Raw genomic sequence first — 57472 nt, 5'->3', positions numbered from 1 at the left:
CCATTGTTCATGCTTTGGCGAAGGTCGAACACTTTGACGTCATTAATGGGATTATTGGACGCTACCAGCTCTTCCAGATAGGCCGTTACCTGTCGATCGCTCTGACAATCAGAAGGTACGACGATGGTCATATTATTATCCGATGTACTGAGTAGCTGGCTATTGAAGAGGTAACTGTTTACTGCCGTTTCAACTCGGATCTGACTTTCAGGCACTTCAATAATACAGAAATCATCATGGCCATAGGCTGTTTTCAGGTCATTGTAGACCTGAGCCTGATTCAGAAACGCTTTCTCATGACAAAACAGGACGTTGCGGTTACCCACTGCAATCACGTCATTATGGAAAACGCCCTGATCAATGACTTCAGGGTTTTGCTGGGCAAAGACTGTTCTACTGGTATTTAACTGATGTCTTCGGGCAATAGCTTGGGAAGCTTCCATTGTTTGTCGGGCTGGGTATCGTAACGGTGCAGGTTTTGAGTCATCAAAACTGTATTGACCAAAGACAAAAAACTCAACACCGGCCTCTCCATAGTTCTGACAGAAACGGGTGTGGTTTGCTGCGCCTTCATCACCGAAATGAGAGGTGCTGTTTAGCGCCGGATGATGGGTGAAATGTTTTTCGCTGGAGAAAACGGCTTTCAAGATATTACCCGTTGTCTCATGCTCAATAGATCGGTGGAACTTGCTGCACAGATTAGCGGGTGTGAAGTGCACAGTACCAGATGTTGTATCAGCACTGGGTGATACGGTAGCAGCATTGGCGGTCCACATGGTCGACGCTGAGCCGCAGGCAGCCAGAATTTTGGGGGCCTGTTGAGAAGCCTGAGCAAGAACCTGTTCGTCACTGCCGCTGAAGCCTAGCTTGCGCAGGGTATAAACGTCAGGTCTTTCGTGAGGTGCCAACACCCCTTGTACCAACCCCATGTCGTGCAATGCTTTCATCTTGGCCAGGCCCTGCAAAGCAGCCTGTTTTGGGTTGGAAGGTGCAGACTGATTGCTGGTTGAGGCTATATTGCCCAGAGATAAGCCTGCGTAGTTATGTGTTGGGCCTACCAGACCGTCAAAATTTGCTTCAACTGTTTTACTCATGCGTATATATTTTCCAAAGCTCAGACAGGCTCACAGGCCTGTCTGTATCAATTAAAGTTTTAGACCAGGAGACAGCTTCTCAGGCAGGGCAAGGCTTTCTGCTTCTACACTGGCAACGGGATAGGCACAGTAGTCAGCAGCAAAATAAGCACTGGGGCGGTGGTTACCACTGTCACCGATACCACCGAAAGGTGCAGCACTGCTGGCACCGGTGATAGGCTTATTCCAGTTGACGATCCCGGCACGGCTCAGATGCAGGAATTGTTCATAGTCTTCCCGGCTATCGCTAAAAATACCTGCCGACAGTCCGTAACGAGTGTCATTGGCCTGGTCTATGGCTTCGTTGAGATGGTGATAGCGAATCACCTGTAACAGGGGACCAAAGTATTCTTCATCCGGTAGTTCTTTAATGGCACTGACATCGATAATTCCGGGGGATAACAGACCGGTACCTTCTTTCAAACTTCTGGCCGGCAGCAGAGACTCTCCACCCAGTTGATTCAGGCGTGTCTGAGCTTGAAGAATGCCGTTTGCAGCGGCTTCAGAAATAACAGCTCCCATGAAGGGTTGTTCTTCATCATCCCATTGACCCACCTTGATGTTTCGAGCGGCTTCAACCAGTTGGTTAATGAAGGTATCACCCCATTCGGTAGCTGGAACGAAAAGGCGTCTGGAACATGTGCAGCGCTGACCAGCAGTGATAAAGGCGGACTGGATAGCATCGTGAATAGCGGCCTTTCTGTCTTCGACTTCTGTGATGATTAAAGGATTATTTCCACCCATCTCAAGCGCCAGAATTTTTCCTGGCTGACCACCAAACTGTTGATGAATTAGTCTTCCGGTGTTGGAACTGCCGGTAAAGAAAAGGCCATCGATAGCTTTATGTCCAGCCAGAGCAATGCCTGTTTCTTTCTCGCCCTGCACAAGATTTAACACGCCTTCCGGTAGTCCTGCCTGCTCCCAGAGTTTAATAGTTTCTTCGGCCGTTGCCGGGGTCAACTCACTGGGTTTGAACACAACGGTGTTGCCTGCCAGCAGTGCCGGAACGATATGTCCGTTAGGCAGGTGCCCCGGGAAGTTGTATGGGCCGAAAACAGCGACCACACCGTGAGGTTTATGTCGTATAAAGGCGCGAGCCCCCGGCATGGCATTTTCTATCGTTCCGGTGCGCTCGTTATAGGCTTTGATGGAAATCTCAATCTTGCCCTTCATGGCAGCTGCTTCTGTTTTAGACTCCCAGAGTGGCTTACCGGTTTCTTTGGCAATGGTTTCAGCCAGAACCCCGGCCTTCTGTTCTACCAGCTCTGCAAACTTGCGCACCAGACTGATTCTGTCTTCCAGTGATGTTGCTGCCCATTCGGGTTGTGCTTTGCGGGCGGCTGAAATGGCCTGGTCAACCTGAGAAGGTTGGGCGGCAGCACCTTTCCACACGGTTTCACCGCTGGCAGGGTTCAGCGAACTGAATGTCTGGCCTTCACCTTGAAGCCACTGCCCTTTAATAAATAGAGAACCTTTCATAATTTAACTCCTATATGCTCAGGGCTGGTTATCGATGACTGTTTCGTTGTGGATTGAAGAGTGGTACGACTCTGAGTTCGTCACCTTCCTGTACATTCAGTGCCTCAGCCTGAGCTCGACTGATATTGACGAATTCCAGTCCTTCAAATGACAGGTGTCCGGCCATACAGCGAAAATCTCGGAATTGACTGTTGGCGATCAACCAGACAGTTTCGTCTGTGTCCACAGAATCATGAACTCTAACCCGGTAGCGTCGAGAATCTCTGACCGCCCGAATGTCATCAACCTGGGTTTCCAGAACCGGGCCCCCGTCAAAAATATCGATATAGCCGGTATACCTGAAGCCTTCGCTCTCCAGTAGTTTTCTGGCGGGTACGGTATCCTGATGAGTCTGGCCAATGACGCTCTGTGCCTTGGCGGGTAACAGATTGGTGTAGATAGGATTACGTGGCATCAGCTCTGCGATAAAGGATTTACCACGAGAAACCTGTTGATCTGCTTCGACAAAATCGACGGCAAAGAAGTGTCTGCCCAGTGCTTCCCAGAAGGGGGACTCACCATCTTCGTCGGAGTAACCGCGCAGTTCTGCAATGATGCTGTCGTCGAAGCGTGGTTCATGGGCCGCCATGAAAAGAAAACGACATTTTGATAGTAAGTGCCCGTTGTAGGACTTTCTGAACTCAGGGGTCAGGAACAAGGTACACAGTTCTGAATGGCCGGTATAATCACTGCAGAGTGTCAGGGTCTTGATGCGGGTATAAACATCCAGCTCTCTGGAAGCATGAACCTGAGTGTTGACCTTGTAGTTATACCAGGGATCTTTAAGGCCAACAGCGGACTCAATACCGGTCACGCCGACGACCTTTCCTGTTTCAGTATCTTCCATTACAAACAGGTAGTACGCCTCTTCCAATGCTTTGTCTGCACGGAAGGATTTGACTGCCCAGTCGAGTTTTTTCTGAACCATTTCCGGGTCAGGTTGCAGTGAAGAGAAGCCTACGCCGGTAATCTGGGCAATCTGCCAGAGTGCGTCGTGGTCCTGTTCTTTAATCGGTCTGATAATCATCATGAGAAATAGTCAGGCCTCAATGGTCGTGTATTATGATTCTTTTGGGTTGAGCAATGCAGCTGTTGGAATGACTGCTTTGCTGTGTTCCTCAGGACTGAACTCGTTCAGGTCGATGAGGTAGAAAACAGCAAGCTCACTGGGTGTCAGTGCTTTCAAAAATCTTGTCGGCAGAAGCTGCCACAAACCCCTGATAAAGTTTGCCATCAGACATAGGGTAGCGTTTGGCAAACTCATAGAAGCAGCCGGGTATTTCCCTTTCGCCATCTGAAAATCGGATGCTGACTTTACCTGCCATGGTAGAAGACTGCTCCAACAATACCTCGGGAGAGCCTTTCACCAACCCACCGCTTTCATTCAGTACAAAGTTGTGGTTTTGCAACATTTGATTCAGAACATGAATGTCATCGTGGGATTGCAGGTGATTGATGGATACAGTGAAGTGGTTGGGACGATACCCAAATGCAGCCACCCAGGCAGCGTATTCACTTTCCTGCAACAGTTCATCATAAGTTCGCAGGCTGACATCCCATGGACGGCCTGAAAAGCAGAAGTTATCTTGCATCGCTGCCTGGTCACTGACCTGCTCTACCAGGTTGTGAATGGTTTTCTGGGCGTTCTCAGAAAGCGCTTCGACGAGCAGCTCACTGATAAATACTTTTGGAAGTGTGTCATCTGGATGCTGAAAATGCTTGGCGACCAGCTTTCTGCCTGGAAAATCGTAGTCACCACCAGCAATATAGCCGGCCTCTAGAAAAGGACGAGCCACTTTCTCCAGGTTGACCTTGTCCAGATTATAGGTGCGCAGGGCAATATGATCATTGATCACTAGCCCATCATTCTGATTGGCAAACAGTGCATGGATTTTCCTGGCGTCAGGGGTCAATTCCAGATAGTTCTGCCACATGGCTTCCAGAAGAGGTTTGATATTGTTTGTTTTGGCTTCTGTCATTGCCTGATTCCTCTACCTTGTGCATTTTTCATCAGGGGTGATGATGAAAAAGTGTGTTGCTCATAGCTCTATCAGAGCACATGGCGATTTAATAGCGGCTGACAACTCTGACGGGGTCGCCGTCACTCAGTTGCAGCCGGTCTATTTCTTTCTGCGTCAGAACAGCGGTTTCAGGATTGAAAGCTGTACTGATGCATCGAAAAGATTGGGTAGATGTGCTTGCTACCAGATAGTCATTGCTGTTTGTAAAAGGTTTTTCTTCACCTGTGGGTGTGCTGGACGCTTCAGGCTTGCAGATCTGGCTGTCACGCAGTGTTGTCAGACGATCTGTCCCTGTCTCAAGGGTTGGACCTGCATCAAAAATATCAATGTATCCCTGGTAGCTGAAGCCTTCTCGCTCAAGGATGTTAAACACTGGTTCTCTATCGGGCCGGGGTTCGCCGATAACGGCTCTGGCCTGTTTAGGCAGCAAGCGTGTATAGATCGGATACCGGGGCATCAGGTCTGCAATAAAGTTCTTTTCCTGAAGTCCGGTTAGATAGTTGGCCTTGGACATTTCCATAGGAAAAAAATGAGCCCCCAGACTGTCCCAGAAGGCTGAACGGTCGTTTTCGTCAACAACCCCCTGAATTTCTGCCAGCACCCGGTCCGCAAAGCGGTCACGGTTCTCAGCTATAAAGAGCAGCCTCGCACGGCTCAGCAACTGAAGGTTAGACCAGCTGTCATTATCTGGAGACATGAAAAGAGTGCAAAGGCTGGTATAGCCTGTGTAATCCTGACAAAGCTTTAAAGCTGTCATTCGGTTGATGGTCTGCAGGGTGTCGGAGGCATGTACTTCTTCGTCCACCCGGAAATTATAAAAGGGAGCGGCCAGTCCGACCGTCGCGATAATGCCTGAAATTCCCAGAATTTCACCGCTGTCCAAATCTTCCAGCACAAAGTGGTAGCTTTCTTCCCCGGCACTCTCAATGTCTTTCTTGAGTGAGTCCCGGGTTTTGCAAATAAGTTCTGCCAGATGATCTCGATTGGCCGGCAACGTTGTCATTGACCCCCGGGCGTTGTTGGCTAACGCTTCCAAAGCGCTGAGGTCATGGTATTCAATAGGTCTGACGACTTTCATGACTTGGCCTCCTTTCTCTTCAGCCAGTCATTACCGTTACCCAGCGCTTCATTTCTGGCCAGGGTCAGTAGCAGGGCAGCACTCAGCTTGGCTCTGGGTACCAGGCTGCTGATCTTCATATATTCCTGTTCGCTGTGAATATGTCCACCTTGTACACCCAGCGTATCGATATTGGGAATCCCTGCTGAAGCCAGATTGTTGCCATCGCAGCAACCCCCTGTGGGTTTGATATCAATGCTCAACCCCAACGCATGGCCACACTCTTTAGCGAGTGCAAGCAACTGCTGGTTAGCGGGTGACAGAACTTTGGGCTTTCTGCCAAAATTGCCATGTAACTCAAGACGAATGCCGTTTAGGCTGCTGACTTCATTCACGATCATCTGGAGTTCCTGCAGGCACCAGGCTTCATCTTCGGGTCTTTCAAGGCGGATATTGAATCGGCTGATACACTTGTCTGGCACAATATTGGTTGGGCCACCACCATGAATATAACCGGGATTAAAAGTGACTCCTTCACGTTTACCGTTCAGTTTGTCCATGGCCGATACAAAGTCGCATAAAGCTCGAATGGCATTGCGACCAAGATGATGCTCCCTGCCAGCATGTGCGGCTTTGCCATAGCAGACGGCGGTAAAGTTACCGCTGCCTTTGCGTTGGCCCGCCAGGCTACCATCGGGGAAACTGGGTTCATAGATCATGCCCAGGTTCACGCGGCTTGCTGCGTCTTTGATCAGGGAGGCAGAGCCGGGAGAGCCAATTTCTTCATCGGGATTAAACAGGATTTCCCAGCCGATATGTTCTGCCCAGGGACTTGCCTCCAAAACTTTCAGTGCATTCAGCATGACAATAATGCCGCCTTTCAGATCCGTTACCCCTGGACCATTAATGGTATCTTCATCCAGATAAACAACGTTTTGAAAAGGACTGTCTTTGGGGAAAACGGTGTCCATATGAGCACATAGAAAAACCTGAAGCGGAGCCTCCGGGCGTTTACGAATTCTCAGTGCTTTGCCCAGCTCATGTTGTGTCACCTCTCCCAGATCATTAATAACCTCATAAGGTTTCAGATCAATGACTTCCTGAGCTCCACCCAGCGATGCGGTCAATTGTCGGAGGTGTGCCATAACCTGATTTACACCTTCGGCATTCAAGCTGCCAGAATTTATTTCAGCCAACTCAATGGTGTGTTTAAGCATTTCTGCCTGAAGGCTATCCAGACTCTTTAACTGGGCGTGAATCGGGGCAAGAAGGTCGGACATGAAACACCTTTTTTTATTGAAATGCACAATAAGCAGGCATTCCATTCTGATATTAGCTTTGTTCTGGCGGCTTTTTTTAGCTCATGGCTGCTTTTTTTAGCTCATGGCTGCTTTTTTTAGCTCATGGCTGCTTAAGTATATGAACTGCTGAGAGCCATCACTCTCGATTTTGCGACAGGAAGTATTCTGATACGGACAGGTCAGGAGAAGAGGGGCACCGGCTATGAACCGGTGCAGATCACATTATGCATTGACTACTTTGGCAACTGCTCTTTCCATCGCAGCCATACCTTCACGAATATCTTCGTCAGGAATGATCAGGGAGGGAGACATTCTCAGTACATTCGGACCAGCAACCAGCATCATCAGGCCTTCCTCTGCAGCAGCGGCCAGGAACTCTTTAGCCTTGCCGTGCCATTCTTCAGTCAGCTCGACACCAATCAGCAAACCTCTGCCACGAACTTCCTTGAAGATGCCATAGGTTTCGTTGATGCGTTGCAGTTCTCCACGGAACAACTCATGTTTGCTGCTGACGTTAGCCAGAACCTGATCATTGTTGATCAGGTTGATCGCTTCCAGAGCAACTGCACAGGCCAGTGGGTTGCCTCCATAGGTGCTGCCATGACTGCCAAAACCGAAACTTGTGGCCACTTCATCGGTGGTCAGCATAGCGCCAACAGGGAAGCCGCCGCCCAGGGATTTGGCTGTGGTCAGAATGTCAGGTATGACACCTGTCGCCATGTAAGCATAAAACTCACCAGTCCGGCCTACTCCTGTTTGTACCTCATCGTAAACCAGCAGAGCTTTATGTTCATCGCACAAGGCTCTTGCACCTTTCAGGAATTCTGCGTCTGCCGGAATGACGCCGCCTTCACCCTGAATGGGTTCCAGAACAACCGCACAGGTCTTGTCTGAAATAGTGGCTTTCAGAGCTTCCAGATCGTTATAGGGGAGGTGGGTTACACCTGCAGGAACAGGCGCATAACCTTCACAGTATTTGGGCTGACCACCCACCGTTACAGCAAACAGGCTGCGACCGTGAAAAGAACTTTTGAAGGAAATAATCTCATGCTTTTCTGGGCCTGCATGATCAAAAGCATACTTCCTGACCAGTTTGAAAGCGGCTTCGTTAGCTTCAGTACCAGAGTTACAGAAGAACACTTTCTCGGCAAAGGAGATGTCTGTCAGTCGCTGCGCCAGAGCCAGAGCCGGTTCATTGGTATAAACATTACTCAGGTGCCAGAGCTTTTCACTCTGTTTTTTCAGGGCTTTGATCAGTTGAGGGTGGCAATGACCGAGAGCATTGACAGCAATACCCCCTGCAAAATCTATGTATTCACGGCCTTTCTGGTCCCAGACTCGTGAACCTTTTCCGCGAACGGGAATCATCGCCTGTGGTGCATAGTTTGGCACCATGACTTCGTCGAAGGTTGTTCTGTTAACGGAATACTCGGTCATTTCTTGTCCTCGGAATACATGGTTTTTTTATAGTGAGCATCTTTCAACACGATGGAGGGTGTTAAATGCTGCTTTCGCTCATGGCTGATTTATCATGAAATTATTCATCGCTACAGTAATGACATGAATTCATTGTTATAGCTGTCAGTCTCTCATTATGGATCAAAGCCGAAGCAAAGAGTTTACACCAGGCGACCAGGAGTTTTCTCTCAGAACCGTTGGGTAATAGAATTTTTTTCAGGTTGTTCTGCTATTTTTCATCCTTATGTTTCAGTGATAGTGAAATTGGGTTATGGAGTACACATCAGATCAGGCCAAAGGCTACGCAAAGGAAAAAGGCATCTGGGGTTTATGACTCAGAGAGACCTTCCCGGACTTTTGAATCAATACGTCAAAACGGGTATCAGGGCACTGGACTATGGCTGTGGCGCAGGGTTAATGATGCCTCTTCTTAAAGAGGCAAGGTTTGATTTAGAGGGTATGGATATCTCGGCCAATATGCTCAGTGTGGCTGTCAGTGATCATAAAAATACGGCATTCACTCATATTAATTCTGCCTCTGTTCCACGTCCTGATCGATTGTACGACTTGGTCATGCTGTCTTATGTCCTGGTTGAAATGGCTTCTTTGTCCGAAATGGAGGCTGTTCTCCATGAAGTTTACAGAGTGATGAAGCCCGGTGGCGTAGCTGTGGTTATTGTCAGTTCAGAACAAAAGTTCCAAGGTCACTGGTTGCTGGTGGATAATGATTTCCCGGAGAACAGAAAACTTACCAGTGGTGCTCATGTTAAATGTCGTGTGGTGGGCTCTGATGTCATCTTTGAAGATTTCTTCTGGACCGATGAAGACTATCGATCGGTTTTCTCAAAGTCGGGTCTAAACGTTCTGGAGTGGCATCAGTCATTGGGCAAAGTTGATGATGGTCTGCCCTGGAAAGATGAGCTGTACTCGCCTCTTTTCAGCATCTACATTCTGGGCAGATGATGGGTAAACTTATGGGATTTAAGATCTGAGTGCCAGTGGCTTCTGAATGTTGCCATATCGTCATCTTCTATAGCGAGTTGAGTCTCGTTAAACAGTTTCCTTGAATGGAGCAACAAGGCTTGTCTGTTCTCTGAATCAGTCGTGTACTCAGCAGCCTTAAGGCACAGATATCCCATGAGTTGGTCTGTACCGACAGAGTGGTCTTCATATTGGTGATTAATGATGGACTGATGGAGTTCTATCAGTTCGGCCACATTCTCTGCAGACAGAGGGCCTTCTTCCAGACATATTTCCAGATAGGTTCTTATCGCTTCATCTCTCAACCAGGAAAGGCTTTTGGAACCATATGTTTGGGTTGTGACCGTTATATTTCCAAGGGTTCGCAGCTGGTGGTCAAATTCTGAGACATGAGCCTGTATGTGCTTAATATCATCTAAATCCAAAATCCGGTCAGCGTATTGCTGCACTTTGTGAATTTGCTGCTTTATGCAGAAGTTAATCAGAGGTTTTAGCAGCCCTTTTAGAGTGCCGTGGTAGCTGGCCAGTCTTTCTGACAGGTTTTTACTTTTATGTTGAAACCAGGAGGGGGGCTCGGGGGTGTTCTTTTCAGTATCAACATGGGTCAGCTTATAGCCCAGCCATTGGCCATGCTGCTTTTGTGGAAGTAATTTATGTGCATGAGGAGAGAGCTGAATAGCTCCTGCCTTGTCTGTCTTCACAGTGATCACCCAATATTTCTCTCAGTCTGGTTGTCGGCAGAAAGTGCTCAGGCATCAGGTTCTTGCTGGTGTTTAGAGGGCAGAGTGAAGAGGCGTTCAAGGTGGGCAACACTGTTGCCTTCACTGGTAAGAGTGACTTTGAAAGAGAGTTGGTCTCCTTCCATCAGATTAAAGGTTGTGCTTGAAAGCCGGGTTTGGCGATTGGGTGACAATGTTGTTTGACTGCTTTGTCGGGTAGTCGCGCTGCCTTGTTTACCTGATTTCTGTACTTCGATGAGATACTGGAAAGTACCAGGCTTTTGGCTGGTTGCAGTGGGGTTCAGGCTGAGTGTATTACCTTCCCATTCAGAGTTGATTTTAATGAGAACGTCGGAGGCTTGAGCCTGTTGGGTGATCAGAAGTGTTGTAAGGGCCAGAGGTTTCAGAAGATTATTGATGGTCATTTTTGTTCTGGCACTTCTGAGGAGGAGTTAAAAGAAAAGGTTGCCCGAAGGCAACCTTTAAGCCATTACATACCTTGAGTGACGGTAGCTGTGTTAGAGCTGCCAGTCTGGAGGCTGTAAGTGTAGTTGTTGTTATTTGTCTGCGTAACAGTAATGCTGTGGTTGTTGCCTGCCTGGTCCAGGTGAGCATCGTTGTTATTACCGGTTTGAACCAGCAGACCTGTGCTGTCAAAGCTGCTGCCAGGCCAGGATTCTATGACACCTCTGTTGCCGTCACCTGTCTGAGTGATGATGGCGTCATTATTGTCACCACGGGCGTTGTTGTTAGCCCTGTTATTGTTGCCTTCCTGAGTAACCGTAGCCAGGTTGTTATCACCAATCTGCTTGATTCCGGAACGGTTGCTGTCACCCAGTTGAGAAAGGGTACCGGTATTACTGATGCCTCTCTGATTAAACTCAGAAAAGTTTCCGTTACCTTCCTGTGAGGAAGTAGCACTGTTCTTGCCACCGATCTGTCTGACGTTCAGGGTACTGGCATCCCCCATTTGTTTGAACTCAATCAGGTTGTCGTTACCGAGCTGAGTCAAGCGGGCATTCAGGCTATTACCCAGCTGTCCGCCCTGGTAAACCTGTGGCACGGATGAGCTGCCCTGGATGGTGTTGGCTGTGCCAACCTGAATGGCTGTGATGGAAAGGCCGTTACCTTCCTGCTGCAGGTTGGCAACGTTGTCATTCTGCAGTTGTTGAACAGATACATTAGAGTCTTGAGTGTTGACCTGATCAACTTTGGTGGCGTTATTGTCTCCAGTCTGTGCAGACGTAACCGTGTTGTTAGCACCGTTAATTTGAGACAGGGTTGCGTTATTCAGGTTGCCAGTTTGAGTGCTGGTAACGGTACTGGTTGATTGTGAAAACTGTCTAAGGTTGGCTTCGTTCTGGTCACCGGTCTGATCAGCCTGAGCGGTATTGTCAGTAGCGTCTACCTGAAAGATGGTGGCCAGACCGTTTCTGCCACTCTGATTAACTACCGCAGAACTGGTGGTACCCGCCTGATTAACATTGGCATTGTTATTGTTGGCTGCTACTACCTGGTTAACAGTGGCAGTCAGATTCTGACCACTCTGATTCACTGTGGCGCGGTTATCGCTGGAAGCGGCATAGGCACTACCAGACATAATCAGTGCGAGGGCCAGAGGTGTTAACTTTCTCATGATCTTTCCTTGTTTTTGGGTTAGTTATTCTGTTCTATCTGAACATTCTGGTTACCAGACTGAATAACACTGACAGACAGTCCGTATCCGTTTTGAATAATGTAGGCCGAATTGTTTTCGCCAAGTTGTGTTAACTCGGCAACATTAAAACTGCCCACCTGTGTGATTTCTGAGTAATTGTCAAAACCTGACTGATGCATCACCACATCGTTATAGTCACCGGTCTGGGAAATACTGGCCTGATTGCCAGAACCTCTTTGAATGGCGGTAATACTGTTGGCAAAACCGTTTTGAGAGGCCTTGAGGTTGTTGTTGAAATCAAACTGGGCACTGCGAAAAAAGTTGGCTTCTCCAGACTGTTCCAGAGTCAGATTTTGATCGGCACCTGATTGCCAGACACTCGCCGTATTACCTTCGCCTGCAGATAATTCGTCCCAGCCATCCAGATCTAGAGCGATAACCGGGAGAGAAAAAATCAGTAATAAAAAACACAGCCAACTGCTCAAAATGAAACACCTGATAAGAATCCATATCGGTATTAATTTTGTGGGATATGAGTGTGTACAGGTATCATCAAAAAGGATGAAAATTTGAACTGTTTTACATTAAAACTCACCCTTTCGGGTGAGTTGATGTATCTAATTTTTCAGGCTTATTCGATAGCAGACAATGAACTGGGAGGGGTGGCGTTCAGGTAAGGGGAAAGAACAGGGTTATTAAGTTCCTGTGGGTTTTTCAATTGCCATGAGTTTGCCTGAATACCCTGAGCAATCAGATGAAGTACAGCAGACTCTATGGCTGACATAACACACAACTGAACGGGTTCGTTATTTGTATACCCTCCCTCAGCTTCAAGCAGTCGTTTATATTCAATGAACTGATATACGCCAGCTTGAATTTCATGGGACAGAATTGTCTTGGTAACATTAACGCTGTGTAGAATCTGCCCGGTATAAATATCAACAGCACGTAAATTTACTGTGACCTGATCCTGACGATATTTCCCTGAACTGCCAATACCAAAATAGCGGGCACCCGCTCCGCCGGTTCGGACATTACTTTCATAGGCAATGATGCCTCCTTCCAGTAATACACTGGCCGATGCCAGAGGAGGCAGTGACTGAGAAGAGTCCTGGCCTTTACTGGCGGCACGAATGATTTTTCTTTCGGTCAGCAAGTTTTGCAAACCTTCCCTCTCAAGGGGGATAAACCAGCCGGAATCTTTCAGGGCAGTATTCAGCATAGCGGTAGCGCCTTGTGTCACCGCCGTAGAAAAGTTACTGGATGGAGCAGGGCGATACTGCCCTGTCTGGTCCTGAAAGGCATAGACCGATGTAATGATCTTACCGGCTGGCTCAGGCAAAGAAGACAGATCCTGGTAAGTGACACTTCTTGGCATAAGGGTGGGTGCTTCTTCTGACGACGGAAACTTGCCCGTAATCGGATTACCTGCACACCCGCTGATCAGTAAAATGACCAGAACGAAAACTACTTTTTGCATGGTCACTGTCCCTAGTCTGCGATCAGTCCGTCTACGGTGATTGACGTCGATTCACCGGTGTTTTTGTCGGTAGAAATGATATTCAGTCCACCGCTGCCTTGCTCAATCTGAACGATAAAATCGTCGGTACTGAGCATGCCCGAGTTTTGGCCGCCTTCGCCAATGTCTGCCAGTAGCTGACTCAGAAGGCGAGACTGAAGTGAGTCATTAAAACGATCCAGGCTGCTTCTTTGAGAAGAACTGGTGGTGCCAGAGGTGTGTTTGTTTTGGGACTGGGCGTTACCCAGCAGGTAGGTGCCATTAATCGGGTTTCCCCCAAATGACGGGTTGACGGGGGAGTATACCAGCTCACTGGCGAGACTCTGTGAAGCAATAAAAAGCAGTGCAGCATTGAATAGGTATGGTTTCATGGTGATCTTCCTGATTCCAGGTTTCCTTAAAAAATGGTTCTCTGTTCCGTTCATCAAATTGAACGGGGTACTGTGTCTTTGTTGTTTACTTTTAGTCAGCCCGACAGGTTACTAAAATTCATCTTCTGCCAAATCTTCACTGGCCTGAATGTTTGAGGGGTTCAGTAAATACTTCACTCTATGCTCAACAGAGTTCACAGCATTCGAGGCTTTCTTTTCAATCTCTGAACGTGCGGGGCTTAATGCTGTAATGTAAAGCAACTTTCTGTTCATGGTGATGATGATTTGGCTGCCTCTGAGGGCATCGGGGTTTTCAGCAATGACCAGGTTATCTCTGAGTGTTGGATTGAGCTCCCACCATAGTCGGGCAAACTGTTTGTAAAAATTGCGGCCCGGTGGGGTCAGCGTTTTATCAATAACCAGCCCCTGAAGCGGACTCCTTGCACCTGTCGAAGGCAGTGTCGGGTCGGCAGCATGAGCCAGAAAGGTCAAGATAAAGCCAGAGATCAGCAGTAGCGATGAATGTTGAAGAGCTAAGCAGCGCATGTCACTTCCTCTGGGTCAGGGCGATGGACTATGATATTTTACCCAGGCAGAAGCTTGAGTTCGGTTTTTAATTTCCAGCTTCTTATAGAGGTTGGAAAGGTGCGTTTTGACGGTGTTTTCACTCAAGAAGATCCTTCTCGCAATTTCCGTATTAGTCGCTCCGGTTGATACCAGTATGAGTATTTCTTTTTCTCTGGGAGTCAGTTCATCTGGAATAGAATTTTGAGATTGCTTGTCAGTCTTATGACTCAGCCTCATCTTGTTGATCACATTAGCCAGTGTTTTTCTGGGGATCCAATAGTCGCCGTTATGAATGAATTGAATTCCCTTGATTAAGTGGCTCAGTGAATCATCTTTATAGAACAGTCCTCGTATATCGTACTGCTCGAACAAAAACTGAATACACTGATCTCTCTCGGTATTAAATAAAGCAATACGGGGGTTAGGCGTGTTGTTTATCAGACTTGTGATGACATCATTAATACAGTTTTTTGAAAGAATGCTCATATCCATAAGGAATAGCGAACGATGAGAAATGATTCGTGTGGAAATGATCTCCTCGGGTGAAATCGTTATAAAATCAAAGTGCTTCTGTAAGCTGTTTTCAAGTAAGGTAATCTGGAAACTGTTCTCAGTTATCAGATAAACGACGCTTTTCATAAGAACATCCTGTTCCCAGCTTTTGGTTTTTGTGGATCAATTATCAAAAAGCATTATTACAGTTTTGAGTTTTTGTTCAAGTGTGACTTGGGGCACAAATAGAGTTTGTTTTTTGGTTTTTATTTGTGTATTAGGAGTACGTTTCTGATGCTGCTATTATTCACTTTTGGAATCTTTATTATTTGTCTTAAAGGGCGCAGCCAAGCGCTTTTTGGGCAATGTTTTTCTACTATGAGCAATAAAATTTTGCTGTTTCCAAGGTTAGAATATTTTTCATTCACTCGTGACAGTTGACTCAAAAAAATGATGGGAAAGCAGGGGAGAATGATAGATGAGTAAGCCTTGTAAGGTTGGTTTTCTTTTGTATCCCGATTTCTCTCTGTTAGGGGTATCTTCAGCTCTTGAAGTATTGAGGGCAGTGAACCGGGTGACAGGGGATACCGTTTATGAAAGTGCTGTTGTAGCTGAATCATCTGTAGTCAGTAATGTTGGGTTGTCTTTGGAGCCTTCACAGGCAGCTCTGGGGCTTATGGATATAGTCATTCTGGTGGCTTCAGGCACCGATGTAACTATCCCTGTTACTGTGTTGTCTGATATTGCCATGTTGGGAGGTATTGGCAAAGGCGCTAATCTTCTGGCGCAAGCTGGGCTCCTTGATGGATTTCGGGCGAGATTGGAAGGGACTGCTGATGAACTTCAGATGCAGTACCCCACTATTGAGCTAAGTCAGGGCGCTTTTGAACTGGACAGAAGCAGAATGACGTGTGGGGCCGGGACAGCCGCTCTGGATATGATGCTTTCTCTGGTTGCCAGAGAGCAGGGCGTTGATCTGGCTTCCAGTGTGTCGGAGTTACTGGTCAGGGATCGTCTTGGCGTGCCGCCAAGATCCTCATTTGTTCCCAGAATAGTAAAGAAACCTCAACCCCAGATAGAGGAAGCCACGCAGTTGATGGCTGCTAATATCGAAGAGCCTCTGGGGGCCGATGAACTGGCTTCTCTGGTGGGTATTTCTCGCAGACAATTGGAGAGACTGTTCCGTAAGTATCTCGATACGGTTCCTTCCAAACACTACCTGAAACTCAGGCTTGAGTATGCCAGACAGTTGTTAAGAGAAGTTGAAATGCCTGTCGTGGAGGTGGGTATTGCCTGTGGATTTTCCAATGCTTCACACTTCAGCACTGCCTATAAAAACCATTTTGGTCTGACCCCCAGAGAAGAAAAGCAAGCTTAAGTTCAACTCAATTTAAGGCCTTCCATCTTTAGACTGGAAGACCTGTCAGTGAGTGATCAGTACAGACTGAATACCTGTTTGCCATCGACAAATGTCATCAGAATTTCGTGGTTTTTGTTCATAACAGCTATAGATGCCCGCTTGCCAACCTTAATGCTGCCCAGCTCGTCATTCAGGCCGAGCAGGGTAGCTGGCGTCAGGGATGCCATATGAACAGCACTTAGCGGATCTACATCCACTTTTTCTATCATATTGGCTACGGCACGGTTGAGTGTCAGAGTGCTTCCTGCCAGTGCGCCCGATTCGGTTCTGGCCACGCCATCTTTTACATGCACAGTCAGAAGACCCAGTGGGTATTCGCCATCGTTTAAACCGCCAGCACACATGCAGTCTGTAATCAGAGCGGTTTTATCCGCGCCTTTGAGGCGGTAGACCAGATCCATTACAACAGGGTCGACATGCACACCGTCGGCGATCAATTCTGCATAAATATCACGATGATGCAGAACCGCACCGGCTGTACCTGGCTGTCGATGATGCAATCCGAGCATCTGGTTGAAGATATGGACACCACCTACTGCTCCGGCTTCAAAGGCTTTCTTACAGACATCGTAAGTAGCGCCAGTGTGGCCAATCATGACGCGGATATTTTTGCTGGTCAGGTATTTGATGGCTTCAATACCACCCTCAATTTCAGGAGCCAGCGCCAGAGAGCGAAGAGTACCGCCGGATGCTTCCAGCATTGCATCCAGTCTTTCCTGAGTCGGCTCCAGAAAGTAGCTGCCTTCATGGGCACCTTTGAAACGTTCGGAAAAGAAAATAGCTTCGCTGAAGGAACCCAGTACTTGTGCACCCTCAACACCTTGCTCAATGCACTGCCTAACGTTTTTCAGAGCCGCGAGATTCCTTTCCCAGGTATCAGTGACGGTTGTGGCAAGAAAGCCCACAACGCCTTTGGCAGCGATGGTTTTGGAGATCGTGTTAATGGCTTCGTGGCTGGCATCCATGACATCAAAGCCGCCACTGCCGTGGATGTGCAGATCAATGAATCCGGGGACAATTCGGTTGTCTCCCAGATCCATGATGTCCGAGTCTTCTTCAGGCTCACAGTTAATAGCCGCAATGCGACCGTCCGCAATTTTCAGGAAACTGTCCTGAAGAATGCCTTCTTCAGTGAAAATCTCCTTTGCCTTCAGATAAAACGTCGTCATGTCTCAGACCTATCAGCAGGGTAATAAACATAATTGTACCATGAGGCGAAACAGGCTCCGTAGGGTTATGTTTACGTATGTTTACTGCTTAAAAGCTGATACAGCACCGGAACCACAATCAGGGTCAGCAGAGTGGAAACCAGTAGTCCGCCAATGATGGTGGAGCCCATAGGAGACCACATGGAAGACCCTGAGAGTGTCAGGGGCAGAAGGCCGCCAATAGTCGTCATTGTTGTGAGCAAAATGGGGAGCATTCGGGTCTGTGCCGATAACATGACCGCTTCACGGATATCATGACCGTCTTTGCGCAGCTGGTTGGCATAATCAACCAGAATAATGGAGTTGTTGACGACAATGCCTACCAGAGACGTCAGGCCGATGAAGGCGGTGAACGAGAAGGTGAAACCAGCTACCCAGAGACCCAGAATCATACCTGTCACAGCAAAGGGAATAGCGGCAAAAATCACTATAGGTTGGGTAAAGGAATTAAACTGAAGAACCAGAATTGCAAATATGCCCAGCAGAGCGATGAGAAGAACTTTAGCCATACCATTAAACGACTCTTTGCGCTGTTCCTGTTCTCCTCCCACCTGGTAGAAGACTCCTTCAGGCCAGTCATACTGCTCCAGCTTGTCCACAATTTCATTGGTCAAGGCTTCGGCTTGATAACTGCCTTCAATATCAGCAGTAATTCTAACCATTCGTTCTGTCATATGATGTTGAAAACGAGGTAGAGCGCTGTGTAATTCCAGTTTTATTAACTGCTTCAGAGGAATGAGTGAGCCGGAGGTGGATTTAACCATCATGGCGTCGAAGTCTTCTATTCGGGGGCGATCTGCGCCCTGGTATTTGACGACTATGGGGTAGTCTTCGCCATTTTCATCCCGGAAGTCACTGACAGTCAGGCCAACAAGGCTGGCTCTGACCGCCTGATCGATGGCATTGACTGGCACGGCATACATAGCGGCTTTTGCCCTGTTGATAGTGACCTTCAGATCAACCTTGGGTTTATCAAGAGGGTTGTCTACGTTAACCGTACCCGGGGTGCTGGTTATGAATTTTTCCACATCTCGGGAAGCCAGCAGAACTTTGTCCGGGTCGTCTCCCACCACTCGTATAGCGATGGGGGCTTCATAAGGCGGACCCTGCAGTAATTCTTTGATGGTAATCCGTGCACCCGGAATATCGGCAAAGGTTTCTCGCAGTTCGGCAACAAAAGGTTCGACAATGGAGAGCTTGCCAGTGCTCAACCTGACAACCAGTTGAGCATAATTGGGTACCTGACGGCTGGGGAAAATATTGTAATAGATGCGAGGGTTGCCTTTACCAATATTGGTGGCCACTGAGCGAACCAGCTCATGCTGACGAACCGCGGCTTCTGCTTGTTCGGCAATGGCTTGAGTTTGATTAAAGCTGGCACCTTCAGGTAGTTCAATATTCACCATGATCATGGGTTTTTCAGCTTTTGGGAACATGCTGACGCCCAATTTACCCGCCAGTCCAACAGAGCCAACAAGAATCAGAATGGCAATCAAAAGTACAAGGTATGGGTGGTTCAAAGAGTAGGTCAGCAGCTTTTTATAATGACCACTGGCAAACTTAAAAACCTGCTTTTGCATGAATGGAGGTTCTTGCTTTCTCTTCTTCAGAAGGTAGCTGGCCAGCAGTGGTGAGAGCGTTAACGCAATCAGCAGTGAGGCCAGAAGAGTCAGAATCACCGTCACAGGCATGGAGCGAAGGAAAACCCCGGCACCTGTCTGCAGCATCAGAATAGGGACAAAGGCCAGAATTGTTGTCATGGTACCACTGATGACTGCCCAGCCCACCTGACTGGCACCTTTTGCCGCAGCCTCCGCCGGAGGAAGTCCTTTGCGTAGAAAACGGTCAACATTTTCAGTCACAACAATGGCGTTGTCTACCAGCAGACCCAGAGCGATGACCAATCCGGCAATGGACATTTGTTGAATACCAAACCCGGCAATATCCAGCCAGCCAATGCCAATGTAAAACGACAATGGAATAGCAAAAATAATCACCAGAGCAGGACGAAAACCCAGAAAGATGAGAGTCAAAATCCCAACCAGGATCAGCCCCTGAACCAGACTATCGAAGAACTGGCTGATACGGTCTTCAACGGATTCTGTCTGGTCATGAGTTATATCCAGAGTCACGCCATCTGGCAGTCTGGCTTCCAGCTTGCTGATTTCAGACTTGATGTTATCCATGACCTGGAAAATATTACTGCCTTCTCTCTGAACTACAGTGACAAAGACAGACTTTACCCCTTCATAACGAGCCTGATAGCTGGGCAGTGCATCAGCCAGTTCCACATTAGCAACATCTTCCACATAGATGACTTTGCCGGGACTCGAATGAACAGCGGTTCTTTTTAAATCTTCAATTGAGCTGAAATCACCACTGGTTTGTACAGTAAAGCGGCGGTTGCCAGAAAGGACATGCCCACCCGGTAGGTTGGCTCCTGAGACCTGGATAGACTGAATCAGATCTTCAATACCTATGCCCAGTTCTCTCATCTTTTCAAGATCGGCTTTAACCTGAAGTTGCTGTTCGGCAAAAGCTTCGACATTGGCTCTTTTTACACCGGCAATGCGTTCAAGTGTTTTCTCCAGCTTCTCAGCCAGAGGCTTTAACACTCCGTATCCCTGAGTGTCTGACATCAGAGCAATCTGGATAATATTGACATCTACCGGAGAGATTCTATCCATATCAAGAACAGCAATATCTTCTGGAAGATCGTCCCGAATTCTGGAAACAGAAGAAACAACATCGTCGTATTTTTCCTGGGAGTCTGATCCATAAAGAAACTCGACATTGATAACAGCAAGGCCGTCTTCAATATTGGACTTTAGAACTTTGATGTCATCCAGCTCATTAATGGCTTCTTCTATCGGGTCAACAATGAGCTTTTCCATATCCATGGTATTGGTACCAGGATAAACGACACGAATCATTGTGGCAGGGAATTCAAACTGAGGATCTTCTGAGCGAGGCATATTTTGAACAGATACCACACCGAGCATGATCAATAGCAGCAGAAGGACAAGGGTAAAACGACGGTTTTTAATGGCAATGGCAGGCAACTTCATAGCAGTCACTCTCCTGCAGTAAGCAGAGTGGAGTCAGAGGATGGAGTGACATGCTCTCCATCCTTGAGCAGCCCTGCTCCGAGGGTGACTAGAAGATCTCCTGCTTTTAATCCATTACTGCTGGCAGCGCGACCGGGCTCCAGAAAGTCCAGTGTGATTTTCCTGAGGTTTACACGACGGGTGGCCGGATCATAAATAAAGACTTCAGCTTCTTGTTGAGCCATTCTGACAATGGCGTTGATAGAAAACAGGGCGACCTGTTTTTTGTTAGAAGGGATCAGGGTCACCTGACCAATGAAACCTGAGCGGAGGCGATTATTCTTTTCAGGTAAAGTAATCTCTATTTCAAAGGTTCCGGTCTTTTCGTCTGCCAGAGTAGCCAGCTGACTGACTGTACCTTTGAACACTTCTCCGGGCCAGGCATCAAATTCAACTTTGGCCTTATCACCTTTTTTTAGTCGTACAATGTCTTCATCGGTGACACCTGTCTGGATGACCCAGCCCTGATCCGTGTCTGCCACCATAACTACGGGCTGATAAGCGTTGACCAGCTCGTTCTCTTCGACAAACGTTCTTAGAACAAGGCCCTTGGATGGGGCTTCTATACTCGAGTACTTGAGGTTGAATCGATTGATTTTTAATCGACTCTCAGCCACAGCAAGGTCGGTTTCAGCGGACTGCAACTGTTCCAGAGAGAGCACATTATTCTTATGCAATTGGCTGAAGCGGTTCATATTATTTCTAGCCATTTCTACTCTGGCCTGAGCTTCATCCACCTGGGCTTTTATTTCCTCGGGTGAAAGTCTGGCCAGCAACTGTCCAGCTTCGATTCTGTCTCCTTCGTTGACGTCAAGATACTGAATCGGGCCGGCAGTTTTGAATGACAGGGATTGCTGGGATTTATAGGAGAGAATACCGCTGGTGCGAATAGGTTTGGCGTAAGCCTGATATTCAACGGGCACGATTTCAACCATGGGGGGAGGTTTATCTTCAGCCATGGCGATTGAACCGAACCCAGACAGCACGATGGAAGCCAGGCAGGCGGAGAGTCGACTGTTGAGAAGCATTAGCAGCATTCCGTTGGTTGCCATCTTTATTGTTTTAAGTAATGCTAGGCGACTAATGTGTTCAGTGTCAACAATGTTGACGTTGGTAACATCAGACGATAAAAATAGAATGAACAACGATATACGGGTTCATTTCCCATATATTGGCATCTTTATTGTGACGAGTTGATTTATGGCTTCTTACCATCACGGAAACTTGAGAGAAACACTTCTGGCAGAGGCGCGCAAACAGCTTGAAAAAGAAGGTATAGACAAGCTCAGTCTCAGGGCTCTGGCAAGGACAGTGGGTGTTTCCCAAACCGCGCCTTACCGGCATTTTCCCGATAAGAACGCACTGATGATAGCCATGGCAACCAGTGGCTTTGAGGAGCTTCGGCAGTATTTGGTAGCCCGGTCAGGAGCCAGTCCAGACCTGGATTCTGCTCTTGTGGAAGTAGGGCTGGCTTATGTTGATTTTGCAAAAAATAATACCGCCTTGTATAAGCTGATGTTTGGACCGGCGCTGGCTAACAAAGAGTCCTGCCCGGAGCTTTATGAGTCTGCTGAAAGCTGTATTAAAGCACTGCAGGCACTGATACAGCTTAAACTCAGTGCGCCTGAATCCGATGAAACACTCTGGTATATCACGATTAATGCTGCAGCTTTGATCAAGGGGCACACGAGCATGATTCTGGAGGGGATAGATAATTGTCATCCTGATACCGGAGCAGACTTTGACCTATCCAAAGCTTTGAAAGTATTCCTTTCCATGTTGCCTTGATTCTGAACCCCTCTGGCTGGTTATAACACCACAGGACTTATTTTCGCCTTCCCTGAAGCAGGCATTTGAAGAAAGGTGTCTGTTGGTTGCTTCTGTTGATGAAGAATGACCTTGTATTCTGTTGCTCATTACCGATACAACAAGGTAAGTGATGACAAGATCTTATTCTTTTAGTTGTAATGAGAATTATTCTCAATATAATTCGCTGCCAGTGAATCCCAGAATAAGAACACAAAATTACAAGGAAGGTTTCATGATTTCCAAGCAAGCAATAGCCGTGCTGACGATGTCTGGACTCCTGCTGGCAGGTTGCAGTGACAGTAAAAAAGCGGATGTCAACGAATCGCTCTCCGCCCTCACTATTTCTCAACAGTCTGCAGAGCCAGTAATCAGGCAATATGCAGATGTTGCTCTAGCCACATTTGAAGATGCCCTGATCACGGCAAAAGCACTGCGTGTTGCTGCTGGACAGTTGGTCATTAACCCTGATGAAACCACTTTACGGCATGCTCGTGAGGCTTGGAAAGCCGCACGTGTTCCTTATATGCAGTCAGAAGTATTCCGTTTCGGAAACTCGGTGGTCGACAATTGGGAGGGGCAGTTGAATGCCTGGCCACTGGATGAAGGAATGATTGATTACGTTGATGCTGGTCAGTATGGTCATGAAATGGGTAATGCTGGTGCTGAGGCAAATATTGTTGCCAATCCCCAACTGATGTTGGGCGAGCACACATTAAATCTGGATGCCATAACGCCTGAGTTACTGGCCAGTCTTAATGAACTGGGTGGCAGTGAGGCCAATGTTGCAACAGGGTATCACGCAGTAGAATTTCTCTTGTGGGGGCAGGATCTGAATGGCAATGGTCCGGGAGCGGGTGAGCGTCCGGCTACCGATTATGCCAAAGGTCTGGATTGTACCAATGGCCACTGTGAAAGGAGAGGTTCGTATCTGCTGAAGGTGACGGATCTGTTGATTAAAGATCTGGAGTATATGGTAGCGCAGTGGCAGCCTGATGTGGCTGATAACTATCGTTCAAAGTTGCTTCAAGAGCCTGTTGACCAAGGGTTGAGGAAAATGCTTTTTGGCATGGGTAGCTTAAGCCTTGGAGAGTTGGCCGGCGAAAGGATGAAAGTCGCACTGGAAGCCAATTCCACTGAAGATGAACACGATTGTTTCAGTGATAACACCCATTTCTCCCATTTTTATAATGCTCAGGGCGTTCGTAATGTCTTTGCAGGCAGCTATCAAAGAGTGGATGGCTCGAAGATAGAAGGACCGAGCATACTGAAGTGGTTGAAAGAAGCAGACAAGACGCTTTCAGATAAAGCATTGCAACAGCTGAATACAACCCGTGACGCGCTTCAGGCCATTGTGGACTCTGCTGAAAACGACAATGTGGCATTCGATCAGTTGATTGCTGCGGAGAACAAGGAAGGGCATGAGCTGGTAGAGACAGCGATAAATGCTCTGGTTGCACAAACGACAACAATAGAAGAAGTCGCTGGTGTCATGGGAATTACCCAGTTGAATCCGGATAATGCTGATCACGAGTTCTGAGAATGAAAACAAGGATAGGTTTTCTGACACTGGTGTTGATATTGACAGGCTGCTCTCAGGAAGAGTTGTCTGTTTATGAGCCTGGTGAAGACAGGCCGGGTGGTGACACGTCAGTCACCATCGCTGGTCGCAATGCTTTCTCAATGCCAGCGGGTAACATGAAGGTGACACGCAGGCTGGATTTTAATGTCGGAAACAGTTTTTTCCGTAATCCCTGGATAGCTTCTCCATCCTCGACAACTGCTCGGGACGGGCTGGGTCCGCTCTTCAATACCAACAGCTGCCAGAATTGTCATATCAAAGATGGACGGGGTCATGCGCCTAAAAAGGGTGATCTCAACAAAGTCTCACTGTTAATGAGAATCAGTGTGCCAGCTACCGATGAGACCGATCCACAAGTGTTACTCAAAAGTGGCTTTGTTCCTCATCCTGTTTATGGGGGGCAGATTCAGGACTTTGCATTGCCTGGCAGTGTGCCTGAGGGGAGAGTTCAGGTTCGCTATGAATATTCTGAGGTCATCCTGAAAGGGGGGGAGAAAGTTGAGCTGAGAAAGCCTTTCTTCAGTATTACTCATCCAGGTTATGGGCCATTGCCTGAAAATCTGATGATGTCTCCCCGGGTAGCTTCGCCCATGATCGGGTTAGGGCTGCTTGAAGCATTAACAGACTCCAGCCTGTTAACCTATGAAGACCCTGATGACCGGGATGATGATGGCATTTCCGGACGTGCCAACCGGGTATGGGATTTGGAGCAAAACAAAACGGTAATGGGGCGATTTGGCTGGAAAGCAGGGCAGCCTGACCTCAAGCAGCAGAATGCGGCAGCCTTTAATGGTGATATGGGCATTACTTCAATACTGTTTCCCGAAGAGAATTGCAGTGAAGCCCAGACCTCCTGCAGAGATCTGTTGACCGGGGAAAAGCCTGAAATTTCTGACAAGATTCTCAAAAAGGTGACGTTTTATACCCGCAACCTGGCGGTTCCTGTCAGGTCTGAGGCAAAAAATAAAACGGTACTTAAAGGCAAGAAACTGTTTAACGATATCGGTTGTGCAGCCTGTCATATACCCAGTTATAAAACGCCTCGACTAAAAAATCAGCCAGAACAATCTGATCAGTTGATCTGGCCTTACAGTGATTTACTGTTACACGACATGGGTGAAGGGCTTGCAGATCATCGACCTGAGTTCCTCGCCAGTGGTGTTGAATGGCGTACTCCACCGCTCTGGGGAATCAGCAAAACCCATGAAGTCAGTATTGAAGCTACTTTCCTGCACGATGGCAGAGCCCGAACAATCCAGGAAGCCATTCTTTGGCATGGTGGCGAAGCTCAGGCTGCAAGAGATCGTTTTGTTGCCATGGAAAAAGAACAGAGGTCAGCACTGCTGAAGTTTATAGGTTCTTTATGACACGCTTCTTGAGTCCCTTAATGTGTGCAGTCAGTTTGTCTTTGTTGTTAACAGGGTGCAGTCAGGATAAAGGCGAAAAGGTTGCAAGCAAGACCCGCTATCTGAATGACGTCATCATTGCTGATCTTTCCGCAATGCAGCAAAGAGCTGTTCAGCTGAGTCAGCAGGCAGACCGGTTTTGTTCGAGTCCTGTCGAAAAAAACTTTCTGACTCTTCGCGACAGCTGGAGTGAGTCCATGTCTGCCTGGCAGAGCGTTGAGGCTGTCTCCCAGATTTATCTTGAAGAGAACATGGAAAGCTGGCGTTTTCAATTCTGGCCTGACAAAAAAAATCTGATCGGTCGGAAAATAGAAGCTTTGTTGAAAAAGCCTGTTGGCTCTGATCTAACTGAAGAGAGTGTCATCGTTCAAGGGCTTTCTGCTCTGGAATATTTATTGTTTGATCCAAGCAGTGGCCAGCGCATTCTTTTGGGTGAAGCAAACCGTTGTCGTTTTTTGAAATCGGTCAGCAATACACTGGTTTTGAATGCTGCTGAGATGGTCGGGAAGTGGCAGGGTCATGGTGTTCTTTATAATGAATACACCAGCTCGGATCCTGAGAAACAGGTGACGGTTTCGGTACTGGTATTGAACAGTCTTGACGTATTGTCTTCACGGTTGATTCGAGAAATCAGGCTGCCATTAGGGAAAAAGAAGGTTAATCACTACCTGGCTGAATCCTGGCGCAGTGGACAGTCATTAAGCAATCTCAGACATTCTCTGTCAGCAGGTTTGAAAATGACGTCTTTTGTCCTTGATGGCCATTTGTCTGAACAAGACCGATTGATATGGCAGCAGTTGTCGGAGGACTTGAGCCGAATTAACAGAGAGGTGGAGCAATTACCTGCTTCTATTAATGGCTTGGTGGAATCACATGGCAGAGGTCGTCTCATTGTATTAAACGATAATCTGTCAGGCTTGAGAATGAATATCCAGAAGGCTTCATCCGCCCTGAATATACCCCTCGGTTTTAATACTAACGACGGTGACTAAGTGTTGAATCGGCGTACTTTTCTCAAAACCGGTTTGGGATTAGCGGGGCTCTCATTGTCAGGTTGCTCAATATCACTCCAGACTTCGTCAGTATTGATCAGTGTTGCCAGAGATCCGAATGACCAATATTTCATTCAGACCTTTACCCATAATGGTGAAGTAACAGGATGCTGGCCAATCCCTGCAAGAGCGCACGATATAGCTGCCAGACCTTTCAGCTCAGAAGTGGTTGTGTTCGACAGAAGGCCGGGGAAATTACTTTATCATCTGGATTGGCATAAGCCGGAGCAGGCTATTCAGACGGTGAACAGTGATTCATTACGGCACTTTTATGGTCATGGTGTATTCAGTGAGGATGGCCGGTGGCTATATACCACTGAAAATAATCTTGAAACTCTGCAGGGTGTAGTGGGTATCTATGATGCCGGGCAGGGGTATAAAAGAGCAGGAGAGTTTCAACTGGATGGTTCTGGCCCCCATGAGGTGGCTATGATGCCCGATGGTGAAACACTGGTGGTCGCTTTGGGAGGTATTAAGACCCACCCGGACTCAGGGCGTACACCATTGAATCCGGATAATATGAAACCCGCTTTGCTCTACATTGATCGTGATTCGGGAGCAGAGTTGGAGAGGCAGGTTCTCATTGATCATGCTTTAAGCATTCGTCATCTGGATGTAATGCCTGACGGTACAGTTGCTGTTGGTATGCAATATCAGGGCGATCCGGGTGTTCTGCCGCTGGTGGCTCTGCATCAAAGGGGGGAACCATTGAAACCGGTTAAAGCGACGGAAGCTGAATGGTTATCCTTCCATGGTTATATTGCCAGTGTCTGTTTTATGCCCGATAACAATACTCTGGCGGTGACGAGCCCCAGAGGTAACAGGGTTGGGCTAATTGATGTCATGTCAGGAACATTGAAAACGCTTATCCATAATCGGGATTGCTCAGGAGCGGCCAGAACCGCATCAGGACTGCTGGCGATTAGCAATGGTTTGGGGGGGATTCAACTTCTGAAATGTCAAAACGGGCAGGCAGAAGAAGTTTCTAAGGCACAATTCAGGCACAACCAGTGGGATAACCATATGTTATCACTGGTGTGAGCTGACCCTGAGAATTTCTTCACGCACCTCTGTCAGCGCTTCACGAAAACTACCATCGTATTTTTGCAACTTTTCAATAAACTCTGGCAGCATGTCCTTCATCATTCTACCGGTATGTTCCGGCAGAGTTTCAGGCATCTGGCTCAGTGTCTGATTCATTCGACCTTCAGCCTGAATGATGATGGACTTCAGGCGTTCAAATTCCAGACCCTGGTTTTTCAGGTCTGACTTTCTGCCTGAACGTGACAAGGCCAGCTTGTCGAACATTTCCTGAAGTTTGATATCATGGTTGCCCATCATACCTTCAATGTGCTGCAAGCCAGCCAGGTAAGCAGAAGCACTGGCTTCTCCCACAGGAGCCACGGGTGTTGCTTTGGCAGAGTCTGAAGCTTCGATGGCTGCGACTTCGGGCTGTTTTCCCTGAGCCATATCGGCCCGATAAGGACTGATCGCTGCAATTTGTCCTAGCAGTTCATGGATGATGGCGTAATTGAATTGCAGCATCTCTTCCATGTTGCTTTTCAAGTCTTCAAAAGTACTTTCAACCTCTTCTTCAACCTGTTGCTCACCGGATACACCTAGTTCCGGATCTTGTTTGACCGAAGAGGGTTGGACAGGACGATTATTGATATCTTCGATTGCCATAAGAAATCCATTTCAGACAGTTCATCGATGCACCTTACTTTAATTCTAGGAGGCTGACCGAGAATAGTGGTCGAGAATAAAATTCAGTAGAACGAGGCCATTTTTTCGATAAATTTGTGCGAATAGTGGGCCTATTCAATCAAATTTATCGGAAAAATGGGCCGTTCTTTCTGGATTTTAGGCCGACCTGCCTATTCTCGGTCAGGCTCCTAGGCGTCTGACTGAGAATAGTGGTCAAGAATAACATTCAGTAGAACGAGGTCATCGATGGAATCGATTGGTGCAATGGTTGACAGGAATCTTCAGTCGAAGATTCCTGAAGGGGAAAGGTGGGAAGGTTTATTTTTCTGCAACAGCGCCTTTGTTAAAACCTTCAAAGGCGACCACTCGGACTGACTGGTCCGGATGGCGGCTCTTCAGCATAGACGCAATATGTTCAGCCAGAAGTTCTACGGTACTGTCTGTATCAATCAGGTAGCAGCGGTCTTCAGCGATGGTCAGCTCGAAATAGCCCTGGTCAGAGGTATAGCCAAAACGAAAGTGCTCTTGCTTACCCAGAGTGACTGTCTCCAGCAAATCTTCACGGGTGGCTATGTAAATGTCTTTCCAGGTTTCAGCCCAGCCTGCTTCCTCCATAGGGTCACGCTGTCCATTCAAGTAGATATGGATTGGGGAGCGATGACCATGTGCAATTCTCTGGCAGTCACCCAGATGCTTTTTAAGGCCGTGGCTGTAATGGTAAAAGGCACCGGAGAACTGTTCAGGATAAATCTGCAGCTCAACACCGCTGACATTATCAGGCAGTTCATCAAGCAGTGTTTTTTCCAGAAAAGGGGTCAGAGCCTGGGGTGTGATTTCTTGAGCATTAACCAGCAGGATGGCTTGAGCCGGAGCTTTACACTCAATGATGTCACCACTGCTGGTCTGCATCTGAACAGAGAGGCGCTCTTCATTGTCGGCTTTGATTGTCAGGGCCTGATGAGCTGTGGGCACAAGCAAACGGTGATCAGCCAGAAGGTCCAAAGATGCTTTTATCTGCTTTTTAACATGGCCAAAGTCAAACACCATGCCTTGTTCATCCAAATTGCCTTTTAGCACGACATCGACCAGCCAGGTTTCCCCTACAACCCCTCGTTCCGGGGAAAGATAACTGAAATCGAGAGTGGTGAGCTGGTTGACGAACAATGCGGTCATTGGGTTCTACTGCGGCTGAAAAAAATAATGGGTTAATCGGACAATTGTAACTCATTTCTCCTTACTGTTCAGTCTCCAGTCAAATTCTGTGAAATGGATTTTCATACGACTGCCCTGCAAGGCAATCTGGTGCCTGAATTCAGGGTCAGGATGATGCTGTTCAACAAAGTTCAGAATTCCGGACTATTGTCCAAAATCTTTTTTGTACCAGTAGAAACACCGAGGCAAAGACAGCTTGTTTTCATGGATAGAGGCGTGACGATTAAGGAAGTCAGCAGAAGCGGCTTCGAGCTCTTGTTCTATGGATTCTGGACAGAAGGCTCTGAGAGGTGCTGAGCTTTGGCAGGCACAGTGGAAAGCCATATGAATTCTGGGATCGAGCTGGCTCATAGTATAGAGATAAGCCGGATGACGACGTTGCAGAGGTTTTCTCAGTTTTCTGAAAGAGGGGGTATTGGCCCTGAGAATACCATGTTCAATCTCATCCAGTGAAAAGGCATGAGGTTTGAGTTGATAACGAAATCCCTGAAAAAATCCTGCTTATCCATAATGGATTGAATCTTGCTGTAATCGCCCGATGTTTTACAGGCTTCATAGTCAAAACAGTCGGTTCGAAGATCGTAGTGATGCTCAATTAGGGAGGAGAGGACGGCCTCCTGGTAGCATCTTGAAATCCAATGGGTATAAAGGTGGCTGACTCTGTCGTTCTGGCTCATTTTTGTCATGAAGTTGTGTACTTAAAATTATTTCAGGAATAAGGCAGCTATCGGTGAATTGTTCCGGGGATTTAGCATATTATTCATTACTTTCTGTATACCTGAAGACGTTGGAGCCAATTTTGGATCGAACCATCACACAGTCTGATCTTGAGTTTGATGCCCGCCATATCTGGCACCCCTATGGGACAACACCCAGCCAGTATGAGCTGTTTGCTGTTGAAAGTGCTTCAGGCGTCAGACTTCGCCTGAGTGATGGCAGGGAAGTGATTGATGGAATGTCTTCCTGGTGGTGTATGGTGCATGGTTATAACCATCCGGTGATGAATCAGGCCGTTAAGGATCAGGTCGATTCCATGTCCCATGTCATGTTCGGTGGATTGACTCATAAGCCTGCTATCGAATTGACTCGAAGACTGATCGAGTTGACCCCCGAGCCTATCAAAACCGTATTTTTTGCTGATTCCGGATCAGTCGCTGTAGAAGTTGCCATCAAGATGGCCATGCAGTATTGGCAGTGCAAAGGGGAAACCCATAAAAACAAGCTACTGACATTCAAAGGAGGGTATTTCGGTGATACCACGGGAGGGATGGCTGTCTGTGACCCTGATAGCGGTATGCATCAATTGTTCACGGGTATTCTTCCTGAGCATCATTTTGTACCGAGACCTGGGTGCGGCTTTGATGAAACCTTTGAAGATCATCATATTCAGACATTTCGTACTGAGTTGGAATCTCTGAATCATCAGGTGGCAGCTGTCATTATTGAGCCTATTGTTCAGGGAGCTGGTGGTATGCATTTCTACTCACCGGATTTTCTGAAAAAGGTCAGAGAACTTTGCGATGAACATGATGTCCTGCTGATTCATGATGAGATTGCTACGGGCTTTGGCCGAACAGGCAAAATGTTTGCCTGTGAACATGCTGATGTTATCCCTGACATCATGTGTGTGGGTAAAGCGCTGACCGGTGGCTATATGACTCTGTCTGCTGTGATGTGCACTGAGGAAATCAGTAAGACCATCTGTGCCTCAGGCCCTATCATGCATGGCCCTACTTTCATGGCCAATCCCCTGGCCTGTGCAGCAGGCGTTGCGAGCATGGACATTCTCTCCACAGGGGCGTGGATAGATCAGGTGGCTAATATTGAGAAAAAACTATGGGATGGTTTATCTCCCTGCGCAGAGCTGAACACCGTTGATAATGTTCGGGTGCTGGGTGCTATTGGTGTGGTGGAGCTAAAGGAGCCTGTCGTGATGTCTGAGATTCAACCCCGATTCCCTGAGCAGGGGGTTTGGGTCAGACCTTTCGGCAAGTTGGTGTATGTTATGCCGCCTTATGTCATTTCTGATGAAGACCTGGAGACACTGTGCAAGGCTATTTGTACTGTTGTTAAGTCGATCAGTTAACAGGAAAGTTGATGCTCCCTGTTCTGAAGGACAGGGAGTGGCTGGCCCCTAAACTTCTTCCAGAGACTGTTCTCCTTCCGCAACCAATTCCTGGTTGACCATGGCCGTAACGCAAGAGTCTGACCAGACATTGATGGCACTCTCCAGCATATCGATAAAGGCATAAAACGGCAGAATAAGCACCATCAGTTGCATCTCTACTCCCATGGCAGCCAGGAAAGCGCTGGATAACATGTAGCATCCCATAGGGACGCCTGCATTTCCTATAGCTGCAATGGTGGCCACAATAATCCAGGAAAACATCTCCAGCGAAGTAAATTGCACGCCATTACTCTGGGAGACGAAGAGTACTGTGATCAGGATATAGGCTGCACAGGCATTCATATTGACAGTTATGCACAGCGGCATGCTGAAGCGAGCCACTTTTCGTTGAAGGCCTAATCGTCGCTCTGCACAATCAACGGCCGAAGGCAGGGCGGCGCTGGATGACTTGGCAAAGAAAGCAATGGTCAGGGCTGGCCACATGGCCTTGAGAGCATTGACTGGTGGAATCCCACGAATTTTCAACAGAGTGGGTAAAACAACCCCTGCCTGAATCAGGTTGGCAAGCAATACACAAAGCAAATAAAGTGCGAGCCCCTGCAGTACCTCATGATTCTGTACATCCTTGACGAACAGAGTGACAAAGGCCCAAACCGCCAGAGGCATTAATTTCAGAAAGAACCCGGTCATTTTCATCACGGCAGCAAACAAGCTTTCAAAGAGCTGGTGCAAAGTTTGTTTGTGTTCCTTTCCCAGAGAGAGGATAGAGCCACTGAGTACAAAAGCCAGAAACAGGACACCCATCACGTTATTGTTGAGGAAGGGCTCAATGAGGTTTGAAGGAATGATATTGAGAAGATGGTTCCAATAACTGACCGTAGTCACAGCAGGTGTGCTGCTATCCAACAGCCCAGATGCATTTTGAGAAGGGTTCAGCAAGAGATATAAGCCCAGAGCCAGGCTTGCAGAGAGCAGGGTTGTCAGGAGTGTGTACTTGACTACCCGCCCGCCCAGAGACCGAACGTCTGCCATGTCACTCATGCCCGACAGGGTTGCTACCAGAGAGAAGAATATAATGGGCAGGCTAACAAGTTTTAGCAGCCTGATAAAAATATCTGCAACCACCTCGCAGATCTGGTTAACCATAGCAATATCCAGCCAGCCACTGAGCAAGCCAAGAACAGCTGCACCAATAAGGATAGCCGGTGAGTTAATGCTTACATGCTTATGGCTGTCGCACATGAATAAGCTCCATTTGGATTATTATTGATCGCGAAAGTCATTTTTCCCTCTTCCATAGGCGCAACTTTTTTGCTCATGGTGATTTGAGAATGATTGCCTCACGAAACGTTATGGGTAGTCTCCCAGAAATCCAAGATTAGACCTTCTGTTCAGAAGCGTAAGGTTAATTTGGCATTTGGTTATTGCGTTCCAGACTGCGTTGAGTAGGCCTGGAACGCTGACTCAATGGGGGCTCTCGGAAAATCTGAATAAAGCATTCATTTTTGTGTCGAATTTCTAAGTCAAAAAGATCCTTTTCCCTCGCAGACTTTGTCTACAATTGTCGAGCTATCCAGTCTGGATGGTTAGTACGGAAGTGCGGAGCATCATACGATTCAAGTCTCTCTCACATGCAGGGGCAGATGTGTTCTTTGCTCTACTTCTGGCTGATAGATTGGTAATGACTGGCACTTTCCACTGATGGCTGCCTGGAGGTTTTATCATGGCTCTCCGTTTTGATCTGCCTGATTTGATGGAAGACTTTGAGGAAGAACAGGAGTCTTATGACTCAGAACCCTGTTTTCCTTACCCTATAGTTGACGGGTTGCTAGAAGAAGTCGCTATGAGGCGGCTGGCAGTGAACTCTTCATTGATCAGGCTGAATATTCGTGGTGCTCCTGTCAGTACTCGTTTGAGGATTGGTTTTAATCAGAACCGTGGGCGCAAAAAAGTGTTGCTGAAACTTCCCTGAGTTATTCTTGTAAGAGAGCAGGGATATAATTGTGATGCCTCTGTTGTTGCTTGAAGCCTGGTATTTCAAAGAGAAAAGTCAGGTGGCTGGCAGAATGCAATTACGGTGTCAGCTCGTCATTGAGAATTGTATTCAGGCTGCTACGGATGATTGTAGAAAAAGACAAGGAACCCGGTATGGATTGCACACTTCAGGGAGTGATTGTTGCCCGCCATGGAGAAGGAACACACAACACTGGTGAGTATTACAGTTCAGATCCTGAACATCCCAACTACATTGAGTCGAGATTGACCGAATTAGGTCGAAAACAGGCGTCTATGCTGGCCTCTGAACTTTTGGAAGCCGGGCTAAGCAGAGAAAATATCTGCAAGGTGATCGTATCGCCTCTGCCCCGTACTATTGAAACGGCCACTATCGTCCTGAATGCTTTGAATGTTCCAATAAACATAATGGAGCGGGATAAGAGAGTGATTGAGTCCAATGCAGGTGATCGTGAAGGGCAGCAGTATCATCAATATCATGATTCGGACTTCTGGTTTCCGGAGGATCCGGAGTCTTTTGGTGGCGAAACATCTGAGCAAATCCGAGACAGGATGAATCAAGTCTATAGTCAGGCTCTGTCTGAACACTGCCTGTCGGACGGGTATGTTCTTATATTCAGCCATGGCAGTCCCATTTATATGTTACTGGAAGCTATAGAGGGTAAAGGGATAAAGCTGCCTACGGCTGGTTATAAAAAAATCCCTTGTTACTTTCGTCTATGACACTATTTTGGTGAGGCACCAGAAAGGCAAAATACACCGGAATGTGAGAATAATCGGAAAAATTTTCAATCTGCTTACCTGACAACTGTGAAACAGATAATGTGCAATACCCGCACACTGTTTTAGAATGACCGGTCTTGCGTTTTGGGGCCGTTAGCATGACTGAGCAAAATCCAGCACTGATAAAAGAAACATTTCCTGTGGGGCCTTTGCAGTGCAACTGCACCATCATTGGTGATCCTATAACCAAAAAAGCCATTGTGATCGATCCAGGCGGTGATCCGGATATCATTATGTCCAAACTGGAAGCACATGGTCTCAAGGCTATGGCTTTGATTCATACCCATGCACATCTGGATCATTTTCTGGCCAGTGGTGAAATCAAGAAAAAGACCGGTGCACCCATTCACCTCCATAAAGAAGATAAATTTCTCTGGGATAGCCTTGAGACCCAGTGTCGTATGTTTGGTGTGCCCTATAATCCTATTCCAGATCCTGATTACTGGTTGAGCGATGATCAGGAGCTGCCGTGTTGTGAAGGAGTGGCTATGCATACCCCTGGACATACTCCGGGATCTATGTGTTTTCACTTTGAAAAAGAGAATCTGTTGATTGCCGGCGACACACTATTTCGTCGCTCAATCGGTAGAACCGATCTCTGGGGTGGTGACTTCAAGACAATAGAGAAGTCCATTCGTGACCGACTCTATACACTCGATGAAGAAACCACTGTAGTTACTGGTCATGGTCCGGATACCCGTATTGGTGAAGAAATTCGGGAAAACAGCATTATTCGCGGCTAGGAGCCTGACCGAGAATAGCGTCCGAGCATAAAGCTCAGTAGGGCGAGTCTGCTTTTTCACTGGGTTTGTGCGAATAGTTGACCTATTTAAGCGAATTCAGTGGGAAAGATGGCCGTTCTTTCTGGATTTTAGGCCGGGCTGTTTATTCTCGATCAGGCTTCTGGATAGCCAGCAAGGAGAAGTGAACATGTTAATACAGATAAAAAGAATGTCTCTGGTGGTTGCTGCTGCAGCCATCGTAGCGGGTTGTCAGACGACTAACCCTTATACCGGCGAGCAGGAAGTGAATAAGACCACCAAATATGGTGGTATTGGTGCCGTTACCGGTGCTGTCATTGGTGGCTTGGTCGATGGCGGTGAAGGTGCTTTGAAAGGTGCGGCCATTGGTGGCGCAGCAGGTGCTGGCTATGGCTATTACACGGATAAGCAGGAAGCTGCGCTGAGACAACAGTTGCAGGGAACAGGTGTTCAGGTTTACAGACAGGGGGATAACCTTCAGCTGATCATGCCTTCAAACATCACGTTTGATTCCAGCAAGTCGGACATCAAGTCAAGCTTCTATTCAGTTTTGGGTTCTGTTGGCAAAGTATTCAAGGAATACGACAAGAACCTGATTGAAGTGGTTGGTTATACCGACAGCTCAGGCGGAGACAAAATTAACTTGCCCCTTTCTCAGGAGCGGGCCAAGAGTGTGGCGGATTATCTGATTCATCAGGGGGTTTCCGGTACTCGAATCACCTACTTTGGTGCCGGTGCATCCAATCCTATTGGCGATAACAAAACTAAAGAAGGCCGTGCCATGAACAGGCGGGTTGAGATTAATTTGAGGCCTGCACCTCAGAAGTAATGAACAATGAAAAGAGCGATGGGTGTCGCTCTTTTCATTTTAACCCATTCCATTCCGGATCTTTAATCAAGCAGCGAAGGAAGGCATCCGTTCTTTGTCGCTTAGCTGGATTTTTACAGATTTCCTGAAGTTCACGGGTAATGTCAAATCGACCGTTGCAAAGTTGATGGGGCCAGAATCCGGTACTGGAAGCCACTGTTTTAAAATTCTCATGTCTTTCTGACATTAAAGCCGTTCTATAAGCCAACAGTGCCCTGCAATGTAGTGTGTTAACTAATAACTCTTCTTTTTGCTCATTCCATTTCTCAAGCAGTGTAGTGATTGGTATTGAACAAGCATCTTTTAGTTCAGGATTTTGCTCCACCAGACGACTGACTTCATCAATGTCATCTCTTTCGAGAGCTGCGGTTGCCTGCTTTGCCAGTTCCAAAGATTCGTACCCTTTCAGGATTTGGAAAAGCATATCCCAGGAGCCTTTGTGGGCAGTCTGCAGAGCCACTGATTCGAGGCTGCAATCGGTATTGTGTACTGATTTATGTACTTTAGATTTTGCAGAAGCCAGAGCCGTATCAAGTTTCTGAAGTTCTTCTCTCCTGAGAAGAATGTGCTCTTTATTGAGAGGGAGTTTTGCCTGTAACCAGGCGCTTTGCTCATAGAGCGCTATGAAGTTTCCATAGTCCTCTGAGTCCAGATATCGCAGAGCCAGCTCTGCTGTCACTTCTGCTGAAGTCGGTCGAGCTTCTGCTCTGGCAGCAGGTTTACGGAATGAGTCCAGAGCTTCATGGGCTGCGCTTTTGAGCTCTATTATTCCCTGAGATTCAATATTTAATTCGTTTTGAACAGGAGAGCCAGGAAAGTTATCTTGATTTAAGGCTTCCCAGGGTGAAAGGCGATCGGGATAAACCTTTTCATAGGCATCCATGAGAGTGCCCAGAGCAGGTGAAAAGTGAGTCAGCAAAACGGGAAAATTTTTAGTGAATCGAGTCAACTCTAAAAAATCATCATCGGTAATACATTGCTGAACCGTCATTAACAGAGTTGTCACTGTTGTGCTGTCCAGATGACTTTGGCTCGCTTTATCTGTAACCGAACGCAAATCCTCCTTCACTTGTTTTTTAAGGTCTTGATAAGCTTCTTCTGTTGTAGCAGTGGATTCTACATTCCGAAATATAATGGGTTTCATGCTGTATAGCTTTTGTGGCACAGGAAGGTGCTTTTCAGGCTCTTTTATGGATGAGGTCAGCATTCCCCATACACTGGAGCTTAATGAACTGACTGAAGAAGTGAAGGTTCCTAACCAGTTCTGGGTTTGTGGGTCCTGATTATTTGAGACAGCCATAGAATCTCCCTTCTACTCTTCAAATTTGTTCAGCATGAACTTCTGAAGGCCTTCTTCGAATCGGTCAAGTTCCTGCTCAATCTCGTCCGGGGTTCGACTGACCACCTTACGGTCTTCATTAAGCCGGGTAGAAAGGGCTTCCTGAATCTGGTCTTTCAGGTTTTCAAATTCACTGCGCTCTAATACACAGGTCCAGTGGTTGTAACTGCAAGGATCAGGCCGGAAAAATTGAAAGAACTCGTCGGTGTTGCCCTTGGCCAGACAGGACTGATAAGCGATCAATAACCGGGCGTGAAGAACCTGCGGTACATACATGCCTGCCAGCTGGAAAGCGTCTCTTTCTGTCATGTCTGCAGTCATTTCACCTATTTCAGTGAAGAGCTCCTCGTCTTTTTGAGCCTCTACATGAGCTTTTTTCCATTGCCCGGCTGCAAGCAGCTCTCTAATGGATTCGAGCTGCTTTTTTCTGGCTTGATACTGGGGGAGATCTGCCTCCGAAGCTCCATATTCTTTAGTTCGATTGGCTTTCAGAGCTTCTCTTAAACCTGCAATGGCTGAATTATATTGGTGTGAAGACTTCTGCAGCATGGCTGCTCTTCTGAAAGAGATGGTTTTGTCGTCTACAACATCTCGTTGAGTACGATCGAGATCTTTTTTAGCCAATCCTATATAGATGTCTGTGATCTTGTTGCCAGCCAGTGACTTCTGAATAGCCAGTATGCAACTTTTAGGCAGTACCTGCTGTAACCAGCGGGAGTTGCGATAGAGATCCAGAAACAGATCGAGTCGGTTGTGCCGCATGAAATCATAGGCCCAACGCACAGTGAATACCCGGGTGTCTGGATGGTCTTCGTTATCATCCTTTTTGTATTTTTCGAATAAGGACTCAAATACCCTCATAACATCATCCAGGTCTTCAACAGATGCCTCCGGTATTAGTTTTGGGTCCCAGATATTGATCAGGTCGGGTAATGCAGGTGTAAGAGACTCCAGTGGGTCTTTGTTTTGTTCCTGATACCACTTGGAGAGGAGAAGGTCTTTAGGAAATCCGGGCATGAGGTGTTCGAAATTGGCCCAGTTTCGGAGCAGTTTGTCATGATCATCAGTGGCTAGATTGGCTATGCAAATATCGATTACACCTCTTCTGATCCGGTCAATCTGATCTCCTGCATTAGCAGGTTCGTGTTGTTCTTGCAGAGCCTGAATCAGTTGATCCCTTAATTCGGTATAACTCAATGAATGGATGTTTTCGATGTATCGGACATGGATAGGTTTATGAAAGGCCACTTTTTTCTGTTGAATGTAGGGAATGATTTCTGCATCTGGCGTAGTGATTGAACTGCCCCAGCTGTAACCTAATGCTTCGGCAACCTTCGATTTTAATGTCTCACGGGTTCCACTGACCCACCCCCAGAGGGAAGAACTGTCCTTGTCATTTCCAACGGCCATTTGGTACTCGCTCCCTGTAATTACAGTGAGTCTAGCAAGGGAAGAAATCAACTCTGGTGTGTGACTGATGGCTAAAAAGAAAGAACGGAGTAAGAATGGTTGAAGTCAAATAGTCGACGGGATATTGAAAAGCCAGTGTACTGACGGTGGTCTGAGTGGATGAGTCGGCTTCACTGGCTCAATTGGGGTCTGGTCGACAGGTTATCCTGCCAAAGAGCGGTTTGTCTCATAGTGTGAAGATTCCAGAGCTGCGTTTTCTTGCTTGGGGATAACTCGATAACTTCTGCTATCTCTCTGACTGGTTGGGCAAGGGTGGGTTCCACGTGAGCAGAAAATGCAGCAGTCGCCACTCTGGGGGGTCATCAGATTTTTACAGCTTGTGCATTCATAAAGATAAACGCAGGCGTCCAGTGGCATGGTTTCATTTTCTGAATGGCCACAACTGCTGCAGGTGATTGTTGATTCAGTATTAAGATGAAGTTTCATAATTTAAGTTTCTTCTTTTGTTATTTTCTTTAGGGCGTAATATACACATATCGACATTTACCCTCCTTTCTTGAATGAATGTTCACGTGAATGTTAAGCAAGAAGTGTGACAGTTATGTGTTATCTGCCTTTTCTTTAAATTCATTTCACACTGAATCCTGTTCAAAGGTATTCAGTGACTTTATGCACCTGAACTCTGAATAGCATACTGTCGGCTATTTCTGCTTCTGTACGATCTTGCTTATTGATTCGACAGCCTGGACATTGTTCGATCCATGTTTCTTCTTCATATTTTATTTTGGTGTCAAGCATATTGAGCTTTCCTGCTAGCTGTATTCCCCCTGTAATTGCAGAAGAACAAACTCATTGGCTCTACGGAATGGTGGGCCACTACAGAGGTGATTTTGAAGTTTAAAGAAAGAGAATGATCGGTAGAAAATATGGTTTCTACCGATCAGACAGAATCAGGCTTTTTCTGCAGCAGCCTGAATCGCAGTCAGAGCTATGGTGTAGACAATGTCTTCAACCAGAGCGCCACGAGACAGATCGTTTACAGGTTTGTTCAGGCCCTGCAACATTGGACCAACGCTGATAACATTGGCACTACGCTGTACAGCCTTGTATGTTGTATTACCAGTATTGAGGTCAGGGAATACAAAGACAGTTGCACGACCAGCAACGCTTGACTCTGGTGCTTTACTCTTGGCGACAGACTCAACAGAAGCTGCGTCATACTGCAATGGACCGTCAACAACCAGGTCAGGACGTTTTTCACGAACCAGCTGGGTAGCATCGCGAACGCGTTCTACGTCTTCACCGATACCGGAAGAACCTGTGGAATAACTGATCATTGCAATGCGAGGCTCAATGCCAAAGGCCTGTGCAGAGTCTGCACTCTGAATGGCAATGTTCGCCAGAGCTTCAGCGTCAGGGTTCGGGTTTACGGCACAGTCACCGTATACCAGAACCTGGTCAGGCAGAAGCATAAAGAAGATGGAAGATACCAGACCGCCTGCGTCTCTTTTCGGCTTGATCAGCTGGAAGGCCGGACGAATGGTGTTAGCGGTAGTGTGTACAGCGCCAGAAACCAGACCATCCACTTCGTCCATTGCCAGCATCATTGTGCCCATTACAACAGTGTCTTCAAGCTGTGCTTCAGCCATTGGAGCATTGAGGCCCTTGTGCTTACGCAGCTCTACCATAGGCTCGATATAGCGATGACGAATGCTCTCCGGATCCATGATGATCAGACCTTCTGGCAGATCAAACCCATTGTCACGAGCCACTTGTTCGATCACTTCGCGGTTGCCCAGCAGGATACATTCGGCAATACCCCGTTCCTGACAGATAATCGCAGCCTGTATGGTTCTTGGCTCATCACCTTCTGGTAGAACAATACGCTTGCGAGCGGCTTTGGCTTGCTGCACAAGTGTGTAGCGGAAAGCAGGAGGAGACAGACGACGTTCTGCCAAACTCTGGCAGTGTTGCTTGAACCAGCGGTTATTCAGGTTCTCAGCAATGGTGTTCATCACTTTCTCAATACGTTCAAGGTCGTCCAGTGGCAGCTCGTTACTCATTCGATCCAGGCGGGTCGCTGTCGTATAAGAGTCATCTTCTGTCATCAAAACGGGCAGGCCGGTCGCAAATGCTCTGGCACACAGCTCATGAACCGCATTCGACATTCTGATTCCACTGGTGAGCAGCAAGCCAGGCAGAGGGACACCATTGGAAGCCGCCATGGAAGTGGCCAGAACAATGTCATCACGGTCGCCGGCAGTGATTATCAGATTGCCAGGCTTCAAGTGATGAATCATGTTGCTGGGCGTTCTGGCACTGAGTGTGTAGGAATTTACACGGCGTTGGGCAATATCACCTCCGTTAATGATTTCGCAGCCCAGATGACGGGCTATATCCAGAGTGCGGTGTGAGCTGAGTTGGGGCTCATAGCTGATGTAACCCAGTGGTAGAAAGCTCTTGCGGGTAAATTCTGGCAGAGGCTTGAACTGATGATCTTCGGTCAGTTGTTCAACCAGCTCTTTATCCAGCTTATTCAAGATATAACCGATGACATTGGGGTTTTTAATACCACCAAAGCTGTCAGCAGCAATTTCCAGTTTGTCAGCAACATCTTCCAGGGAGTCCTTACCCGGCTCCGAAACCAGAATGATGTCTGCGTTGAGTGTTCTGGCCATATCGCTGTTCAGGCGATTGGCATAGGGCATATCGCGAGTCGGTACCAAGCCTTCAACCACTACGACTTCAGCACCTTCGGAAGCATCGTCGAACAGAGCGACAATATCTTCCATGAGTTCATCACCTTTGTTATCACCCAGCAGGTTTTCAACTTTCTGAGTGGTAATCGGTGTCGGTGGCTCATGGTCCATAATCCGTTGAACCAGTCGTGTAGAACGCTCAGGTCCTTTATCCGTCGTGTGCAGCTGAGCAATGGGTTTGAAGAATTTGACTCTCAGGCCCAGAGTGTCCAGTGCCCGTACCAGACCCAGAGAAACTGAAGTCAGACCGACCCCATAGCGGGTGGGGGCCAGAAAAAACGTACGCATAGTGCTGTTCCAGAAGTGTTTGCAAACATAAGGGGACTGTTACTCCCCTTTAAGCCGCTTTGAGCGATTGAAACAGTCTTTCTTTTGCGAAAGCGCAGTTTTGTATAATCGCTGTATTACAGCCGGATCCTGCGGCTGTCCGGTCAAACAGGGAGCCTGCAGACTATAGTTCTGAAGGCTCCGGGCTGAATCAGGCTGTCAGAACCTGAGTGTCTCGGGAGATCATCAGCTCTTCGTTAGTGGCTACTACCATACCAACGGTTGATCCTTCCTGGGTGATAACACCGCTCTTGCCTCGGAAGGTTTCATCATTGAGTTGTTCATCCAGCTTAAAGCCGAAAATGCTTAGACGCTCGATAACGTTCTTGCGAATGATGCTGGAGTTTTCACCGATTCCGCCCGTAAATACCAGAGCATCAATCTTGCCCATAGCAGCAGCAAAACCAGCCAGTTTCTCTGCCAGAACGTGACAAAATACGTCCAGGGTCAGTTGAGCGTGTTCATTGCCTTCAACGGCAGCATCTTCAATGACACGGCAATCACTGTCCATCTCGGACAGACCGAGCAGCCCGCTTTTTTTGTTCAGCAGATCTGTCGTTTCGTCCAGGGTGTAGCCCAGAGTTTTGTTCAGGAAACTGAATAGGTTCGGGTCAACATCACCGGAGCGAGTACCCATCACCAGACCTTCCAGAGGTGTCAGGCCCATAGTGGTGTCTATGGACTTGCCATTTTTGATAGCGCAGGCAGAAGCACCGTTGCCCAGGTGAGCCACCAGAATATTACTGTTGTTGATGTCCAGGCCCAGCATGTCAGCAGACGCCTGACCTACATAGCGGTAGCTGGTACCGTGGAAACCATAGCGACGAACACCCTGTTCTTTGTACAGACTGTATGGAATCGGGTAGAGATAGGCTTCGGCTGGCATGGTCTGGTGGAATGCTGTGTCAAAAACAACAGCATTAGGCAGCCCCGGGAAAATTTTCTGGGCTGCACGAATACCTGTCAGGTTAGCTGGATTATGCAGTGGGGCGAGTTTGATGCAGTCCTCAATAGCTTGCAGAACTTCATCGGTTACCAGGCATGACTTGGAGAATTTCTCACCACCATGAACGACACGGTGGCCAATCGCGGAAATACCTTCAACCATACCTTCTTCACGCAGTAGACCCATGAGGCCTTCCAGTGCTGCTTCATGAGCCGCCAACCCCAGAGTTTGACTGCCCTTTTCGCCGTTATTCTTGTAACGAAGAGTCCAGCGAAGAATCGCTTCGCTGCTACCAAGGCGTTCAGCGATGCCATTGATTTTCTCTTCTTCCGTTGCCGGGTTGATCACTGCGAATTTGAGGGATGAGCTGCCGCAGTTGATGACCAGAATGCTGTCTTTGCTCATTGAAATAGTACCTAACAGAACACGGGCAATAAGAGACTGACAGGGTAACCCCGGTCAGCCTCCGGAAGCTGTCAGATAAAGACTGCCTCCGAGAGGGGATGCACCTTTAGTAAAGCTTTAAGAAACCTTACTGGAGGGGCTGTTCGCGTCATGATGGCCCGCAGGTCAGATATTCGGTAATTGAAAGTGAATAGAGATAGATTACAATTCACCAGACGAATATCCGGTCAGTAAACGGGCAAGCATTATAGAAGTTTCGATTATAACCATTGATATAGGTCAATGGACTGCGTAAAGATGCGTATGCAGATACTGTTTCTGTAATGCCTTTGTCGGAATTTCTACAGTCACAATAGGAGGCAGACCATACCGAAACAGCTATGAGCGAATGAATAACGTCTTATCACTTTCGGAAATGAGACATTTTACGCTATGAAATCTATTCGGGATTCACTGACAATGTAGCCGTTTATCCCGGATACTCAAGGCCAGTCCACTCTGAGGTCGCTTCAGGCAGTAGCTGAATCCAGGCTACCAATTGCTCCTGGTTTAGGTAGGCGCCAGCCACACCAACAACAAGCAGTGAAAGAGGCAGGTAAATACCCACTGCACGAGTCAGGTTGGCTGGTGGGAGTGGGGGATCTCCGTAGTTGTTCTTACCTTCTGAGCCTGATCCAACGCTGAGCCAGAACAGGAACAAAATGTTAACGATCGGGATGACCAGAAATAGCCATAGCCAGCCACTTCTATCCATATCATGAAGCCGTGTGATCACCAGATAAAGTGTGAGCATGATGGCCAGACTGTGAATGCCAAGAACCATAGATACTGTCTGCTGTATGGTCAGGGCTGCACCGATGAGCATGGGTAAATAGTCAGGGAGCAGAAAGGCCACTGCCTCTATTGCTACTACTAGCCAGCTCAGTGCCAGATAGCGAGTTCGTCCGATGCGACGGATCAGTCTTAAAGGCTCGAGGGTGTTTTGTCTGGAGGTTTTGGGCAGGGGGCTATCAGCAAAGATTGAGGTGTTTTTTTCATCAGGCGATGGTAGCGTCTTCGATCCATCCATTGTCACAATGCGGCATTGTCCGCCTGCTTTGTTGATGGCTTTTTCGTACTTTCGAGCTTCTTTCTCGGTAACGGGCTTTCGAACAGCGTAGGGCTTACCCGAAAAAAGACGGTTGATACGTTGTTCGTCAGCATTAAAGAGCCGAGCCAGATTATTTCTGGCTTCAGCTTCGGAAAAGTCCGGCAGAATCTGTCCTTCAAACAGGACTTTATAATCTTTGCGCTTCATAACTCTGTCCCTTGAGCTTTGGGAGACACCTGTCCGGGGTGTTTCCACTCAGGGCGTGTTATCGGCCGTTATACCGAAAACGCAAGATATTAAAGTCTTAGCCAAGGGCGGTTTCTAGCTGGTTTTTCTCCGAGACAGCATTTTGTCGATACATTCAGGCAGCCAGCTTGAACGTGTCGACAAAGCGTATCAGCCCAAAAATAGCGGAGCGATTCGCTCTACATTTATGGCATTTCCGGGCTATATGGCATTTCCGGGCTAAAAGGGGCGAACGACCACTAAAATGACAATGCCGACCAGGAACAGAACCGGGACTTCATTAAAGATGCGGAAGAACTTGTCGGATTTTGTGTTGGCGTCGTTAGCAAACTTCTTCAGGAAAGCGCCACACATGTGGTGATAGCCAATCAGCAGAACCACCAAAGTCAGCTTGGCGTGCATCCAGCCACCGCTCATGTAATAGGAAGGGTTATAACTGATTAACCAGATACCCAGTGCCAGCGTGGCAATCATTGAAGGCAGGGCAATTCCCCGATACAACTTGCGCTCCATGACCTTAAATCGTTCATTACTGGCCTGGTCTTCGCTCATGGCGTGATAAACAAAGAGTCTTGGCAAGTAAAACAGGGCTGCAAACCAGCAGACCATGGCAATAATATGAAAAGCTTTAACCCAGAGCATTCACGGGATCCTTGAATTTCTGTTCAGAGAGGCTGCCAGCAGGCTATCTGATTTACGCTAAAACAGAAGCCTGACAAGCTCATAGAGAGTAGCGGAAATGGATCCAGAGTTCGATATCTGGTTGTTCTTTCTGGATTTTAGGCCGGGCTGTCTATTCTCGGTCAGCCTCCTAGCCCAACCTGTCTATTTTGGGTTAAACCCCCAGAGCACTTTTACCCTGGTAAAAGTTTTCAATGTCCTGGCGGGTAATAATGCCACAAGCTTGAGAGGTTGTCTGATTCCGGCTTCTGGACTTTCTTTTTGAAGTTCTTTTAGGGATGACCGCGAGGGTGTCTACAGATAGGCGGTTCATGAGTTCAAGCGCCTCATAAAGAGTGGCCTGCAAGCTGATGCTGTGAATTTCAGACACTTCTGGAAGGGTCAGTAAGTCCAGATCCTGACTGTGTTGATCGGGTAACTTTTCAGGGGGGAGGACGTGGCTCAATGATTGCTCATGACAAATCAGTACCCAGTCCGATGTTTCCTCGAGCGTATCATATAGCTCTTCTTCAGAAGGATGTCTGGGGATCTGGCTGCAGGCTGGGTTCATCAGACTACCCACTCCGGTTTGTCTCAGGAGCTGGTGGAGTGGTGAGGCTTCAAGATTATGGCCGCCCTTGAGCAGTTGTATTTCGAAAATGCCCCGGTTCTGAAAGAAGCGGCCAGAAGTCAGACAGGCAATCACGATAACGAACATGGCAGGCATGATAATGTTTGGGTTGTGCGTTAATTCCAAAACGGTCACCAGGGCAACCAGGGGAGCCTGAAGAGTGGCTGCCATCATGGCGACCATGCCCAGCAGTGCATGAAAAGAACTGTTCAGATTGGGAATATCCAGTAGCTGTTCTCCCAAAGATCCAAAGACGGCTCCGCACACCGCACCCATAAATAATGAAGGTCCGATAATGCCACCGGGAATGCCCAGACCGGTGACGGTTGCTGTCACAATCAGTTTTGTGAAAAGCAGGATTACCAAAGTAGAGAGTCCAAATAGACCTCCGTTGAGAAGAGACTCAAGGGTGTCGTAGCCAATGCCCATGACTGCTGGCACCATAACACCAGCAATACCCATAATCAGACCTGCGAAAAGAATAGGAAGTACTAAATGTCCTTTTCTTCGGGCAATCATGGTTGTCTGCAAACGGATGAACAGACCCGCCATAATGCCAATGCAGACTGCCATGACTGCGGCGATCAATAATTCTTCCATAGAAGTCATAGCAATAGCGGGAACATGAAATGCGGGCTCCGGGCCATACATTAATTGAGCCATCAGAGCGGCAACCACTGAGGCAGCCATGACCGGAATAAAGTTGCCCAGGGAGTATTGTTTAACGATCACTTCCATGGCGAAAATAACCCCCGCCAGTGGAGTATTAAATGACACGGATATGGCCGTAGCTACCCCACAACCAGCCAGAATTCTCAGAGTGTTATCAGGTAATTGGAGTCGCTGTCCAAGAGTGCTGCCCACTCCGGCACCCATGTGTACAGCAGGGCCTTCACGACCCACAGAAAAACCACTGGCGAGAGCTATCAGAGCAGTAAAAAACTGCAGTACCACACTGGAGGATGGCAGGCGTCCACGGTGCATCGTAAGTCGTTCTATGACATGAGCAACACCAACACTGCGTCGTTTTTTTCTGATGAGCTTTACCATCAGAATAATAACGACCGAGCCAGCAATAGGTAGCAGAAAACGATGCAGAGAGGAGAGCGATTCGAAGTGGTCTTCGCCTTCAGGAACCAGTGTTGTGGAGATGAGAGTCAGTAACTCTCTAAACCCAATAAGCAGGGATCCGGCAAGTAAGCCTGTAAGCAAGCCCAGAATCGTCAATTGTGGCAGCGCTTCCGATGAGGAAAGACGGATACGCAGAGCATTCAATGACAGTTTTTTCTCGGGGGCGTTTAGCAATCCTGTCTCCGTAACATCCAATAACCCGGGCGGCTCAGGCTCCCAATATTAACCTTTTAATTAAATGGTTGCAGCTTTGGGTGAATAAAAAACCAATATTGCAGAGTAATTTGGCATAAGGCATTAAGAGTCTGTTATGGCTGGCTCTGCCTGGTTTTGAGCGTTGTTTTGATGAAACACTCTCTGCTAGAGTGGTTTGCTGTTTTGAAGAGGCTGTCCTGTCTGGTAAGGCTTCTGAAGCAACCTGGGTGGATAGAACATCATGTTTGAGAAAGAAGATCTGTTAAAACTGGCCAGAATGCCCATGCCGTTTGGCAAGTACAGTGGCAGAGTATTGATTGATCTTCCTGAAGAGTACTTGCTCTGGTTTGCCAGGAAAGGCTTTCCTGAAGGAGAGCTTGGTCGTTTATTGCAGTTGGCTCTGGAAATCCACATTCATGGTCTGACTGAAATCATCAAGCCTTTAAAGCGGCATGAATGAAAAAAGCATGGTTTATTGTCCCCAAGTCTCAATATTTTAACAGTAAAAAGAAGTGACCTATGACTCTGAATAGCTTGTTGCAGAACATCAAAACTGCGCCTGACAGTGTTGAATTTGAGCAGGTTATGTCTGCTATTAATGACCACTATGAATACACTCCGGTGACTTTTCAGAATGGTGGGCTTATCAATGAAGCAGGGACTAATGAAGGGTCCTGTAAAATTTTTGCTTTTGGCCTTCTCAATCAATTGACTGAGCAGGAGACTTTGAGCTGTTTTGGGCACTTTTATCGTGAAGACGTCCTGCAAAACCCTGAAGGTGAAAGTCATGGTAATATCCGTAATTTCATGGCGCATGGCTGGGAAGGTATTCAATTTGATCAGCAGGCCTTGAAAGAATTAAAATAAATAATTATTCTTATTTTTTGTATAAATATTCTATTTAGAGTGGCGTATCCATGATCAAGGCAGGCATTGTTGGCGGTACCGGCTATACCGGAGCAGAATTGCTGCGTCTTCTGGCAGTTCATCCTGAGGTTGAAGTAACGGTTATCACTTCAAGAAAGGAAGCGGGTAAACCCGTTAGCGAATTATACCCCGGTCTGCGAGGCAAAATGGATATTGCCTATTCACAGCCAGACGATGATGTTCTGGCCACCTGTGACCTGGTTTTCTTCGCAACGCCCAATGGCATTGCCATGAATTCCGTACCAAAACTGTTGGAAAAAGGCGTTAAGGTTGTGGATCTGGCTGCTGATTTTCGGCTGTCCAACGCTGAAGACTGGAAGCAGTGGTACGGCATCGATCATGCTTGCCCTGAGATGTTAGCTGAAGCCGTTTATGGGTTACCAGAAATGAATCGAGAGCAGATTCAATCAGCACAGCTGGTGGCTAATCCGGGCTGTTATCCAACGGCTGCGCAGCTAGGTCTTTTACCTCTGATGGAAAAAGGTCTGGTGGAAGGCAATATCATAATAGATGCCAAGTCTGGAGTAAGTGGTGCTGGTCGTGAAGCCAAAGTGGCCAGTTTGTTGTGTGAAGTTTCAGAATCATTCAAGGCTTATGGTGTTCCGGGTCATAGACATTTGCCAGAAATCAGGCAAGGCCTTGGGCGTATGGCTGTGAATACTGCTGGTGCGTTTGGCGGAGAACTGGTCTTTGTACCTCATCTGGTGCCAATGATCCGGGGTATACATGCTACGTCTTATGTTTCAGTAAAAGATCATTCTATTGATCTTCAGGCGTTGTATGAAAACCGGTTTCGTGATGAACCTTTTGTTGATGTGTTGCCTGCTGGCAGTCATCCGGAAACCCGTTCCGTCAAGTCTTGTAACCAGTGTCGATTATCTGTGCATCGTCCACAGGGTGGCGATACTGTCGTGATTCTTTCAGTGATTGATAATCTGGTGAAAGGGGCCGCAGGCCAGGCGATCCAGAATATGAACATTATGTGCGGACTGAATGAAACCGCCGGTCTTGAAGCTCCAGCCCTGATGCCCTGATGTTCTGATCGAGAGCCTGTTCAGGCTCTCGTTTTCTTTGTTACTTCCATGCTCTAAAGATAGCTACTACACCTTTGACTTCTATTTCAAAACGACTGAAACGGCTGCTCAAAGCTTGTTCAAGGTCTTCCAGACGGTCTTGTGTGTTGTGGAAAAAGCCTTTGTCGTTGTAGAGAGCCATTAGCTTTTTAGCAAGAAACCCTCGATTCACACCCTTGTGAAGTATCGTGCTGCCAAATAACACACCGCCTTTCTGAAGATGAGGTGTTAGATGGTCAAAAACAATGGCTTTCTCCGGAATCGAACCGGGTATGCAGTGCAGAAGATAATTGATGGCGATGGATTTAAAATTGCTTTCTGGCAGCTCCACAGGCTCCAGAATATTTCGAACAAACGTGGATGGCTGATAACGTTTGATACGAAAGGCGGTAGCATCCAGAGAGTTTTTGTTTAGATCAATGAGCGCTACGGTAGGAGTAGTATCTGGAAACTGGCATTTATCCAGAAAATAGCCTGTACCGACACCAACATCCAAATGCCGGTTGGAAAGATGGCTGTTATAGAGGCTCTTAATATGTTTTGTAGGGCAGCGCCAAATCAAATGGTTCGATAGTGCCAAAACATATAAATCGTAAAAAAAAAGTGACCTTTTGGTATAGATGGCCTGCCCGTCAATCACTTCCTGATCAGTGCTCTTTCTTATTCCGGTCATTATTGCAGAGTCCTTCTATTGCTTCTTGGCTGTATGACTAAAACTACACAATTGTAGACAGACTATCAGGTCAGTGGTTTCTGAAGCTGTCCATTCTTTTTTACTTTCTCAAGGCACGGTTGGCAGTAACAGGTGGTGTCCGCTTCCGGGACAGGCATCAAAACAGCAGGCTGATCGAGTGAAGATGTTTTCACGTCTTCCATACACCAGCATTGTTCGGCAGGTTTTCCGGCGCTGATCGCGCAGTGATTCTCCTGTTGGCAGAGCGGACAGCGTTTTGGGTTCACAGATTACTCCTTGTTTGAAGACCTGATACTATGGCGGCTCAATATAAAAAATCAGCTTATTAATAATAACAACAGCCCTGAGCGAAGCATCATGTTGAAGAAAATAACGGCACTTGTCATTGTCACCCTGGCTCTTCTTTATTTTATCCCTCCCGTCAATCAGTTGGATTCACACCCTTTCTATGCGGATGTTGAAGGCGTTTCTGTCATTGCCCATGGTTCTGGGCAAGGGCTCAGGCCCAATAACACACTGGAGGCGGCTCAACTGTCCAACAAGCTGGGTGCGGTTATTGAGCTGGATCTTCATTCCAGTAAAGAAGGCCACCTGATCGTCAGACACGATGAGACAGTGGACGCGACTACAAACGGAGAAGGTCTGATCAAGGAGAAAACTCTGGCAGAATTGAAGCAACTGGATGCTGGGTTCCGCCATGATCCAGACGGAAATGAGATGTACTCGTTCAGAGGTATCGGTATTCAAATTCCTACCTTACAGGAAGTTATTGAGGGAACGCCGAGGGGACGTTATGTGATGGAAATTAAACAGGTTGAGCCTGATATTTCCTCAAAACTCTGTCAGCAGCTTCGTGATAACAAGATTGAACAGTCAACCATTGTTGCCTCTTTCAAGGATGAGGCGTTGGAGACGTTCCGCCGTATATGCCCTGAAGTGGCTACCTCTATGTCCTCTGGCGAAGCAAGAACGTTTATCATCATGCAGAAGCTGGGGCTTTCTCATCTGGTGCCTGTAAAAGCTTATGCCATGCAGGTTCCACCTGAGAACTCAGGGATTACTGTTTTAACTGATTCTTTCCTTAAAGATGCCAAAGCGCGTGGTCTCAAAGTAGATGTCTGGACGATCAATGATCCTGAATACATGACTCAACTGATTGATATGGGCGTTGATGGCATTATTACGGACTATCCCAATCGTCTGAAAGAGTTGCTCTAAAGCTATCTTGCTGAACCGTTCCTTAGAGTCTGGCCTGTCTATTCTCGGACAGGCTCCTGGTGAAACGGTTCGGCTGAAAAGAGAATTCTGCTTATTCTCACCTTTCCGTATAAGAAGAAAAAAAGACTATGGCTGTTTTTGAGCGATTTGAATTTCAAGGTGTTGAAGCGATCCGAACCGGGCGTCAAAACCATATATCCGGATCTTTTGTGAATTACAGAATAGGAGATACGTTGATTGACTGTGGCCCGGTGAATCAATGGCAGTGGCTGAAGCCCTTTTTTGAAGAAAAAGCGGTCAGGCAAGTTCTGATTACTCACTATCACGAAGATCATAGTGGTAACTCACTGAACTTTAATCAGTCTTTCGGTATCGAACCGCTGGCTCATGACATTACGGTAGATCAATTAAGAAAAGGTTTTTCTATACCTCTGGCCGGCAGGATTTTCTGGGGAAGTGTGCCAAAAGCTTCGGCTAAGATATTGCCCGCACAGATTGAACTTGAAGGAGGTGAATCTATTTTGCCGATTCATGTACCTGGTCACTGTCCTGATATGCATTGCTACTTTATGCCTGACAGAGGGTGGATGTTTACCGGAGATCTTTACATCGCCAAAGTTATAAAATTCATGCACAAAAAAGAAAGCCTTCCTCAACAGATAGAAGATATACGCGCTGTGCTGGCTTGTGACTTTGATACTGTTTTCTGTCCCCATCGTGGGGTGGTTGAACAGGGTAAGCAGGCTATGCAAGATAAACTGGATTATCTGCTGGAGCTCAGTTCAAAGGCTCAGCTTCTCCAAAGCCAGGGAAAGAGCCTGAGAGAAATCACTCAAGCCTTGTTAGGTGCGGAAGAACTGGCCAGTTACGTAACACGTTTTGCGTTCAGTAAAAGGAGTTTGATTGAGGGGTGTTTACAGGTAGAGCTTTAATCATGGTTAAACCATTGGGGGTTAATTAGTCGGCGTTGACTAGAGAGCATATCTCAACGTATCCAAAGATCGTCCTCCTGTAACGCTCCTGCCGTTCAACATTATGCAGGGCTTGCTGGTGTTTCTGAACACAATGACGCAAGAAGGCGTCCTGCTTAAAGAACAGAAAAATGCACTCTATATACGGCAATTATGGGAAGCATTAGCGTCCATCTGGCAACTAAACAAGCAGTAATAGATATTGTACGACAGTGCGCTTAAACAGATGGAAGTATTGAGAGCCCAGCAACCTGATAGCTTGACACTTACCTGGTTGGCAGCACAGTTGCACCCATTAAAGCCGGATGGTGGGTACTGGCAGGCCCAAAGCGTCTGGGATAGACGGGTTGAAGAAAGCCCTGACAGGCACAGACACAAGATACAAGCGTATAAAGAAGCGATCTACTCCAGAACCGAACCGTTTACCAAAGAGTGGGTAGAACTTCAGGAGGAATTCCCAAGGTTAACAATAGTCAAGCCAACGGAAGCGAGTTCCTGCAACGAAAATGGATTATGAGGAGGCGGAGTCGTCAGTGAGTCGCTTACCCAGGCTCACAGTGTCGTCGATTTTATAACCAAGCGACTTATAGAACTCAATGACACCTAAATTACTGGATCGAACCTGTAAGTTAATTTTGGGGCAACCTTTTGCGATCAGCAGTGATTCCAGGTGCGCCATCATTTGTGCGCCACAGCCATGCTTTTGAAACTCAAGGCTAACAGCCAGGTAGTTGACCCAGCCTCTATGCCCTTCATAGCCGCCCATAGCTGAGGCAATCACGTTGTCTTCCTGTATGCCGACCAGAAACAGATCTCTGCCAACCGCAAGTTTGCGTTCTATGTCCAGTTGCGGGTTATTCCATGGCACAGTCAGACCACACTCTTTCCATAGTTGGATAACGGCGGTTTCGTCGCTGGTTTCAAAAGCTCTTATTTTCATAGTGCTTTCTTATATAGCTCAAGGCTGTTCTTATATAGCTCAAGGCTGTTATAGCTCAAGGCTGTTATAGCTCAAGGCTGTTCTTATTAGAGTGAAGGTTGTTGTGCAAGCAGGTCTGGCCTGATTCTGGCCATTTGATAGGTGCTGCCATATTGCCCTCTGCGAAAGCAATCAAAACGAGAGGTGCCCTCAATGTCAAAGCCATACTTTTTATAGAGGGCAATAGCGTGTTCATTTTCTGTAAAAACACCCAGCTCAATACGGGCGATGTTCAGCCAGTTGTCACAAAGCTGAATCATTTCATCCACAAGGCGTGAACCTACGCCTTGACCCTGAAAGTCTGGGTGAACACTGATGCCGAATGTAGCTACATGCTTTTTACGCGGTTTACTGGACATCTGGATACCGAGATGGCCTGCAACCTTGCCGTCGACTTCTGCAATGAGCTGAACGGATTCATTACTGCGAGACTGGAACAGTTGCTTCCAGTGATCAGAGTGGTTGTAAGGAATCTGGGAGGTATTCTCCACTAAATCCTCATACTCGAACATTTCAGCGATAGGAGGGAAATCCCTGTCTTCCAAGTGTCGTATTTTTATTTCCATGGTCTCTACATCTCTATGACAACCTCAAAGGCAAAGTATTCTCTACCTGATAGCTCTATGCAAGCCATTCCCGGGGTGTTACCTGATGTGGGTGGTATGAGGTTTGGTGTGGGGAAAGGTAACAACGATTATCTTATTGAGGGTGCGTAATAAAATGTCCTGATTGCGGAAAGTACTTACTCCGTTGTCCTTCAGGGCAGAAAGATAAAGTTGGCACGGGGTTTGTATATATGATCACCGCAAAGAACAAGGCCGATAAGAATAATAAAAACGGGCTGATATTCGACTGATAATAATAAGAAAAAGAGGTCGGAGCTCCAGGTAGTCAGGTTTTGGGTGCTCTCTGAGTTCAAAAAACCTGTCTGCCTGGTCTTTTTTGTTTTTGTTGCTTGATGTCGGAAACTCGTCGATGACTGCCTCACAGTTGCAGGTTCTGATACGGAAGAATGAAGCTAATCAATGGTTATGAAAAATAATCATGCAGTTTGTCTTGATATCAATGCTGAAGGGGTTGTATCTGACGATTTTCGCGATATCTTTAATGGTATTGTACTCATTGCTTCTGGAGCTATTTGAGATACAATCAGCTTAGCTTTAAGTTATGTCTTATATTTATGTCTTGCGTTTCGAAGTTCCATAGTTGTAGTACTTCCTGATAAATCATAAGTAGTAGCGATGCTTTCAGCTAAGCGGTCATACGGTGTGACCATCCTATTTTTGTTCAATTTCAGGAATTGATTATGTCTGCTTCTACCGGAACAGTTAAGTGGTTCAACGAATCCAAAGGTTACGGCTTTATCAGTCAGGACTCTGGTCCAGACGTTTTTGCTCACTTCAGAGCTATCGTCGGTACTGGCTTTAAAACTCTGGTTGAAGGCCAGCGTGTTAAGTTCGAAGTGACTCAGGGCGCTAAAGGTCCTCAGGCTGAGAACATCGAAGTAATCGACTGATTACTGATCGCTACCCATTCAGGTAGTGAAGAAAAAGGCAGCCCTCTGAGCTGCCTTTTTGCGTTTAGACTCTTAAGAGTCTGGCATGTGGCTAAACGATTTCTTTAATCAGTCTGGCTACCAGCATGACCAGTATTAGGATGATAGCGATTTTAGACAGTTTCGATTGTTTCTCCCGACTCATGGGTTTGCCAAATCGTTCCGTGGCCATGACCACCACCGCCAGAGCAATAAACAGTAGAAACAGTATCTTTAATAATTCCATGGGCATTTTTTCGCTATGGGTATTTTTTCGCTATGGGCATTTTTTCGCTATGGGTATCGACCCCGTCTGCCAGTTTAATAGTCTGGTAACCTCCCCAGACCCGGGTCATTGTTGTCAGGATACAGATCACTGCAAAAATTGCAGCCAGAATCGGGAAATAGTCAGGGAACAGGCAAAAGAGCACAAACACAGCGATGGTTTCTGTCCCTTCAGCCAGTCCATTCAAATAGTAAAAGGATTTGTGGCTAAAGTTTGGATCCGATAAGCCTTTCTTCTCCGCCATTATTGCATAGGCAAGAAAACTGGAGCCGGTGCCCATAAAAGTGAAAATCAACAAGCTGGCTATAAGGGCATTTTTTTCCGGGTCTGCAAAGGCAAAGCCAAGAACAATGGCAGAATAGAAGATGAAGTCCAGAGTAATATCCAGATAACCACCGGCATCGGTTGCATGAGTTATTCTTGCCAGAGCACCATCTAATCCATCCAACAGGCGATTACAAAGTATGGCTGTCAGCGCTGATAAGTAGAACTCAAATGCCAATAAAGGCAGTGCGGTGAGTCCGATCAGGAAACCTATAAAGGTCACCTGATCAGCACGGATGCCCATATTCTTGAGTGGATGTGCAAGAAGCGTCAGAGGCGCTCTGATCCAGCGGGTGGTCCAGCGATCAAGCATTGTTGTGTGTAAGAGTCTGTTTTAATGGCAGACTATCATACATTGAGTACGCTTTAGTCGCTATCACAGGCAGCAGCGTAGCTTGTTTGAGAAGGTTGTTGGGCTTGTGTATAGTCCAGCCGATTCTGTTTATATACCTCTATGAGCTGTCATGAGTGAGTTAGAAGTACACTCCAGGGCAATAGCTCAAAGGCAACGAAGCCGATTTCAATCAGGACACAAGTCATGCCAGATCCTCGTTCTATTTTTCAGGGTGTCAAACCGCCAGGTAATATGAAGGTGGTGCGCCATGACCCTGGCAGAGAGCGCAAGATCAGACTTTTTGTGGTGTTGGGGGTTATCCTGGTGACAGCGGTTGCCTACTACCTTGGAGGGCGGATTTCCGATACTGAGGCAGCTAAACTCCAGCGTGAGAACTCTGAGCTTAAAAGTCAGTCAAAAGAGCTGGAACGTGAAAAGGAAAAACTCAAGCAAAAGCTTGTCATTCTGGAAAGAACCAGCAAAGTGGATCGTGAAGCGACAAACAGTGTACGTACTGTCATTCGTAACCTGGAAGATGAAAAAGCTTTACTGAGCAAGGATTTGGCATTTTACAAGAGTATTCTTGCGCCCGAAGACAGTGCTGATGGTATCAGACTTCATGCGTTTGACTTGCTTCCTGGTGAAGAGAAGAATCAGTATCGCTTCAGGATGGTGGTGTCTCAGGTGGCCAGAGACAACCCTTTTCTTAAAGGTACTCTCAATGTCACAGTGAAGGGGCTGAAAGAAGATAAGAAAGAATCGTTATCTCTGTTGGAGCTGGCCGGTATGGAAAAATCTCAGGCATTAGGGTTTCGTTATTTTCAGTCTTTTCCTGATAACCGCGATTATATCAAGCTGACGCTTCCCGATGGGTTCGAACCGGAGAAAGTTATGGTCAGTATCAAGGTGAAAAATGGCGCTGCACGGAGCCTGACCAGTGTCCTGAATTGGCAGGAAGAGCTGGAAGCCGATATGAAAAGTGAGCTGACCGAAAGTAGATGATTATCCAGGAGGTGGTTTTCCAGTAGTTGACTGCTTTACTGGGTTACTTGGATAATGGCCTCAGTATACTATTAAAGTTATGCATACAGGGCTTTTGAACGATGCCCTGAAACAGGTATAGAGAGACAGCGTGGTTATCTGAGTTGATCAGGTAACACGGGAGGATAAATGAGCGCAGTAGTGGAAACGGTAATGCCGGACCCGATCGTACTGACGGATAATGCCGCGAATAAAGTCAATCAGCTCATGGAAGATGAAGACAATAAGTCTCTGAGGCTTCGTGTCTACGTGACTGGCGGGGGTTGTTCAGGCTTTCAGTATGGTTTCAAGTTTGATGACCAGCTTGCAGATGACGATACACGGGTTAAAAGGCAAGGAGCGGAAATGGTCGTAGATTCACTGAGCTACCAGTATCTGGTTGGCGCTGAAGTGGATTACGAAGAGGGGCTGGAAGGCTCCAGGTTTTTGGTAAAAAACCCCAATGCAACGGCTACTTGTGGTTGCGGTTCTTCTTTTTCCATCTGATAACTCGCTATATTGGGCGGCCATTCACCGCCCAGATACCCCTTAATTCAGCTTATTGTCTGAGCTGGAAATCATTTGAATGGTTAATCTTACCGCTACTAAAAACCTACGACAATCACTGATTATCTGGGCTTATCTACACCGTCAACACGGCTGCATACCGAAGTATGTCTTACGCCACTCTTGTGTAGGGTTTAAGGTCGAGCTGTAACGTGTCTCGACCATATCTATCTAAATTAACTGAGGCGTTGAAGTCTCGGTTATGGTGGGCTTTACAGCTTGGGCAGTCCCACCACTGGACACCAAGAACCACAGCATCATTTTTATGGCCACAGCCACTGCATGTCTTGCTGGACGGGAAGAACCTGTCAGCAATGACCACTTCGCGCTGCCGTAATTCGGCCTTGTATTCAATGAACTGGCGCAACATTCCGAAACCTGCGTCGTTCACAGCCCGGGCCAGTTTGTGATTCTTCGTCATGCCACGTACATTCAGGTCTTCAATAGCGATAACGCTGAAGTTTGCCGTCAGATAATCACTGACCTCATGCAGAATGGCCAGACGTTGGTTGCTGATGCGATAGTGAAGTTTGGCAACCGCTTGCTTGGCTTTCGCACG

Annotated in this window: 59 protein-coding genes and 1 pseudogene (1 of these 60 cut by a window edge); 22 read left to right on the top strand and 38 right to left on the bottom strand. The window is 47.2% G+C overall.

All coding sequences use genetic code 11. The features are described 5' to 3' along the window. The 7 genes from astB to GZ78_RS03470 form a co-directional block, all read right to left on the bottom strand. Positions 1–1094: the 5' portion of an N-succinylarginine dihydrolase gene (gene astB / locus GZ78_RS03500; protein ID WP_034832807.1), read on the bottom strand. 259 nt of this gene lie to the left of the window's left edge; 1094 of the gene's 1353 nt are visible here — the first part of the coding sequence; it begins with the start codon at positions 1092–1094; the stop codon falls past the left edge of the window. Positions 1095–1145: 51 nt separating this feature from the next. After that, on the bottom strand, positions 1146–2612 hold the full coding sequence (astD, locus tag GZ78_RS03495; RefSeq protein ID WP_034832805.1) for a succinylglutamate-semialdehyde dehydrogenase: 1467 nt from the start codon (positions 2610–2612) through the stop codon (positions 1146–1148). Positions 2613–2640: 28 nt separating this feature from the next. Continuing rightward, positions 2641–3681, bottom strand: a complete 1041-nt coding sequence (astA, locus tag GZ78_RS03490; protein WP_034832804.1) for an arginine N-succinyltransferase — start codon at positions 3679–3681, stop codon at positions 2641–2643. 133 nt (positions 3682–3814) lie between these two features. Beyond that, positions 3815–4630: a DUF1338 domain-containing protein gene (locus GZ78_RS03485; RefSeq protein WP_034832802.1), complete on the bottom strand. Its 816-nt coding sequence runs from the start codon at positions 4628–4630 to the stop codon at positions 3815–3817. Between the two features lie 88 nt (positions 4631–4718). After that, the gene (locus tag GZ78_RS03480; protein WP_034832801.1) at positions 4719–5750 is read right to left on the bottom strand and encodes an arginine N-succinyltransferase; all 1032 of its coding nucleotides are present in this window, start codon (positions 5748–5750) and stop codon (positions 4719–4721) included. After that, positions 5747–7009: a hydrolase gene (locus GZ78_RS03475; RefSeq protein WP_034834104.1), complete on the bottom strand. Its 1263-nt coding sequence runs from the start codon at positions 7007–7009 to the stop codon at positions 5747–5749. The genes GZ78_RS03480 and GZ78_RS03475 overlap by 4 nt, the downstream gene beginning before the upstream one ends. A gap of 243 nt (positions 7010–7252) precedes the next feature. Continuing rightward, complete coding sequence (locus GZ78_RS03470) at positions 7253–8467, bottom strand: aspartate aminotransferase family protein (RefSeq protein WP_034832799.1); 1215 nt, start codon at positions 8465–8467, stop codon at positions 7253–7255. A gap of 351 nt (positions 8468–8818) precedes the next feature. On the opposite strand from GZ78_RS03470, the gene GZ78_RS27125 reads away from it, so the two are divergent. Continuing rightward, positions 8819–9451 carry a class I SAM-dependent methyltransferase gene (locus tag GZ78_RS27125; protein WP_051785780.1) on the top strand — a complete coding sequence of 211 codons (633 nt, stop codon included), beginning with the start codon at positions 8819–8821 and terminating at the stop codon, positions 9449–9451. Here GZ78_RS27125 and GZ78_RS03460 read toward each other — a convergent pair. The 8 genes from GZ78_RS03460 to GZ78_RS03425 form a co-directional block, all read right to left on the bottom strand. Further along, positions 9433–10179, bottom strand: coding sequence for a hypothetical protein (locus GZ78_RS03460; RefSeq protein WP_034832797.1), 747 nt, complete (start codon positions 10177–10179; stop codon positions 9433–9435). The genes GZ78_RS27125 and GZ78_RS03460 overlap by 19 nt on opposite strands. A gap of 38 nt (positions 10180–10217) precedes the next feature. Further along, on the bottom strand, positions 10218–10613 hold the full coding sequence (gene csgH, locus GZ78_RS03455; protein ID WP_034832796.1) for a curli-like amyloid fiber formation chaperone CsgH: 396 nt from the start codon (positions 10611–10613) through the stop codon (positions 10218–10220). Between the two features lie 65 nt (positions 10614–10678). Further along, positions 10679–11824, bottom strand: coding sequence for a hypothetical protein (locus tag GZ78_RS03450; protein WP_034832794.1), 1146 nt, complete (start codon positions 11822–11824; stop codon positions 10679–10681). A 20-nt stretch (positions 11825–11844) separates the two neighbouring features. Continuing rightward, positions 11845–12330 (bottom strand): hypothetical protein, encoded by a 486-nt coding sequence (locus GZ78_RS03445; RefSeq protein WP_051785779.1) that lies wholly within the window; start codon positions 12328–12330, stop codon positions 11845–11847. Between the two features lie 146 nt (positions 12331–12476). After that, positions 12477–13325 (bottom strand): CsgG/HfaB family protein, encoded by an 849-nt coding sequence (locus GZ78_RS03440; protein ID WP_034832791.1) that lies wholly within the window; start codon positions 13323–13325, stop codon positions 12477–12479. An 11-nt stretch (positions 13326–13336) separates the two neighbouring features. Beyond that, positions 13337–13735: a curli assembly protein CsgF gene (locus GZ78_RS03435; protein WP_034832790.1), complete on the bottom strand. Its 399-nt coding sequence runs from the start codon at positions 13733–13735 to the stop codon at positions 13337–13339. Between the two features lie 111 nt (positions 13736–13846). Then, positions 13847–14281: a CsgE family curli-type amyloid fiber assembly protein gene (locus tag GZ78_RS03430; protein WP_051785778.1), complete on the bottom strand. Its 435-nt coding sequence runs from the start codon at positions 14279–14281 to the stop codon at positions 13847–13849. A gap of 15 nt (positions 14282–14296) precedes the next feature. Then, positions 14297–14941, bottom strand: a complete 645-nt coding sequence (locus GZ78_RS03425) for a response regulator transcription factor (protein WP_034832789.1) — start codon at positions 14939–14941, stop codon at positions 14297–14299. A gap of 331 nt (positions 14942–15272) precedes the next feature. On the opposite strand from GZ78_RS03425, the gene GZ78_RS03420 reads away from it, so the two are divergent. Beyond that, a complete protein-coding gene (locus tag GZ78_RS03420) occupies positions 15273–16172 on the top strand; it encodes a GlxA family transcriptional regulator (protein ID WP_034832788.1) in 900 nt (299 codons plus the stop codon). Between the two features lie 56 nt (positions 16173–16228). On the opposite strand, the gene nagA is transcribed toward GZ78_RS03420, so the two are convergent. The 3 genes from nagA to GZ78_RS03405 form a co-directional block, all read right to left on the bottom strand. Then, the gene (gene nagA, locus GZ78_RS03415) at positions 16229–17383 is read right to left on the bottom strand and encodes an N-acetylglucosamine-6-phosphate deacetylase (RefSeq protein ID WP_034832787.1); all 1155 of its coding nucleotides are present in this window, start codon (positions 17381–17383) and stop codon (positions 16229–16231) included. A 71-nt stretch (positions 17384–17454) separates the two neighbouring features. Next, positions 17455–20490: an efflux RND transporter permease subunit gene (locus GZ78_RS03410; protein ID WP_034832785.1), complete on the bottom strand. Its 3036-nt coding sequence runs from the start codon at positions 20488–20490 to the stop codon at positions 17455–17457. Between the two features lie 5 nt (positions 20491–20495). Continuing rightward, complete coding sequence (locus tag GZ78_RS03405) at positions 20496–21557, bottom strand: efflux RND transporter periplasmic adaptor subunit (RefSeq protein WP_161787297.1); 1062 nt, start codon at positions 21555–21557, stop codon at positions 20496–20498. A gap of 172 nt (positions 21558–21729) precedes the next feature. Between GZ78_RS03405 and GZ78_RS03400 the strand changes: the two genes are divergently transcribed. The 5 genes from GZ78_RS03400 to GZ78_RS03380 all read left to right on the top strand — a co-directional run bounded on the left by GZ78_RS03400 (position 21730) and on the right by GZ78_RS03380 (position 27416). Continuing rightward, positions 21730–22317 (top strand): TetR/AcrR family transcriptional regulator, encoded by a 588-nt coding sequence (locus GZ78_RS03400; RefSeq protein ID WP_034832783.1) that lies wholly within the window; start codon positions 21730–21732, stop codon positions 22315–22317. 253 nt (positions 22318–22570) lie between these two features. Continuing rightward, positions 22571–23875, top strand: a complete 1305-nt coding sequence (locus GZ78_RS03395) for an imelysin family protein (RefSeq protein ID WP_081869649.1) — start codon at positions 22571–22573, stop codon at positions 23873–23875. 2 nt (positions 23876–23877) lie between these two features. Continuing rightward, a complete protein-coding gene (locus tag GZ78_RS03390) occupies positions 23878–25284 on the top strand; it encodes a di-heme oxidoreductase family protein (RefSeq protein ID WP_034832781.1) in 1407 nt (468 codons plus the stop codon). 20 nt (positions 25285–25304) lie between these two features. After that, positions 25305–26315 carry an imelysin family protein gene (locus tag GZ78_RS03385; protein ID WP_161787296.1) on the top strand — a complete coding sequence of 337 codons (1011 nt, stop codon included), beginning with the start codon at positions 25305–25307 and terminating at the stop codon, positions 26313–26315. Beyond that, positions 26316–27416, top strand: a complete 1101-nt coding sequence (locus GZ78_RS03380) for a DUF1513 domain-containing protein (protein WP_081869648.1) — start codon at positions 26316–26318, stop codon at positions 27414–27416. It begins immediately after the preceding gene. On the opposite strand, the gene GZ78_RS03375 is transcribed toward GZ78_RS03380, so the two are convergent. From GZ78_RS03375 to GZ78_RS28080, 3 genes and pseudogenes are all read right to left on the bottom strand, one after another. After that, on the bottom strand, positions 27405–28061 hold the full coding sequence (locus GZ78_RS03375) for a hypothetical protein (protein ID WP_034832777.1): 657 nt from the start codon (positions 28059–28061) through the stop codon (positions 27405–27407). The two genes, GZ78_RS03380 and GZ78_RS03375, sit on opposite strands and share 12 nt — an antisense overlap. Before the next feature lie 339 nt (positions 28062–28400). After that, positions 28401–29255 (bottom strand): 6-carboxytetrahydropterin synthase, encoded by an 855-nt coding sequence (locus tag GZ78_RS03370; protein ID WP_034832776.1) that lies wholly within the window; start codon positions 29253–29255, stop codon positions 28401–28403. Between the two features lie 183 nt (positions 29256–29438). Continuing rightward, positions 29439–29777 (bottom strand): annotated as a pseudogene (locus GZ78_RS28080) (DUF547 domain-containing protein); the annotation flags it as partial. Between the two features lie 316 nt (positions 29778–30093). Between GZ78_RS28080 and bioA the strand changes: the two are divergent. Continuing rightward, positions 30094–31380, top strand: a complete 1287-nt coding sequence (bioA, locus tag GZ78_RS03355; protein WP_152558527.1) for an adenosylmethionine--8-amino-7-oxononanoate transaminase — start codon at positions 30094–30096, stop codon at positions 31378–31380. A 48-nt stretch (positions 31381–31428) separates the two neighbouring features. Here bioA and GZ78_RS03350 read toward each other — a convergent pair whose 3' ends face one another. Then, positions 31429–32664 (bottom strand): dicarboxylate/amino acid:cation symporter, encoded by a 1236-nt coding sequence (locus GZ78_RS03350; RefSeq protein ID WP_051785775.1) that lies wholly within the window; start codon positions 32662–32664, stop codon positions 31429–31431. Positions 32665–33145: 481 nt separating this feature from the next. Between GZ78_RS03350 and GZ78_RS03345 the strand changes: the two genes are divergently transcribed. The 4 genes from GZ78_RS03345 to GZ78_RS03330 all read left to right on the top strand — a co-directional run bounded on the left by GZ78_RS03345 (position 33146) and on the right by GZ78_RS03330 (position 35808). Then, positions 33146–33394 (top strand): hypothetical protein, encoded by a 249-nt coding sequence (locus GZ78_RS03345; protein ID WP_034832771.1) that lies wholly within the window; start codon positions 33146–33148, stop codon positions 33392–33394. A gap of 146 nt (positions 33395–33540) precedes the next feature. Further along, positions 33541–34158 carry a histidine phosphatase family protein gene (locus GZ78_RS03340; RefSeq protein WP_034832769.1) on the top strand — a complete coding sequence of 206 codons (618 nt, stop codon included), beginning with the start codon at positions 33541–33543 and terminating at the stop codon, positions 34156–34158. Positions 34159–34316: 158 nt separating this feature from the next. Beyond that, positions 34317–34961 (top strand): MBL fold metallo-hydrolase, encoded by a 645-nt coding sequence (locus GZ78_RS03335; RefSeq protein WP_034832768.1) that lies wholly within the window; start codon positions 34317–34319, stop codon positions 34959–34961. 187 nt (positions 34962–35148) lie between these two features. Then, positions 35149–35808, top strand: a complete 660-nt coding sequence (locus tag GZ78_RS03330; protein ID WP_201772642.1) for an OmpA family protein — start codon at positions 35149–35151, stop codon at positions 35806–35808. A gap of 34 nt (positions 35809–35842) precedes the next feature. Here the strand turns inward: GZ78_RS03330 and GZ78_RS03325 are convergent, their stop codons facing one another. From GZ78_RS03325 to GZ78_RS03290, 9 genes are all read right to left on the bottom strand, one after another. After that, positions 35843–37147: a hypothetical protein gene (locus GZ78_RS03325; RefSeq protein ID WP_152558526.1), complete on the bottom strand. Its 1305-nt coding sequence runs from the start codon at positions 37145–37147 to the stop codon at positions 35843–35845. Positions 37148–37159: 12 nt separating this feature from the next. Then, complete coding sequence (locus tag GZ78_RS03320) at positions 37160–38596, bottom strand: hypothetical protein (protein WP_034832765.1); 1437 nt, start codon at positions 38594–38596, stop codon at positions 37160–37162. A 201-nt stretch (positions 38597–38797) separates the two neighbouring features. Then, entirely contained in the window at positions 38798–39082 is a 285-nt protein-coding gene (locus GZ78_RS30770; RefSeq protein WP_330217595.1) for a GDCCVxC domain-containing (seleno)protein, read from the bottom strand. Positions 39083–39244: 162 nt separating this feature from the next. Continuing rightward, positions 39245–39394, bottom strand: coding sequence for a hypothetical protein (locus GZ78_RS29305; RefSeq protein WP_161787295.1), 150 nt, complete (start codon positions 39392–39394; stop codon positions 39245–39247). Positions 39395–39546: 152 nt separating this feature from the next. Continuing rightward, entirely contained in the window at positions 39547–41643 is a 2097-nt protein-coding gene (gene pta, locus GZ78_RS03310) for a phosphate acetyltransferase (protein ID WP_034832763.1), read from the bottom strand. A 190-nt stretch (positions 41644–41833) separates the two neighbouring features. Next, positions 41834–43033 carry an acetate kinase gene (locus GZ78_RS03305; RefSeq protein WP_034832761.1) on the bottom strand — a complete coding sequence of 400 codons (1200 nt, stop codon included), beginning with the start codon at positions 43031–43033 and terminating at the stop codon, positions 41834–41836. A 469-nt stretch (positions 43034–43502) separates the two neighbouring features. Then, on the bottom strand, positions 43503–44330 hold the full coding sequence (locus GZ78_RS03300; RefSeq protein WP_034832759.1) for a DUF805 domain-containing protein: 828 nt from the start codon (positions 44328–44330) through the stop codon (positions 43503–43505). Positions 44331–44588: 258 nt separating this feature from the next. After that, positions 44589–45011, bottom strand: a complete 423-nt coding sequence (hemJ, locus tag GZ78_RS03295; protein ID WP_034832758.1) for a protoporphyrinogen oxidase HemJ — start codon at positions 45009–45011, stop codon at positions 44589–44591. Between the two features lie 193 nt (positions 45012–45204). Then, a complete protein-coding gene (locus GZ78_RS03290) occupies positions 45205–46965 on the bottom strand; it encodes a chloride channel protein (protein ID WP_152558525.1) in 1761 nt (586 codons plus the stop codon). Positions 46966–47227: 262 nt separating this feature from the next. On the opposite strand from GZ78_RS03290, the gene GZ78_RS03285 reads away from it, so the two are divergent. Genes GZ78_RS03285 through argC form a run of 3 tightly spaced genes read left to right on the top strand, consistent with a single transcriptional unit; the run spans position 47228 to position 48947 of the window. Continuing rightward, positions 47228–47446 (top strand): DUF3820 family protein, encoded by a 219-nt coding sequence (locus GZ78_RS03285; protein WP_034832756.1) that lies wholly within the window; start codon positions 47228–47230, stop codon positions 47444–47446. Positions 47447–47505: 59 nt separating this feature from the next. Next, on the top strand, positions 47506–47853 hold the full coding sequence (locus GZ78_RS03280; protein WP_034832755.1) for a HopJ type III effector protein: 348 nt from the start codon (positions 47506–47508) through the stop codon (positions 47851–47853). Positions 47854–47903: 50 nt separating this feature from the next. Next, positions 47904–48947 (top strand): N-acetyl-gamma-glutamyl-phosphate reductase, encoded by a 1044-nt coding sequence (argC, locus tag GZ78_RS03275; protein ID WP_034832754.1) that lies wholly within the window; start codon positions 47904–47906, stop codon positions 48945–48947. A gap of 40 nt (positions 48948–48987) precedes the next feature. Here argC and GZ78_RS03270 read toward each other — a convergent pair whose 3' ends face one another. Together GZ78_RS03270 and GZ78_RS30890 are read right to left on the bottom strand one after the other, a co-directional pair. Continuing rightward, the gene (locus GZ78_RS03270; RefSeq protein ID WP_051785773.1) at positions 48988–49659 is read right to left on the bottom strand and encodes a class I SAM-dependent methyltransferase; all 672 of its coding nucleotides are present in this window, start codon (positions 49657–49659) and stop codon (positions 48988–48990) included. Positions 49660–49724: 65 nt separating this feature from the next. After that, positions 49725–49946, bottom strand: coding sequence for a cysteine-rich CWC family protein (locus GZ78_RS30890; protein ID WP_081869646.1), 222 nt, complete (start codon positions 49944–49946; stop codon positions 49725–49727). A gap of 91 nt (positions 49947–50037) precedes the next feature. Here GZ78_RS30890 and GZ78_RS03265 point away from each other — a divergent pair, with 91 nt between their 5' ends. The 3 genes from GZ78_RS03265 to GZ78_RS03255 all read left to right on the top strand — a co-directional run bounded on the left by GZ78_RS03265 (position 50038) and on the right by GZ78_RS03255 (position 52386). Next, a complete protein-coding gene (locus GZ78_RS03265) occupies positions 50038–50898 on the top strand; it encodes a glycerophosphodiester phosphodiesterase (protein ID WP_152558524.1) in 861 nt (286 codons plus the stop codon). Positions 50899–51026: 128 nt separating this feature from the next. Further along, positions 51027–51830, top strand: coding sequence for an MBL fold metallo-hydrolase (locus GZ78_RS03260; protein WP_034832753.1), 804 nt, complete (start codon positions 51027–51029; stop codon positions 51828–51830). Between the two features lie 241 nt (positions 51831–52071). Next, positions 52072–52386: a hypothetical protein gene (locus tag GZ78_RS03255; protein WP_034832752.1), complete on the top strand. Its 315-nt coding sequence runs from the start codon at positions 52072–52074 to the stop codon at positions 52384–52386. Here GZ78_RS03255 and GZ78_RS03250 read toward each other — a convergent pair. Both GZ78_RS03250 and GZ78_RS03245 read right to left on the bottom strand, forming a co-directional pair. Beyond that, on the bottom strand, positions 52381–52809 hold the full coding sequence (locus GZ78_RS03250; protein ID WP_034832750.1) for a GNAT family acetyltransferase: 429 nt from the start codon (positions 52807–52809) through the stop codon (positions 52381–52383). The genes GZ78_RS03255 and GZ78_RS03250 overlap by 6 nt on opposite strands. A gap of 86 nt (positions 52810–52895) precedes the next feature. Further along, complete coding sequence (locus GZ78_RS03245) at positions 52896–53414, bottom strand: GNAT family N-acetyltransferase (protein WP_034832748.1); 519 nt, start codon at positions 53412–53414, stop codon at positions 52896–52898. A gap of 15 nt (positions 53415–53429) precedes the next feature. On the opposite strand from GZ78_RS03245, the gene GZ78_RS30580 reads away from it, so the two are divergent. Together GZ78_RS30580 and GZ78_RS03240 are read left to right on the top strand one after the other, a co-directional pair. After that, positions 53430–53564, top strand: coding sequence for a hypothetical protein (locus GZ78_RS30580; protein WP_269078731.1), 135 nt, complete (start codon positions 53430–53432; stop codon positions 53562–53564). Positions 53565–54154: 590 nt separating this feature from the next. Further along, positions 54155–54364, top strand: coding sequence for a cold-shock protein (locus GZ78_RS03240; protein WP_034832746.1), 210 nt, complete (start codon positions 54155–54157; stop codon positions 54362–54364). A gap of 91 nt (positions 54365–54455) precedes the next feature. Here the strand turns inward: GZ78_RS03240 and GZ78_RS29795 are convergent, their stop codons facing one another. Next, a complete protein-coding gene (locus GZ78_RS29795) occupies positions 54456–54629 on the bottom strand; it encodes a hypothetical protein (protein ID WP_169741415.1) in 174 nt (57 codons plus the stop codon). 13 nt (positions 54630–54642) lie between these two features. Next, complete coding sequence (locus GZ78_RS03230; RefSeq protein WP_051785770.1) at positions 54643–55305, bottom strand: CDP-alcohol phosphatidyltransferase family protein; 663 nt, start codon at positions 55303–55305, stop codon at positions 54643–54645. A gap of 225 nt (positions 55306–55530) precedes the next feature. Here GZ78_RS03230 and GZ78_RS03225 point away from each other — a divergent pair, with 225 nt between their 5' ends. Both GZ78_RS03225 and erpA read left to right on the top strand, forming a co-directional pair. Further along, positions 55531–56328 carry a DUF6776 family protein gene (locus GZ78_RS03225; RefSeq protein ID WP_034832727.1) on the top strand — a complete coding sequence of 266 codons (798 nt, stop codon included), beginning with the start codon at positions 55531–55533 and terminating at the stop codon, positions 56326–56328. Positions 56329–56496: 168 nt separating this feature from the next. Beyond that, the gene (erpA, locus tag GZ78_RS03220; RefSeq protein WP_034832725.1) at positions 56497–56853 is read left to right on the top strand and encodes an iron-sulfur cluster insertion protein ErpA; all 357 of its coding nucleotides are present in this window, start codon (positions 56497–56499) and stop codon (positions 56851–56853) included. 172 nt (positions 56854–57025) lie between these two features. On the opposite strand, the gene GZ78_RS03215 is transcribed toward erpA, so the two are convergent. After that, on the bottom strand, positions 57026–57472 hold a 447-nt coding region (locus GZ78_RS03215), incomplete at its 5' end, for an RNA-guided endonuclease InsQ/TnpB family protein (RefSeq protein ID WP_034832723.1).

Source organism: Endozoicomonas numazuensis, from assembly GCF_000722635.1.
GTDB lineage: Bacteria > Pseudomonadota > Gammaproteobacteria > Pseudomonadales > Endozoicomonadaceae > Endozoicomonas_A > Endozoicomonas_A numazuensis.
This window is presented reverse-complemented; position numbering and strand designations above follow the sequence as displayed.

Coding starts and splice junctions, on each gene's coding strand:
- GZ78_RS03285 (WP_034832756.1), top strand. CDS start 47,228: ATGTTTGAGAAAGAAGATCTGTTAAAACTGGCCAGAATGCCCATGCCG.
- GZ78_RS03330 (WP_201772642.1), top strand. CDS start 35,149: ATGTTAATACAGATAAAAAGAATGTCTCTGGTGGTTGCTGCTGCAGCC.
- argC (WP_034832754.1), top strand. CDS start 47,904: ATGATCAAGGCAGGCATTGTTGGCGGTACCGGCTATACCGGAGCAGAA.
- GZ78_RS03345 (WP_034832771.1), top strand. CDS start 33,146: ATGGCTCTCCGTTTTGATCTGCCTGATTTGATGGAAGACTTTGAGGAA.
- GZ78_RS03325 (WP_152558526.1), bottom strand. CDS start 37,147: ATGGCTGTCTCAAATAATCAGGACCCACAAACCCAGAACTGGTTAGGA.
- GZ78_RS03390 (WP_034832781.1), top strand. CDS start 23,878: ATGAAAACAAGGATAGGTTTTCTGACACTGGTGTTGATATTGACAGGC.
- astD (WP_034832805.1), bottom strand. CDS start 2,612: ATGAAAGGTTCTCTATTTATTAAAGGGCAGTGGCTTCAAGGTGAAGGC.
- GZ78_RS27125 (WP_051785780.1), top strand. CDS start 8,819: ATGACTCAGAGAGACCTTCCCGGACTTTTGAATCAATACGTCAAAACG.
- GZ78_RS03305 (WP_034832761.1), bottom strand. CDS start 43,033: ATGAGCAAAGACAGCATTCTGGTCATCAACTGCGGCAGCTCATCCCTC.
- GZ78_RS03420 (WP_034832788.1), top strand. CDS start 15,273: ATGAGTAAGCCTTGTAAGGTTGGTTTTCTTTTGTATCCCGATTTCTCT.
- erpA (WP_034832725.1), top strand. CDS start 56,497: ATGAGCGCAGTAGTGGAAACGGTAATGCCGGACCCGATCGTACTGACG.
- GZ78_RS03450 (WP_034832794.1), bottom strand. CDS start 11,824: ATGAGAAAGTTAACACCTCTGGCCCTCGCACTGATTATGTCTGGTAGT.
- GZ78_RS03385 (WP_161787296.1), top strand. CDS start 25,305: ATGTGTGCAGTCAGTTTGTCTTTGTTGTTAACAGGGTGCAGTCAGGAT.
- csgH (WP_034832796.1), bottom strand. CDS start 10,613: ATGACCATCAATAATCTTCTGAAACCTCTGGCCCTTACAACACTTCTG.
- nagA (WP_034832787.1), bottom strand. CDS start 17,383: ATGACGACGTTTTATCTGAAGGCAAAGGAGATTTTCACTGAAGAAGGC.
- GZ78_RS03230 (WP_051785770.1), bottom strand. CDS start 55,305: ATGCTTGATCGCTGGACCACCCGCTGGATCAGAGCGCCTCTGACGCTT.
- GZ78_RS30580 (WP_269078731.1), top strand. CDS start 53,430: ATGACAACCTCAAAGGCAAAGTATTCTCTACCTGATAGCTCTATGCAA.
- GZ78_RS03300 (WP_034832759.1), bottom strand. CDS start 44,330: ATGAAGCGCAAAGATTATAAAGTCCTGTTTGAAGGACAGATTCTGCCG.
- GZ78_RS03430 (WP_051785778.1), bottom strand. CDS start 14,281: ATGCGCTGCTTAGCTCTTCAACATTCATCGCTACTGCTGATCTCTGGC.
- GZ78_RS03395 (WP_081869649.1), top strand. CDS start 22,571: ATGATTTCCAAGCAAGCAATAGCCGTGCTGACGATGTCTGGACTCCTG.
- GZ78_RS03485 (WP_034832802.1), bottom strand. CDS start 4,630: ATGACAGAAGCCAAAACAAACAATATCAAACCTCTTCTGGAAGCCATG.
- GZ78_RS03320 (WP_034832765.1), bottom strand. CDS start 38,596: ATGGCCGTTGGAAATGACAAGGACAGTTCTTCCCTCTGGGGGTGGGTC.
- GZ78_RS30770 (WP_330217595.1), bottom strand. CDS start 39,082: ATGAAACTTCATCTTAATACTGAATCAACAATCACCTGCAGCAGTTGT.
- GZ78_RS29795 (WP_169741415.1), bottom strand. CDS start 54,629: ATGGAATTATTAAAGATACTGTTTCTACTGTTTATTGCTCTGGCGGTG.
- hemJ (WP_034832758.1), bottom strand. CDS start 45,011: ATGCTCTGGGTTAAAGCTTTTCATATTATTGCCATGGTCTGCTGGTTT.
- GZ78_RS03375 (WP_034832777.1), bottom strand. CDS start 28,061: ATGGCAATCGAAGATATCAATAATCGTCCTGTCCAACCCTCTTCGGTC.
- GZ78_RS03280 (WP_034832755.1), top strand. CDS start 47,506: ATGACTCTGAATAGCTTGTTGCAGAACATCAAAACTGCGCCTGACAGT.
- GZ78_RS03425 (WP_034832789.1), bottom strand. CDS start 14,941: ATGAAAAGCGTCGTTTATCTGATAACTGAGAACAGTTTCCAGATTACC.
- GZ78_RS03470 (WP_034832799.1), bottom strand. CDS start 8,467: ATGACCGAGTATTCCGTTAACAGAACAACCTTCGACGAAGTCATGGTG.
- GZ78_RS03475 (WP_034834104.1), bottom strand. CDS start 7,009: ATGTCCGACCTTCTTGCCCCGATTCACGCCCAGTTAAAGAGTCTGGAT.
- GZ78_RS03410 (WP_034832785.1), bottom strand. CDS start 20,490: ATGAAGTTGCCTGCCATTGCCATTAAAAACCGTCGTTTTACCCTTGTC.
- GZ78_RS03370 (WP_034832776.1), bottom strand. CDS start 29,255: ATGACCGCATTGTTCGTCAACCAGCTCACCACTCTCGATTTCAGTTAT.
- GZ78_RS03240 (WP_034832746.1), top strand. CDS start 54,155: ATGTCTGCTTCTACCGGAACAGTTAAGTGGTTCAACGAATCCAAAGGT.
- pta (WP_034832763.1), bottom strand. CDS start 41,643: ATGCGTACGTTTTTTCTGGCCCCCACCCGCTATGGGGTCGGTCTGACT.
- GZ78_RS03265 (WP_152558524.1), top strand. CDS start 50,038: ATGTTGAAGAAAATAACGGCACTTGTCATTGTCACCCTGGCTCTTCTT.
- GZ78_RS03440 (WP_034832791.1), bottom strand. CDS start 13,325: ATGCAAAAAGTAGTTTTCGTTCTGGTCATTTTACTGATCAGCGGGTGT.
- GZ78_RS03480 (WP_034832801.1), bottom strand. CDS start 5,750: ATGAAAGTCGTCAGACCTATTGAATACCATGACCTCAGCGCTTTGGAA.
- GZ78_RS03400 (WP_034832783.1), top strand. CDS start 21,730: ATGGCTTCTTACCATCACGGAAACTTGAGAGAAACACTTCTGGCAGAG.
- GZ78_RS03260 (WP_034832753.1), top strand. CDS start 51,027: ATGGCTGTTTTTGAGCGATTTGAATTTCAAGGTGTTGAAGCGATCCGA.
- GZ78_RS03225 (WP_034832727.1), top strand. CDS start 55,531: ATGCCAGATCCTCGTTCTATTTTTCAGGGTGTCAAACCGCCAGGTAAT.
- GZ78_RS03335 (WP_034832768.1), top strand. CDS start 34,317: ATGACTGAGCAAAATCCAGCACTGATAAAAGAAACATTTCCTGTGGGG.
- GZ78_RS03435 (WP_034832790.1), bottom strand. CDS start 13,735: ATGAAACCATACCTATTCAATGCTGCACTGCTTTTTATTGCTTCACAG.
- GZ78_RS03340 (WP_034832769.1), top strand. CDS start 33,541: ATGATTGTAGAAAAAGACAAGGAACCCGGTATGGATTGCACACTTCAG.
- astA (WP_034832804.1), bottom strand. CDS start 3,681: ATGATGATTATCAGACCGATTAAAGAACAGGACCACGACGCACTCTGG.
- GZ78_RS03270 (WP_051785773.1), bottom strand. CDS start 49,659: ATGACCGGAATAAGAAAGAGCACTGATCAGGAAGTGATTGACGGGCAG.
- GZ78_RS03350 (WP_051785775.1), bottom strand. CDS start 32,664: ATGTGCGACAGCCATAAGCATGTAAGCATTAACTCACCGGCTATCCTT.
- GZ78_RS03250 (WP_034832750.1), bottom strand. CDS start 52,809: ATGAAAATAAGAGCTTTTGAAACCAGCGACGAAACCGCCGTTATCCAA.
- GZ78_RS03245 (WP_034832748.1), bottom strand. CDS start 53,414: ATGGAAATAAAAATACGACACTTGGAAGACAGGGATTTCCCTCCTATC.
- GZ78_RS03405 (WP_161787297.1), bottom strand. CDS start 21,557: ATGCTTCTCAACAGTCGACTCTCCGCCTGCCTGGCTTCCATCGTGCTG.
- GZ78_RS29305 (WP_161787295.1), bottom strand. CDS start 39,394: ATGCTTGACACCAAAATAAAATATGAAGAAGAAACATGGATCGAACAA.